The organism is Curtobacterium sp. MCPF17_018 (assembly GCF_003234135.1).
GTDB classification, from domain to species: Bacteria; Actinomycetota; Actinomycetes; order Actinomycetales; family Microbacteriaceae; genus Curtobacterium; species Curtobacterium flaccumfaciens.
In genome coordinates, this window is sequence record NZ_QKSJ01000004.1 from 112,527 (window position 1) to 168,867 (window position 56,341).

A 56,341-nucleotide genomic window follows, 5' to 3' on the forward strand; every position below is an offset into this window, starting at 1 on the left:
CGAGATCCTCGACCGGCACGCCGGGTGGCTCGGCAACTTCGGGTTCAAGGGGATGGTCGTCGACGAGGCGCACTTCATCAAGAACAAGGACTCGCAGCGCGCCCGGTTCGTGCTGCAGATCGCCGAGCGCATCCGGCAGCGCACCGCCGCGCCGCTGCTCATGGCGCTGACCGGTACCCCGCTGATCAACTCGGTCGAGGACTTCCGCACCATCTGGGAGTACCTCGGCTGGATCGACGACAAGAAGCCGCGCGCGAAGCTCATGAACGAGCTCGAGGAGATCGGCCTGACGCCGGCCGACCCCGGCTTCTTCGTCGAGGCTCGCCGCGCCGTCATCGACCAGGGCATCGTCCGACGCCGCAAGGTCGACGTCGCCGCGGACATCCCCGCCCGCCGGATCGCCGACATCCCCGTCGAGCTCGACGGTGACGAGGGCCGCTCCATCCGCGACGCCGAGCGCGAGCTCACCGCGAAGCTCGTCCGGCGCTACCACCAGGCGCTCGACGCTCGCACCGGGCAGGACCCGGTCGTCGGCATCGACCACAAGCTGGTCCGCCAGGTCGCGCGCTGGGAGCTCGAGGACCAGGACGCCTCGTCGACCGGCGAGAACGTGTTCTCGATGGTCCGCCGCATCGGCCGGGCCAAGGCCCAGCTCGCGGCCGACTACGCGGCACAGCTCGCCTCGAACGTCGGCAAGGTCGTGTTCTTCGCGAAGCACCTCGACGTGATGGACCAGGCGGAAGAGGTGTTCGCCCGTCGCGGGCTGCGCACCGCCACGATCCGCGGCGACCAGACCCCGACGCAGCGCACGGCCGAGATCGACTCGTTCGTGAACGACCCCGACGTCGCCGTCATCGTCTGCTCGCTGACCGCGGCCGGGGTGGGCCTGAACCTGCAGGTGTCGTCGAACGTCGTGCTCGCCGAGCTGTCGTGGACGAGCGCCGAACAGACCCAGGCGATCGACCGTGTGCACCGCATCGGGCAGGAAGAGCCCGTCACCGCGTGGCGCATCATCGCCGCGCAGACGATCGACACCAAGATCGCCGAGCTCATCGACTCGAAGGCGTCCCTGGCCGCCCGCGCGCTCGACGGTTCGGACGAAGAGGTCGTCGACTCCGGCGACATCCAGCTCGACGCGATGGCCGCGCTGCTGACCGAGGCGCTCGGCGGCTAGGGCCGGCGCGCGGCGCTGTTCCGGACAGCAAAACACCGGTGTTCGTGCACTGAACCGCGTCATGCGCGTGTTCGGAGCGTGAACACCGGTGTTCTGCGAAGGGGCGCCGCGGCGCGACCGCTCAGATGCGGGACTGCACCTCGGCCAGGGACGGGTTGGTCGCCGTCGAGCCGTCGGGGAACACCAGCGTCGGCACGGTCTGGTTGCCGCCGTTGACCTCGGCGACGAGCTCGGCCGTGCCCGGGGTCTGCTCGATGTCGACCTCGGTGAAGGGCACCCCGGCCTTCGACATCTGGTTCTTCAGCCGGGCGCAGTAGCCGCACCACGTGGTGGTGAACATCGTGACGCCGCCGGCTCCGGGCGTGAACTGCTCGCGGGTGATCGTGTCGCTCATCCCTGCAGGCTAACCCCGGGTGCGGGGAAACCCCGCAGTGCCTGGTAGACAAGAGCGTGTGAGCCACACGCACCTCGAGATCGAGCGCACCTACGACCTGCCCGAGGGCGGTGCCCTCCCCGACCTCGTCGGCGCGGGCGGCATCCTCCGCACCGAGCACCAGGAGCCGTTCGAACTGGACGCGACCTACTGGGACACCGAGCGGTACGACCTGGTGGCCGCGCGGGTGACCGTGCGCCGCCGCACCGGCGGCCCCGACGCCGGTTGGCACATCAAGCGCTCGGAGTCGGACACGGTCCGCCACGAGCAGCAGTTCCCCCTGACCGACGACGCCGACACGGTGCCCGACGAGGTCCTCGCCGCGCTCTTCACGGAGCGTCGTGGCCGCGGGCTGCGTCCCGTCGTCCGGATCACCACCACCCGCACCGTCACACGACTGCTCGACGAGGACGGCGACCAGATCGCCGAGCTCGCCGACGACCAGGTCACCGCCCAGCGCCTCGACGACGACGCTCCGGAGACCCCGCGCACCTGGCGCGAGGTCGAGGTCGAGACCGTCGACGGCGTCGACCCGCAGATCGCCCACGAGCTGTTCGCGGCCCTCGACGGGCGCTTCGCGGCCGTCGGCGCCGGCCCCGCCGCCGTCGCGTCCAAGCTGGCACGGGGGCTGGCAGGAGCACCGGCACCGCGCCTCCAGACCGAGGAGAAGCCGGCCAAGGGCACGACCGCACGCATCCTGGCGAAGCGGGTGCGCAAGCTGCGTGTCGCGCTGCTCGGTCAGGAGGCCCGGCTCCGCTCCGGCGACACGGCCGACCTCCGGCAGGCGGCCGACACCACCCTCGAGATCGCGGCGATCCTGGGCGCCTACCGCCCGGCGTTCCCCGACGGCGAGGCCGTCGACCGCGCCGCCGAGGCGGCGGACGGCCTGGCGGGCGTCACCGCGCGTGCGGCGCTGGCCGAGTACCTGATCGACCGGCTGCCGCGGGCGTCGTCGCCGGCGCAGGACGACCTGGTCGACGCGATGACCCGTGAGCGCATCCTCGCCTCGACCCGGGAACGTCGCGACCAGGCGGTGCGGGACGTCGTCGCGTTCCTGCACGGCGAGCCGTTCCTCGAACTGCTCGACGCCCTCGACGACGCTGCCGAGCGTCCTGCGCCGACGGCGTGGTCGCTCCGCGCACCGAAGCAGGTCGCGCAGGACGTCGGCGCCGACGTGAAGCCGCGCGTGCGCGAGCTCGTCCGGGCCGCCGTCGCCGACGACACCTCGGACACCGCCGCCGAGCGCGAGGCCGCTGACCGGACCACCACCGAGGCCGCGTGGCAGGAGACGATGCGCGCCCGGATGGCGATGGACGTGCTCGGCGACGACGCGTTCCCGCACGCGCTGTGGAAGCGGATCGGCACCGCGGCCGACGTGCTGACCGAACGGGTGCGGTCCCTGCACGCCCTCGACATCCTGCGGGCGAACGCGGCGATCGCGGAGCGCGGGGGTGAGGGCACGTTCGGGTACGGGGTGCTCGCGGGGGACCGGGTGCGCCTGGCCGAGGAGTCCTACGACGAGGCGGTGCACGCGCTCAACCGCGTGTGAGCGCGGTGCGGGCGCTGCGTGCGCCGCTGTTCGCCGCTGTTTGCTTGGTGAGCAGAAGAGGTCGGGTCCCGCTTCGGACCCGACCTCTTCTGCTCACGAAGTGCGCGGAACGGCTCAGCCCGCGGCGATCGGGTTGGCGGTCGCGGCGGCCGGCGTCTCGTCGGCGAGCCCGAGCACGTCGAGCAGCCAGGCGAGTTCGAACGCCCGCTCCTTCCACGATGCGTACCGCCCGCTCACGCCACCGTGGCCGGCGGACATCTCGGTCTTCAGCAGCACGGGCGCGCCGACCTCGCGGAGCTTCGCGGTCCACTTCGCGGGCTCGACGTAGAGCACGCGGGTGTCGTTGATCGAGGTCACGGCGAGGATCCGCGGGTACTGCACGTCGTCGCGGACGTTCTCGTACGGGGTGTACTCGCTCATGTAGCGGTAGACCTCGGCGTCGTGCAGCGGGTCGCCCCACTCGTCCCACTCGATGACGGTGAGGGGCAGGTCCGGGTCGAGGATGCTCGTCAGCGCGTCGACGAACGGCACGGCGGCCAGGATGCCGGCGAACCGCTCGGGTGCGAGGTTGGCGACCGCACCCATCAGGAGCCCGCCCGCGCTGCCGCCCTCGGCCACGAGCCGGTCGGCGCTCGTCCGGCCGGACTCGATCAGGTGCTCGGCGACCGCGACGAAGTCGGTGAACGTGTTCTTCTTCGTCAGGGTCTTGCCGTTCTCGTACCAGTGCCGGCCGAGCTCACCGCCACCACGGACGTGCGCGACGGCGAAGACGACACCGCGGTCGAGCATCGACAGGCGCATGACGCTGAAACCGGGGTCGATCGAGTGCTCGTACGAGCCGTAGCCGTACAGGTGCAGCGGTGCCGGGGCGCCGTCCTCGACGGCGTCACGACGCCAGACGAGCGAGATCGGCACACGGGTGCCGTCCGACGCGGTCGCCCAGTCACGTTCCTGCACGTAGTCGGCCGGGTCGTAGCCGCCGAGCACGGGCTGGCGCTTCAGGACGGTGACCTCGCCGGTGGCCAGGTCGAGGTCGCTGACCTCGGAGGGGGTGACGAACGACGTGTACCCGATGCGGAGGGTCGGCTGCTCCCACTCCGGGTTGCCGCCGAGACCCGCCGAGAACAGTGCTTCGTCGAAGGGGACCTCGTGCGCGTCGCCGTAGCCGTCGCCCTCGATCGGGATGATCGCGACGCGGGGGAGCGCCTCGGACCGGTACTCCAGGGCGAGGTGTCCGGCGAAGGCGTCGACCGACTCGATGCGGCGCTCGGTGTGGTGTGCCACGACGACGCGGCGGTCACGCTCGGACGTCGGGTCGTCGGCGGGGACGTCGACGAGCTCGAAGTTCTCGGCGCCGTCGTTGTGCAGCACCAGGAACCGGTCGCTGCCGCCGACGATGGCGTGCTCGATCTCGTACTCGACGCCCTCGCGACGGGGCCAGACGACCTGGAACTCACCCGTCGGGTCCGCGGCGTCGAGGACGTGCGCCTCGGACGTGATCTTCGAGCCGAGCTCGATGACGATGTACTGCGAGGAGCGGGTGACACCGACACCGACCCAGTAGCGGTCGTCGGGCTCCTCGAACACCAGGACGTCCTCAGACGCCGCGGTGCCGACCGTGTGCCGCCAGATCTTGTCCGGACGCCAGGACTCGTCGACCGTGGGGTAGAACACGTAGCGTCCGGCCGGGTCGAAGGTGGCGCCGGCCCCGGTGTTCGGGATGGCGTCGCCGAGGTCGGTCCCCGAGGCCAGGTCCCGCACGTGCAGGGTGTACCGCTCGTCACCCTCGACGTCGATGCCGTAGACCAGGCGGGTGCCGTCGTCGCTGATGTCGTAGGTGCCGAGGGAGAAGAACTCGTGGCCGTCGGCCAGCGCGTTGCCGTCGAGGACCACCTGCTCGCCGGGGAGCGTCGACTCGCCCTCGACGACGGCGGGCGGTGTCCAGTCGTCGCGGCCGGCGATGGGTGTGCGGCAGTGCACGCCGTACTGGCTGCCCTCGGCGGTGCGGGTGAAGTACCACCAGTCGCCCATGCGGACCGGCACCGAGAGGTCGGTCTCCTGCACGCGGCTCTTCACCTCGGCGAAGATGCGGTCCCGCAGCGGCGCGAGGTGCGCGGTCGCGGCGTCGGTGTGGGCGTTCTCGGCTTCGAGGTACGCCAGGGTGTCGGGGGATTCCTTGTCCCGCAGCCACTCGTAGTCGTCGACGAAGTCGATGCCGTGGTGGGTCCGTGTCACGGGCCGCTTGGCGGCGCTGGGCGGGGTGGATGCGGTGTGCTCGTTGCTCACCGTCCCACCCTATTCGCCCGCACCCCCGGTCAGGCCGCCGTGCGCTCGCGCCCGCCCACAGCGGCGTGCACCCGCTGCTCGAACGCCTCGAGCTCGGCGACCACGGCGGGTGCGACCCACGCGCGGTCGCGGCGTCGACCGGTGACCGGACGGAGCACTCCCGCCAGCACCAGGTCGTGCGTGACGCGCTCGACCTCGTCGGCGGTGAGCAGGGTGTCCAGGTGCGCTTCGGTCAGGACGGGGTCGTCGGCGAGTGCCCGGCCGACCACGGCGTGCGGGCCCGAGGCACAGGGGCCGGCGGACCGGTCGGCGTCGTGCTCGGCGAGCAGCAGGGCGCTCAGCGTCGCCTCGTCGCACACCGTCCCGATCGCGAGGGCCAGGTCGACCACGAACCCGGTGACCCGGCCGTCGCGGAACTGCTCCAGGTGCCGGAAGTACCGCAGCCGGTCCGCCGCGAGCGCGGTGGCGACCGGTGCCGTGAGCGTCGTCGTCACCCCGCGTCGCCGCAGGACGGCCCCGATCAGTGCCCGCCCGATCCGACCGTTGCCGTCGGTGAACGGGTGGATCGACTCGAACTGCGCATGGGCGATCGCCGCCTGGGCGATCGGGTGCAGGTCCACGCGGTGCACGAACGCGAACAGGTCGGCCATCAGCGGTGCCACGAGTTCGGGCGGCGGTGGCACGTGGACGGCGTCGCGGGGTGTGGCGCCGCCGCCGATCCAGTTCTGCACCTCGCGGTACCGGCCGGCGTACCGTCCGTCGACCGGATCGTCGCGCATCAGCAGGCGGTGTGCCTCGAGCAGGGAGGCCTCGGTGACGGTGCCCGAGTCCGCTCCGGACACCAGGTGCTCGACGGCGCCGCCGGCCCGGACGACCGCGGTGGCACCAGCGTTCGCCCGGATGCCGACGAGGGCCCGTGCCAGGTCGTCGATCGTCGCGGACTCGTCCTCGATCCGCGACGACGCGACGGCTTCGGTCCGGCCGAGCACGGACCCGAGCGGTGCGAGCCGCGAGCCGTGGCGGACGTCGAGGGTGCGCAAGGCCGTGGCGCTCCGGTCGAGCAGCGCGACGGTCTCGTCGTCGGGTGTCCACCGAGCCCTCGCGATGGACGGGGGCAGCGACACCCGCACGGTGGTCACCAGCCGGTCGTCGCGGCACCCGCGGACGGTGCTCCGCCACGGTCGCTCGGTGCGCTGGTGCGCGGGCCAGGTCTCGCTTCGGTGTGCCATCCCGCGACGGTAGGGCCGCCCGGACGCTCGACGCCAGGAATCGGTGTTTCGCCCGCTCGCCCCCAGGCCCGCCCGGAGCCCGACCGCGCCCTCCGCGTACCGTTGGTGCCATGAGCAACTCCTTCGCGATCACCGGTGCCCACGTCGTCCCCGTCTCCGCCCCCGCCTTCGACGGCGGCGCGGTCGTCGTCGAGGACGGCCGGATCACCGCGATCGGTCCGGACGTGACCCCGCCCGAGGGGATGCCCGTGGTCGACGCAGCCGGTTCGTGGCTGGTGCCCGGGTTCGTCGAGGCGCACGGCCACGTCGGCATCCACGAGGAGGCCAACGGTGAGGCGGGCAACGACACGAACGAGATGACCGCCCCGAACACGGCCGGCGTCCGCGCGATCGACGCGATCGACATCGACGACGAGGGCTTCCGGGACGCGCTCGCCGGCGGGATCACGAGCATCGTCGTCAAGCCCGGCTCCGGCAACCCGATCGGCGGTCAGAGCGTCGCCATCAAGACCTGGGGCGGCCGCACGATCGACGAGCAGCTCATCTCCGACTCGGTGAGCGTGAAGAGCGCCCTCGGCGAGAACCCGAAGCGCGTCTACGGCGGCAAGGGCCAGACGCCCTCGACCCGGCTCGGTGTCGCGAAGATCATCCGCGACGCCTTCGTCGAGGCGCAGAACTACCGGGCCGCCCGTGACGCCGCCGCCGCGAAGGACGAGCCGTTCGCCCGCGACCTGACGAAGGAGACGCTCGTCCGGGTGCTCGACGGCGAGCTCGTCTGGGACCAGCACACCCACCGTCACGACGACATCGCCACCGCGATCCGCCTGTCCGAGGAGTTCGGCTACCGGCTCGTCGTGAACCACGGCACCGAGGCGCACAAGATCGCCGACGTGCTGGCCGCCAAGGACATCCCGGTCATCTACGGCCCGCTCTTCACCAGCCGCTCGAAGGTCGAGCTCCGCGACCGCGGCATCCCGAACCTCGCCGCCATCGCGGCGGCCGGTGTCCGGGTCGCCATCACGACGGACGCGCCGGTCGTGCCGATCAACATGCTCGTCGACCAGGCGACCGCCGCCGTGAAGGAGGGCCTGCCCGCCCAGACCGCACTCGAGGCGCTCACGGTCAACCCGGCCGAGTTCCTCGGGTTCGGGGACCGCGTCGGTCGCCTGGCCGAGGGCTACGACGCCGACCTCGTGCTCTGGGACGGCGACCCGCTCGACGCGACCAGCCGCGCGACGCGCGTCTGGATCGACGGCGAGCCCGTCTTCACGTGGGCCGACGGAGCCGGCGTCACCACGCCGCGCTGGTAGCGAGCACGACACGCAACTGGAGGCGCGGTGCCAGCTGGCACCGCGCCTCCAGTCCGTCGTGGACCCACGCCGCATTTCGCGGTGCGCGACACCTCACGCGCACGCCGCCCCGTGACGTGTCGCTCAGCACGAAACGCGCGCGGCGCACGCGGCGGGGGCGCCGTGTGCTCAGACCTCGCGCGCCAGCAGGTGGTCGTTGATGCGCGTCGTGAGCTCGGCGTCGATCGGACGTGCGTCGCCGTTCACCGAACGGATCGGCGCAGCCTGCCGCACACTCGACACGAGCCAGAGCGCGTCCGCCGCCGCCAGGTCGGCGAGCGTGACGAGTTCGTAGGCGGTCTCGATGCCCTCCTGCTCAGCGAAGCGGAACACGTCGGCCTGCGTCGTGCCGGCCAGGATCCCGATGTCGGTGCGGGGCGTGACGAGCCGGTCGCCGACCTTCATGATCAGGTTGGCGCGCGTGCCCTCGAGCACGTAGCCGTCGCTCGAGACGAACAGGGCGTCGTCGGCGCCGCGGCGGACGGCCTCGCGCAGGGCGGCCATGTTGACGCCGTACGACAGCGTCTTCGCGCCCTGCAGCAGCCACGGCGAGGTGCGCTCGACGTCGTGCCGGTACCCGCGGTCCAGGACGACGACGGAGATGCCCTCGGTGCGTGCGGCCGTGGAGTCGCCCGACGGCGCGGCGTAGACCCACCCGGTCGGGCGGTCGGTGCCCTCGACGCCGCGGGTCAGGACGGTCTTGGCGAAGGCCTCGCGCACCGGGTCGAGGCGGGCGCAGACGGCCTCGATGGCCTGGCGCCAGGCCTCCGGGTCGGGGGCGGGCAGGTCGAGCATCGCGGCGGAGCGGCCGAAGCGGGCGAGGTGCGCCTCGAGGGCCTGGGGCCGGCCGTCGATCACCGTGATCGTCTCGAACACGCCGTCGCCGCGCGTGACGCCGAGGTCCTGCACCTGCACGTGCTCCTCGAGCGGCTTCGCCCAGGTGAAGGCATCGGCCGCGGGGTCGTGCGGCGCGGCGTCGCGGGAGGGCTGGTTGAGGACGGCGAGCACGGTTTCGGTCATGCGTCCATCCAACCCCACGCGGGTGCGTGCGTGCGCGGTGCCGCGGTGTGCGCGCGTGCGTGCGCCGGCGCGCGCGTCAGCCCGCTTCGGGCAGGGCGCCGAGCAGCTTCCACACGGCGGGCGTCAGCTCGGGGTGCTGCAGCGCGATCCGGCGCAGCCGGTGGTACTCCTCGCCGAGCCTGGTGCCCTGCCCGGACGCCGGGTGGCTCGACCACTGCGCGTGCCGCTTGCCGATCGCCTCGTCCAGGTCGACGGCGTCCGCGCGCAGGATCAGCACGACCTGCTCGTCGACGGTGGGGAGCGTCGGCATGAACTCCCACGGGTCCTCGCCCTGACGGCTCCGGTGCTCGACGAGCATCGAGATCTCCTCGGCGGCCTCGGCGCGCAGCACTTCGAGGCTGCGCCCGGTCCTGCGGGGCTCAGCCATGGTGCCCCCGCAGCACGCCTGCCATGGGGAAAGCGTACGACACTCCATCGGTCACACTGGACGCGTGACCCTTCGCGACGAGAGCAAGTCCCAGCATCCCCGGGTGGTGGTCGTGTACCTGCTGCGCGACGGCGAGTCAGGCCCCGAGGTGCTGCTGGGGGAGAAGCGCCGCGGCCTCGGCACGGGCCGTCTGGTCGGCCCCGGCGGCAAGCGCGAGCCCGGTGAGTCGGCGGTCGAGACCGCCGTGCGCGAGGTGCGAGAAGAGGTCGGCCTGCGGCTCGACGCGGTCGACCTGGAGGCCCGTGGCACGTTGGACTACCGGTTCCCGTACCGACCGTCCTGGTCCCAGGTCTCGGACGTCTTCGTCTGCCGCCGCTGGCAGGGCGACCCGTCGGGCTCGGACGAACTGGAGCCGCGGTGGATCCCCGTCGACACCGTGCCCTACGACGCGATGTGGGACGACGCCCGCTACTGGCTGCCGGGGGTGCTCGCCGGCGGCAGCGTCCGCGCGCGGTTCACGTTCGCCGAGGACGACGCGACGGTCGCCGGGTTCACCGGGACGGGCGTCGGCGTCGACGCGGGAGACTAGCGGCCAGCGGCCAGCGGCCAGCGGCCAGCGGCCAGCGGCTAGCGCGGCTGCTGGGTGCGGGTGCTGCCGGTGCGCGCTTCCTCGGCGGCGGCCATGACGTCGGCGTCGCCGCTCCGGCCACCCAGGGGTCGCACGAAGAAGTCGATGATGCCGACGACGATCGCGCCGATCATCGAGAACATCGCCCACCCGACGAACAGCCCGGCGGTGCCGCGGCCGTCGGCGGGCGCGAGCAGGACGCTCGCGGCGTAGAAGCCGACCGTCAGCACGAGGAACACGACGACGACGGTGATGAGGACGCGGTGCCAGGTGATGCGCGGGTTCATCCGATCAGGATACGCGTCAGCGGCACCTCACCGATCCGCGTGCCGGCACGGATGATGCACGCGCATCATGCGACAGAACTCGCGTCGTTCGACTGGTGCACTGTCGGAACATGCGCAAGCAGTCGGTCTGCGCGAGCGGTGCGACCGTCAGGAACGAGCTACCGGTCCGCGTGCCGGCCGTGCGGCGGCTCGTCCGACGTGTCGGACCGAGCCGACGCCCTGGAGCCCTCGGTGCGTGGGACGGGACGCGTGCGCGGTCCGGTCCCCGCGCCTCCTGGCCGTTGCACCGGGCCGGTGCGGTCCCCGGGGCGCTGCACGGCGATGCGACCGGTCGGTGTCGCGTCCGGCTCCAGGCCGTCGCGACCGCCGGTGAAGACGTCGCCGCCGGTGCGGTCGTCCTCCCAGTCGTCGTCGCGCAGCACGCTCAGGGTGCCGGTCTCGGTGGAGGTCAGGCCGTGGCGCTCGAGCTCGGCGTCGCGCTGCCCACCGAGGAACTCGCGGTTGGCGGTGTTGGCGTCCTGGAACATCGTGGTCCTGCCGGTGACGATCGCCCGGATCCGTCGGCGCTCCCACCACTTCTTGCCGAAGTACATCAGCACCAGGCCGGCCGTGGCGTAGCAGGCCATCGTGATCAGGCCGCGGGCCGGGCCGGGGCCGACGCCGTAGACCTGGTGCTTGATCATGTCGACCATGCTCGAGCCGACGACGACGTTGTTCAGCCAGGCGAAGGGCTCGGGCATGAACCACTTCGGGTAGGCGCCGCCGGACGAGGGCATGGACAGGAAGACGAAACAGATCATCGCGGGCGCGGCGATGAACCGGCCGACGAAGTAGCTCAGGCCGTTCACCGCCAGGCCGATCGCCACGATCCAGCCCCACGCGATGAGCACGAGCTGGATCCAGTGCCCGTGGATGGCACCGAGCACCGGCCCGGCGAGCGTGTTCGTGATGAGCGAGATGACGAGGCCGCCGACCACGATGACCGTCATCCGTGTGCGGTGCCGGAGCGGGCCGCCCATGATGCCGATGAACATCGCGACCATGTAGCCGCCGATGCACCACGCGAGCATGACGTACATCGCGACGGTGCCGTACTCGTCCCACGCCGGCAGGGGTGCGAGCTCGGTGACCTTCGGGGTCGCGACGCCCAGGCCGGTCAGCACCGCGGTGAGGGTGGCCGGTACGAGGCTCGCGACCTGGAACTGGTGCGCGCTCGCCTTGAAGAACTCGTTCGCAGCGGGGTCGTACGCGACCGCCATCGAGCCGCCCACCACGTCGCGCTTCGCCTGCGCGAGCGAGTCGTACGAGTGGAACACGAACTCGCCGGGCAACGCCTGCTGCACCGCCTGGACGAACGCCGGGTCGCTGCCGATCAGGGCGATGGGGACGTCGTGCGGATGCGGGGCGTGGAACGCGAAGACGTAGCACAGGCAGAACCCGACGATGAAGAACAGCGGCATCCAGAGCTGCAGGCCGATCAACTGCAGCGACGGGTGCAGGGTCGAGTACCACCGGCGGTAGGCACCGTGCTGCTGGGGCGCGGGCACCGGAGCCTGTCGTCGGGGTACCGAACGCGTGTGCCCGGCGACCTTGCCACCACGACGCGGCTTGGTCCCACGTGCCGAGGGGCGGGTCCCGCGCGGCTTCGGCGGCGTGGGACGGGAACCGCCGGGGCGCTCCGGTCCGTCGTCGTTCCTGGGGACGTCGTTCCGCGGCGTGCTCACTCGGCGCTCTGCTCCTGCTCTCGATCGGAGCGCCAGGATACGCCCGGGGTGCTCAGGAGCGACTGCGCGACGCCTGCGCCGAGTCCATCGCGAGTTCCTCGGCGTCGAGGGTCACGAGCACACGGCGCATGACCTCCTCGTCGAGGTTCCCCTTCTCCCGCTCCTCGAGCACGATCTCGCGGCGGCGGTCGAGGAGCTCGCGCCGGATGTCCTGGATCTGCGAGCCACGCAGGCGCAGTGCGACGTTCCGCCCCTCGTCCTCTTCTTCCTCGGCGTCCTGACGGAACGTCTCGGCCTGACGCTCGAGTCGCGCCTTCAGCCGGTTCACCACCGAGTCGACGGCTTCCGAGCCGTACTGCTTCGCCCACGCCGGACGCCGCTTCTCGAGCAGCTCGATCGCGGCCTCGGTGGTGCGCTGGTTGAGCCGCATCTCGCTGCGCACGTCCTCCTCGCCCTCGGCCGGGTCCTGCACCTTGAGCGCGCGGATGACGAACGGCAGGGTGAGTCCCTGCAGCAGCAGGGTGCCGACGGTGACGAAGAAGGCGATGATGAAGATCGTGTCCTGCGCCGGGATCTGCGTGGGGCTCGCGACGACGGACACCGCAGCCGCCAGGGTCACCACACCGCGCATGCCCGTCCACGAGATGACGGTGAGCTCCCGCCAGTTGAGCTTCGGCTCGGCGGAACCGCGCATCCACCGCAGCGACGGGTGTCCTCGGGACAGCTTGATCCGCAGCGGCCGGAGCCACTTCCCGTTGATGCGGTTGCGCGCGTAGGACTCGAACACGAACAGCGGCCGCACCAGGATCACGACGACGAGCACGACGGCCGCAGCGGTGAGCGTCTGCCCGAGACTCCGCTCGCTCTCGACCAGGTCCTGCACGACGGTGTTGAGCTGCAGGCCGATGAGCGCGAACACGAAGCCCTCGAGGATGACGTCGATGCTCGTCCAGAGCGGACGCTCCTGCAGTCGGGTGGCGTAGCCCTCCTTGGGCGAGTTGTAGCCGATGTACAGGCCGGCCGTGACGACCGCGATGACCCCGGAGCCGGACAGGTCCTCGGCGAGGATGTAGGCGACGAAGGGCAGCAGGATGCTCATGATCGTCTCGACCACGGGGTCGTTGATGCGCATCCGGATCCAGTGCACGACGACGCCGAGCACGATGCCGACGACCAGACCGACGCCGATCGCCAAGCCGAAGATGCCGAGGTCCTGCCAGATCGTCAGTGACGTGCCCGCGATGATGAGCGTGAACACCCGCACCAGGGTCAGCGAGGCCGCATCGTTGATCAGGCTCTCGCCGGACAGCACGGTCATGACGCGCCGGGGCAGTCCGAGCTTCCGACCGATCGCGGCGGCGGACACGGCGTCCGGCGGCGCGACGATCGCGCCGAGCAGGATCGCCGCAGGCAGGGTCATGTCCGGGATGAGCAGGTACGCCACCCCGCCGACGACCAGGGCGGTGACGATCACCAGGAAGATGCCGAGCCGTCGGATCTGCTTGATCGAGCCGCGGAAGCTCTGCCACGACACGTCGAGGGCGGCCGAGTAGAGCAGCGGCGGCAGGATCACCGTGAGGATGACCTCGGAGTCGATCTCCATCGGCGGCAGCCCGGGCAGGAACGAGGCGGCCAGGGCGACCGCCGTGACGAGCAGTGGAGCGGGGAGTCCCTTGGCCCGGGCGAACCCCGTCACCGCGAGCGATCCGATCAGCAGGATGAGGAGCTCAGCGGTGTCCATGGACGCATTCTCCCATCGGCATGGTTCCGAAGCTGAACGAGCGTGAAGCTGCGGTGAACGACAGGTTGCCGATCAGGTTTGCTCGAAGGGCCGACGCCTGGGACACTTGCCCGCGGTGGACATCACACTCATAGTCGTCCTGGTCATCGCGTTGGCCCTCTTCTTCGACTTCACAAACGGTTTTCACGACACCGCCAACGCGATGGCGACCCCGATCGCGACCGGCGCCATGAAGCCCAAGGTGGCGGTCACCGTCGCTGCGGTGCTCAACCTGGTCGGTGCGTTCCTCAGCACCGCCGTGGCGACGTCGATCTCGCACGGGTTGATCAACGAGGGGCCCGGTGGCGTCGCCATCAGCCCGGAGATGATCTTCGCGGGCCTGATCGGGGCAGTCGTCTGGAACATGATCACGTGGCTCCGTGGGCTGCCGTCGTCGTCGTCGCACGCACTGTTCGGCGGGCTGATCGGTGCCGCGATCGTCGGCGCCGGGTTCCAGTCGGTCAACTACGTCGCGCTGCTGACGGTCGTGATCATCCCGGCGTTCGCCTCGCCCGTGATTGCCGCGCTCGTGTCGTTCCTGTCGACGCGCATCGCGTACCGGATCACGAAGCGTCCGGTGTTCCCGAACGAGCGCGGCGGGTTCCGCATCGGGCAGGTCTTCACCAGCTCGATGGTGTCCCTGGCACACGGCACCAACGACGCGCAGAAGACGATGGGTGTCATCACGCTGACCCTCATCGCCTCGGGCGCGCAGCCGTCGAACCAGGGCGTGCAGTTCTGGGTCGTCGTCGCCTGTGCCCTCGCGATCGCCCTCGGTACCTACACCGGCGGTTGGCGCATCATCCGCACCCTCGGCTCGGGCATCACCGAGATCCGTGCGACGCAGGGCTTCGCCGCCGAGGCCTCGACCGCCGCGACGATCCTCGCCTCCAGCCACCTCGGCTTCGCGCTGTCGACCACGCAGGTGTCCTCGGGGTCCATCATCGGTGCCGGGCTCGGCCGTCGTGGCTCGAAGATCCAGTGGTCGACCGCCGGCAAGATCGTCATCGCCTGGTTCATCACCCTGCCCGCGGCCGCCGCGGTCGGTGCGGTCGCCTCGGGCATCGCCCGCCTCGGCGTCATCGGGCTCGTGCTCGACGCCGTGATCGGAGCCGTCGTCATCCTCGGCCTGTACCTGTGGTCGCTCCGCAAGCCGCACGAGCAGGCCTCCGCGATCGAGGTCGACGTCGCCGCGAACGCGGTCCTGACCCGCAAGGAGCTGCGTGACATGCAGCGCAAGAAGCGTGCCGACGCGGTCGCCCAGCGTCGCGCCGAACTGAGCCGCGAGCGCACGCTCCGTCGCATGGCGGCCCGCAAGGGAGGCCGTCGCTGATGGGCATCGACTGGTTCGCATTCCTCACCGTGGCGCTCGTCGCCGTGGTCTCGTCGTGCTTCGTCGTCGCCGTGTACTCGGTCGGCCTCCGTTTCTGGAGCGCCGCCGACACCCGCGAAGGCAAGTTCACCGTGAAGGACGACGGCACGATCGGCCCGGCCACCGCCGGCTTCCCGAACCCGGCCGGAGCCTCGGCGGCCGCACGTGCGCTCCGTGCCGCGGCCATCGCGTGCTTCGTCGTGTGCGGCGCCGTCGTGCTCTACGGCATCTACCTCATCGTCCCGCAGTTCCACTGACGGGCACGCTCACCGGGTGAGCAGAAGACGCCGGGTCGCCCCTCGCGACCCGGCGTCTTCTGCGTCCGCTGCTCGAACTGCGCACTTCGGGAGCAGAAGCGGCCGGGTCGCGGTCTGCGAGCCGACCCGTTCTGCTCACGACGTGTGCGCGAGGGCGCCCAGGCGTGAGCACGGTGCGAGCGGGCGAAATGCCCGCGCCTTCGCGCGCTTGCACCCCGGTCTTTCGCCCGCTCGCGGCGGGGCGTGACCGCGGGTCGGACGGGAGGCCCGTGGCGGCTTGGCACCGGGCCTCCAGGCCGTCGCGTGGCGAGCGGGCGAAATGCCGCGGTGCGCTGCGGAGGCAACCCCGGTATTCCGCCCGCTCGCGCGGGCGGGGCGTTCTTGGTGAGCAGGAGATGTCGGGTCGCGGTCGGCGGCCCGACCCGTTCCGCTCACGAAGTGTGAGGGCGCCCACCTCGGGCGTGCGCCCCTGGCGCGAGCGGGCGAAATGCCCGCGTCTTCGCGCGCGGGCACCCCGGTCTTTCGCCCGCTCGCGGCCGGGCGTGACCGCGGGTCGGACGGGAGGCCCGTGGCGGGTTGGCACCGGGCCTCCAGGCCGTCGCGTGGCGAGCGGGCGAAATGCCCGCGTGCGTTGCGGAGGCGACCCCGGTGTTCCGCCCGCTCGCGCAGGCGGCGCGTTCGGTGAGCAGAAGATGTCGGGTCGCCGTCTGGGACCCGACATCTTCTGCTCACGAAGCGACGGGAGGCCCGTGGCGGCCTGGCACCGGGCCTCCAGGCCGTCGCGTGGCGAGCGGGCGAAACGCCCGCGTGCGGTGCCGAGGCGACCCCGGTATTCCGCCCGCTCGCGCAGGAACGCCGCCGGTCCCACCAGCCCCGGCGCGTTCCCGGACCGGCCGGACGGACGGGACTAGCCTCGACGTGTGACCGGCAACGAGGAGGCACCTGTGACGACGACGACGCGGACCGAGAGCGACTCGCTGGGATCACGGGAGGTCCCGAACGACGCGTACTGGGGCATCAACACGTTGCGGGCACTGGAGAACTTCCCGATCACCTCCGTTCCGATCGCCGTGTACCCGGACCTCATCGAGGCGCTCGTCACGGTGAAGCAGGCTGCGGCGCGGGCGAACCGGGCGATCGGTGTCCTCGACGAGGAGCGCGCCGATGCGATCGACCGCGCGGCGCAGGAGGTCCGCGACGGGGCCCTCCGCGAGCAGTTCGTCGTCGACGTCGTGCAGGGCGGTGCGGGGACGAGCACGAACATGAACACGAACGAGGTGCTCGCGAACCGGGCGCTCGAACTCCTCGGACGGGAGCGGGGCGACTACGCGTACCTGCACCCGATCGACCACGTGAACCGCAGCCAGTCGACGAACGACACGTACCCGACGAGCATCAAGATCGCGATGATCTTCGGCGTCCGCCGTCTGATCGTGCAGCTCGAAGAGCTCTCCGCGGCGTTCGCCGAGCGGGGCCGCGCCTTCGCCGACGTGCTGAAGGTGGGCCGGACGCAGTTGCAGGACGCGGTGCCGATGACCCTCGGGCAGGAGTTCACCGGCTTCTCGCACACGATCCAGGAGGACGCGGACCTGCTCCGCAAGGTGATGCCGCTGCTCGCCGAGATGAACCTGGGCGCGACGGCGATCGGCACCGGGATCACCGCGGACCCGCTCTACCGTGACGAGGTCCGTCGGCAGCTGCAGGAGGCGAGCGGCATCGACGTCGTCACCGCCCCCGACCTCATCGAGGCGACGAGCGACGCCGGTGCGTTCATGACCCTGTCCGGCACCGTGAAGCGCAGCGCCGCGAAGCTCTCGAAGATCTGCAACGACCTGCGGCTGCTGTCGTCCGGTCCGCAGGCGGGTCTCGGCGAGATCACCCTGCCGGCTCGCCAGGCCGGCTCGTCGATCATGCCGGGCAAGGTCAACCCGGTGATCCCCGAGGTCGTGAACCAGATCGCCTACGCGGTCGCCGGGGCCGACACCACCGTGACGATGGCGGCGGAGAGCGGGCAGCTGCAGCTCAACGCCTTCGAGCCGATCATCGCCCACTCGATCCTGCAGTCACTGCAGTGGATGTCCCGCGGCTGCGCGACCCTGCGTGAGCACTGCGTCGTCGGCATCGAGGCGAACGAGGCGAAGCTCGCGGCCCAGGTCGACACGAACGTCGGCGTCGTCACCGCGCTCACGCCGTACATCGGGTACGCCGCGGCGGCGTCCATCGCGCACACGGCGCTGACCACCTCGACGCCGATCTCGACGCTCGTCGTGGCCGCGGGGCTGATGGAGGAGGACCAGGTCATGCGGGTGCTCAGCCCGGCGCGGCTGTCGGGCATCGAGCTGGCGACGGGCGCGATCCCGATCATCACCGAGGAGATGCTGGACGCCGAGGCGCGCAAGCGCTGACGCGGGGCGCCCGCGGGCCCACGCACCCACCCGTCACGGCAGCGGCCGCTCGCCCACCCGCACCTGCTGCGCCAGCGCCCGCAGGTGCTCCTCGCCCGGGGTCGGCTCGGCGTCCTCTTCCTCGGCCACCCGCGCGGCCTCGGCCCGGACGTGCTGCGCGGCCGCGATGTCCTGGTCCCGCCAGCGCGCGAGCGTGAAGTTCCGCGTGACGTCCCGCAGCGGCAGCCGGATCGACTCGTCCGCCTCGATGCCTGCGAGCAGTTGCCGCATCCGGATCACCTCGGAGTCGAGCTCCCCGCCGACCACGAGCACGAAGTTCGAGATGTACAGGTACACGAGCAGCAGGATCGCGCCACCGAGCCACCCGTAGGCGCGGTTCCCGCCACCGAGGGTCTCCACGTAGAGCGCGAACCCCACCGTGGCGACGGCCCAGGTCACGATCGCGAACGCGGCACCGGCCGACACCCACCGCAGCTGCGGGGTCTTCACGTTCGGCGTCGCGTAGTAGAGCACCGCCACCATGACGACGAGGTCGGCCGCGAGCACCGGCCACTTCACCACGTTCCACACGTCGTCGATCCAGGGCGCCCACCCGAGCTGTCGGATGACGGCCTCGGAGATCGTCGGCGTGCCGAGCAGGATGACGATGGCGACGGCGCCGCCGACCATGACGAGCAGCGTGACGAGGAGCATCATGCTGCGGAACTTCCAGATCCGCCGGCCCTCCTCGACCTCGTAGGCGGTGTTCATCGCCCGTCCGAACGCCGTCGCGTAGCCGGACAGTGACCAGAGCGTCAGCACGACGCCGATCGTGAACCCGAGCCAGGGGTTGTCCAGGGTCAGCAGCTGCCGGAGCGGCCCCTCGAGGTGCTCGGCGGTCTCCGGCCTGACGATGAACCCGAGGACCTGGACGATGTCCGTCAGGCTGTCGCCCTTGCGGTCGACGATCGACAGCGCCGACACGACCGCCAATGCGGTCGGGAAGACCGTGAGCAGGGCGAAGAACGTCAGCGACGCGGCCGCGTCGACGACGCGGTGCCGGATGACCGAGTGGTAGGTGCGCCGGACGACGGCACGGACTCCGGTCCGCTGGAGGTCGCGCGATGCGCTGTCCGGCATGTGTCGTACGGTACCCGACACGTGCGGTCCTGGAGGCGCGGTGCGGGCCCGCCTCGCGCCTCCGGTCCTGGGGTGGTCGCGTCCCACCCGCAGCCCGCGTAGCCGAGTCTCGCCCCGGCGGACAGTCTCCCGCGCGTTCGGCCGCGGAACTGTCCGCGTAGCCGAGTCTCGGCGAGGCGAGTCGAGGCGACCCGACCGCACCGCACCGCCTGTCAGTTGGCGTGGGGGTGCAGCGCGTCGTAGCGGCGGAACGACGGGACCATCCGGAGGAGCAGCGCGACGAGGCCGATGATGAGCACGCCGCCGATGACCGGCGGGTACGCGATGCCGGCCGCGACGACCAGGCCGGCGTACAGGTCGCCGAGCCGCGGGCCGCCCGTGACCACCACGATGAAGATGCCCTGCAGCCGACCGCGCATGCCGTCCGGCGACGCCGCCTGCAGGATCGTGTTCCGGAACACCGAGCTGACGTTGTCCGCGCCGCCGGCCATCGCCAGGAACAGCGCCGCGAGCCCGAGTGCCGGCAGGATCTCGACGCCGAACGCCTCGCCCGAGCGGCCGCCGAGCACGTGCGCCAGCGCGATGACCACACCGAACGCCGCGATCGCGCCGCCGTACGCGGTGATGGCCCAGCCGACGGCCTCACCCTGGCGTCGGACGTGCCCGAGCGGCCCGGAGAACACGCTCGACAGCAGCGCCCCGATCGCGTACGCGGCGGTCAGGGTCCCGACGGTGATCGACCCACCGCCGATGACGAGCGCGCCGATCGCGGGGAACAGCACACGCGGCTGCCCGAAGGTCATCGCGACGATGTCGAGCACGAACGTCATCGTGATGTTGCGTGACCGCCGCAGGAACTTCGCGCCCTCGATGAGCGAGCCGAGCCCGGGCCGCAGTGCGTCGTGGTCGGCGGCCATCCGGGGCAGCGTGAACACCCCGAGGAACGCGAACGTGAAGAGCACGACGTCGATCGTGTAGGTCGGCGCGAACCCGACGCTCGCGATGAGCACGCCCGCGATCGCCGGACCGACGGTGACCTGGAACCCCGACGCGATCCCGCCCAGGGCGCTCGCCGCGGGCAGCAGGTCGGTGCCGACGAGCCGCGGGACGATGGCGGAGCGGGAGGCGTTGCTGACGGTGGCGGCCACGGCGTTGACCGTCGCGAGCACGTAGAGCAGTGCGACGCTGTGCAGGTCGAGCCAGGCGTGCGTGGCGATCAGGGCGACGGCGACCCACGCGATCATCGACGACACGAGCGCGACGAGGCGTCGGTCGAAGGCGTCCGCGAGCATGCCGCCGTACAGGCCGGCGACGATCATCGGCACGAGCGCGATGACACCCACCAGGGCCACGGCGAAGGTCGAGCGGGTGATCTCGTAGACCTCGAGCCCGACGGCGACGGTGGTCATCTGGGTACCGATGCCGGCGATCGCGGTGCCGGCCCACAGCCGGGCGAAGGCGGGGGAGCGGCGGAGCGGGGTGAGGTCGGCGAGCAGGCGGCGGCGCGGCGGTGCGGGAGTCGATGGTGTCACGGTGGAACCATTCTGCGGGCTGGACGCTCGTTGCGCGTGCCCGGTGCGCGCTCTGGTTGACTGATCGGCATGACTGACCTGAACAGCAAGCCCGAGTTCGACGCCCCCGAGGGCCCCGCCCCCACCGAGCTCGTCATCACCGACATCGTCGAGGGCTCCGGCGAGGAAGCGTCGTCCGGCTCGACCGTCAAGGTCCACTACGCCGGCGTCGAGTACGAGACCGGCGAGGAGTTCGACAGCTCCTGGAACCGCGGCGAGCCCATCGACTTCCCGCTCGCGGCCCTGGTGCGCGGCTGGCAGGAGGGCATCCCCGGCATGAAGGTCGGCGGCCGACGCAAGCTCGTCGTCCCGCCGGAGCTCGCCTACGGACCCGCCGGCGGTGGCCACTTCCTGTCCGGCAAGACCCTTATCTTCGTGATCGACCTGCTCGGGGTCCGCTGATGCAGGTCGGCGCCCCGACGATCGAGCTGAACGACGGCCACCGGTTCCCGGAGCTCGGCCTCGGCACCTACGGCCTGAACGGCGACGAGGGCGCGGCGGCGGTCGGCACCGCGATCACGAGCGGCTACCGGCTGCTCGACACGGCGCTGAACTACGGCAACGAGGACGCCGTCGGCCGCGCCGTCCGCGAGTCCGAGGTGGCACGCGAGGACCTCGTCGTCACGTCGAAGCTGCCCGGCCGGCACCACGGCTACGACGAGGCACACCGCTCGATCGACGAGACCCTCGGCAACCTGGGGCTCGACCACGTCGACCTGTACCTGATCCACTGGCCGAACCCGTCGGTGGACAAGTTCGTCGACACCTGGAAGGCGTTCGTCGACCTCCGTGACAGCGGCAAGGTCCGCTCGATCGGCGTCTCGAACTTCACGCCGGAGCACCTCCGCCGGATCGTCGACGCCACCGGGGTCGCCCCGGCCGTCAACCAGGTGGAGCTGCACCCGTACTTCCCCCAGGCGGAACTGCGGAAGGTGCACCAGGAGCTCGGCATCGTGACCGAGAGCTGGAGCCCGCTCGCGAAGCGGTCGGAACTGCTCACCGAGCAGCCGATCGTCGACGCCGCCGCCGCGCACGGTGTGGCCCCCGGCCAGGTCGTGCTGCGCTGGCACGTCCAGCTCGGTGCCGTGCCGGTGCCGAAGTCGGGCGACGCCGCCCGCCAGAAGGAGAACCTCGACGTCTTCGGCTTCGAGCTGACCGACGACGAGGTGCAGGCGATCTCCGCGCTCGAGCGCGGTCGCCTGTGGGACGGCGACCCGGACACACACGAAGAGATGTGACTCCGACGCGACCCTTCGGGGACAGCGGGGCTCCCGGTGGGCAGTACACTGGTTCCCCCTCTTCCCGAAGGGTTGCGTGTGTCCGAACCGACCGAGATCGACCGTGAACGCGGCTACGTCGACGGCCTCTTCCGTCGTCTCGACGAGCTGACCGCCGAGGCCGAGCAGCGCCTCGCCGAGACCCGCCGACAGGCGGTCGGCGGGAACCACCAGAGCCGCAGCGAGCGCGACGCGTACGCGCGGCTCTACGAGGACACCGTCGCGACGCTCGAGCGGGTGGGCGACCGCCTGGTCTTCGGCCGGCTCGAGGTCGCCGAGCCCGACAACTCCGACGACACCTTCCGGTACATCGGCCGCGTGGGACTGCGCGACGCCGAGCACCGGCCGCTGCTGCTCGACTGGCGCGTCCCCGGCGCCAGTGCCTTCTACCAGGCCACCGCCGCGCACCCGATGGGCATGCGGTCCCGCCGGCACCTGTCCCTGCAGGGTCGACGGGTGGTCGGCGTCGAGGACGAGGTGTTCGACGCCTCGCTCTACGACGACGAGCGCACCCACCTGCAGGGCGAGGGAGCGCTGCTCGCCGCGGTCACCGCCGAGCGCACCGGCCGGATGACCGACATCGTCGCGACGATCCAGGGCGAGCAGGACCGCATCATCCGCTCCCCGCTCGAGGGCGTGCTCATCGTGCAGGGTGGCCCCGGCACCGGCAAGACCGCCGTGGCGCTGCACCGGGCCGCCTACCTGCTCTACTCGTACCGCGAGCGGCTGCGGGGATCCGGCGTGCTCATGGTCGGTCCGTCTCCGGCGTTCCTGACGTACATCGAGCAGGTGCTCCCGTCGCTCGGCGAGACCGGTGTCGTGATGGCGTCGCTCGGCTCGCTCTACCCGGGCGTGCACGCGACGACGCACGACACCCGCGACGTCGCCGCCGTGAAGGGTGCCGCGCAGACGGCGTCGCTCCTGCGCCGCGCGGTGCGCTCGCGCCAGGTCGTGCCGACCGAGTCGGTCACGCTCGACATCGAGGGCGAGCGGCTCGTCGTCCCGCCGCAGCTCGTCGCCGACGCGATGAAGCGTGCGCAGGACCGCGGCAAGCCGCACAACGCCGCCCGCGTCACGTTCAACAAGATCGCCCTCGACGCGATGACCCGCCTGCTCGCCGAGCAGCTGCGGGAGCGCGGTACCACGGTGGACGAGGCCGACGCGAAGGTCCTGCGCGAGGACATCCGGAGTTCGTACGACGCCCGGGTGCTGCTCAACACCGCGTGGTTGCCGTTGCCGCCGGAGAAGTTCCTCGAGGACCTCTACGCCCGGCCGAACTGGCTCGCCTCGCTCACCCCCGACTGGACCCCGGAACGCCGTGCCCTGCTGCAGCGCGCCCGCGGCACGGCCTGGACCGTCGAGGACGTCCCCCTGCTCGACGAGGCCGCCGAACTGCTCGGCCCGTTCGACCCGACCGGCGGCGCCGCCAAGCGCGCGGCGAAGGCCAGCCGGAACCGCGACGTCGAGAACGCCCGCCAGGCCATCGAGAACATGGGTGTCGAGGGCATCGTCAGCGCCGAGCAGGTCGCCGGCTCGTTCGCCGAGGGCGGCGACCCCCGCTCCACGGCCGAGCGCGCCGCCGACGACCGCGAGTGGACCTACGGGCACATCGTCGTCGACGAGGCGCAGGAGCTGTCGCCGATGCAGTGGCGCGTGCTCGCCCGCCGCAACCCGCTGCGCTCGTTCACGATCGTCGGCGACATGGCGCAGGGTTCCTCGCCGGGTGCCGCACGCACCTGGGACGACGTCATCGGAGCGCTCGCGCGTCGCCGCCGCGGCCGTGCGCCGCAGGTGCCGCTCGACCACCGCATCGAGCAGCTCACGGTGAACTACCGCACCCCGCGCTCCATCGTCGAGGCCGCCGGGGCCTTCGCGGACAGCGCCGGCCTCACGGTCACCCGCAACGAGGCCGTGCGCGACGGCGACCCCGTCGAGCGCGTCCGCGTCGCCCGGGCCGACCTGCTCGACACCGTCGTGGCGGTCGCCGACGCCGAGCGTGCCCGGATCGGCTCCGGCACCATCGGCGTCATCGTCCCCGAGTCCCAGGTCGACACGATCCGGCAGCGGCTCGCCCGCACCGAGGCGGACGTCCGGGGGCTCGCCTCGCCGAACGCCGGCTCGCTCACGGTGCTGACGGGTGCGGACGCCAAGGGCCTGGAGTTCGACGGCGTGCTGCTCGTCGACCCGGACGGCGTGGGGGCCGATGCCGCCCGTGCCGCCGCCGCGGTGTACGTCGCGATGACGCGTCCGACCCGTCGCCTGACGGTCATCGACGTCGACTGACGGTCGTGTGCGCGTCCCCGCGCGCTTCGTGAGCAGGAACGGTCGGGCCCGCCGGTCCCACGCGACCGTTCCTGCGCACGATCGATGGGTGGTGGCGTCACCGCGGGGCGGACAGGAGGCCCGGTGCGGGCCCGCCACGGGCCTCCCGGCTCAGGTCGGGTCGCCCTCGGAGCGCACACGCGCGACCAGGTCGGCCCACGGACCGTCGAGGCGGCGACCCGGGATCGTCACGGTGGTGCGCTCGACGGTGATCGTCCAGTTGAAGTCGTCGGGGACGGGCGGTGCCGTCGGCGCCGGGGTGCGCTGCAGCGCATCGACGACGTCGGACCACGCCGTGGGGTCGCCGCTCGTGTCGGTGTCGACCCGCCAGCGCCGTGTGGTGCCGGCGAAGCCACCGGAGCGGCGGACCTCGATGCGCATGCCCCCGACGCTACGCCCGGGTGGCGCGATCAGTCGAGCACGCCCACCCGCTGCCAGGCCTGACGCACCGCGGTCTGCTCGGCGGAGCCGTCCCCGAACCGTCGCCCGGCCGCGTCGACGGTGACGGTGGCGAAGCCCGCGAAGTCGACCGAGGCAGTCACCTCGGGCGACGTCAGGGCGTCCCACCAGACGGCACCGGCGCCCAGCCAGGCGGGGCCGCCGATGGCCGTGGCCACCAGGAAGAACGCGTGGTTCGGGATGCCGGAGTTCGTGTGGACGCCGCCGGCGTCGTCGGTGGTGACGACGAACCCGTCCATGGTCGCCGGTTGCGGGTCCTTCCCGAGCACCGGGTCGTCGTACGCGGTACCGGGGGCGCGCATCGACCGGAGCGCGTCGCCCTGCACGGCGTCGGTGAACAGCCCCTCGCCGATGAGCCAGCTCGCCTGCTCCGCCGTCTGCCCCGCCGCGTACTGGGCGACCAGGGAGCCGAAGACGTCGCTGATCGACTCGTTGAGGGCGCCCGACTGGCCCTGGTAGGTCAGGTCGGCGGTGTACTGCGTGACGCCGTGCGCGAGCTCGTGGCCGATGACGTCGAGCGCGACGGTGAAGCGGCGGAACACCTCGTCGTCGCCGTCGCCGAACACCATCCGGCTGCCGTCCCAGTAGGCGTTGTCGTAATCCTGGCCGTAGTGCACGGTCGCGTCGAGGGGGAGTCCGGCACCGTCGATCGACACCCGCTCGAAGACCTCGAGCCAGAAGGCGTGCGTGGCGCCCAGGCCCGCGTAGGCCTCGTCGACCGCGGCGTCACCGGAGTCGGCGTCGCCCTCGCGCCGGACGACGGTGCCGGGCAGCGTCGTGGTGCCGTGCGCGTCGGTGATCGTCCGCTGCGGGGAGCGGTCGACGGCACCGCTGACGCCGCGCGGTGCGACCAGGTGCTCGTGCTTCGGCGCCTGCACGGCGTCGAGCGAGGCCAGTGCGGTGCGTGCCGCCGAGGCCGCCCGGGGGAATGCCTGGGCGTCGGCGACGGCGCGGAGCAGGTAGGGCGGGACGACGGAGCGGATGCGGTCGGTCGCGGTCATGCGCACATGCAACCACCGGGCACCGACACGGTCCTGCGCGGGCCGTCTCCGTGACGTGGTCAGTCGCGCTTGCGGTGCTCGACCAGGGCCAGCGCGTACGACTCCCACCACTGGCCGGCAGCGGGGCCGCCGTTGCAGGTGCCGTCGCTGAGCCCCGGCGTCTTCACCCAGAGCAGGGCGTCGAGCCGGGTGCTGCCGCCGGTGACGTGCGGCTCCTGGCCGAGGCCGGCGCCCTCGGGGTTGCACCAGGTTCCCCGCCACCCCTGCCCGTTGCGGGAGACGTCGACGACGAAGTGCGGGTCGCCACCGATCGCGTCGGCGAGCTCGTCCGCGTACGCGCGCTCCTGGTCGACGCGGTAGAAGTTCGACACGTTCGTGAAGAAGCCCTGCACCTCGTCGACGCCGGCCTGCCGCAGCCAGTCCGCCATGGTGGCGCTGGGCACACGGTTCTCGTTGCCGCCGTCCAGGTACACGGTGAGCCCGTGGCCGGTCAGCGCGTCGACGGCCTTCCGCAGCAGGGGCAGGCGTGCGTCGCGCAGTCGCTCGCAGTTCTGGATCTGGGCGATCGAGTCGGGTTCGACGAGCACGACGGCGTGCGAGCCGGCCATCGCCCGGACGGCGGACCGGACCCACGGCAGGTAGGCGTCGTCCTCGGTGCCGCCCTTGGAGTAGCTGCCGCAGTCGCGGTCCGGGATGTTGTAGAGGACGAACACGGGGGTGCCGCCACGTTCCTCCGCCGTGCTGACCACCGACCGGATCGTCGAGCGGGTCTCGGCCCGCGAGGTGTTCGTCAGCCAGGTCGCGATCGGCTGGTCGGCGATCACGGCGATCTGCTCGGCGGTCGCGGCGTCGCCCTCGGCCCGTGCCTGTCGCTCGCGGATGCCGGCCTGGTTCACGGCGGTCGGCTGGCGCGCGAGCCCGCCCGGGAACGCCTCGGCCGCGGTCTTCCGCTCGGCGACGGTGCGCCCGCTCGGGGTGGCGTCGCCGTCCGGCTGGCCGCCGTTCCACGGGCCGACGACCACGAGCGTCGTGACGACCGCGGCGACGACGACGGCGGCGACGGTGATCCACCCCCACTGCCGCAGGCCGCCGGTGCGGTTGCGGCGTGGGGTGTCGGGTGCCTCGTGCTCCGGCATGCTGCGGTGCTCCTGATCTGCCCGTGCGGTGTCGGTGGTGTGGGCACCGATCGCGCCCCGACCCATGCTGACAGGTGCGGGGGAGTCCTGACCAGCGCCGATGCGCGATCCCCCAGGAGTCGTACCGCCCGCTGACAGGAGCGCTCCAGCGACCGGCCAGGACCGTGCAGCACACTGTCCGGATGTTCCGTCGACTCCTCCTCCTCGCCCTGACCGCGGGCTACGCCTGGGTGATCTGGCGGATGACGCTGACCCCGCAGGTCTTCACCTCGGCCCAGAACTCGCTCGTGCTGCATGCGATCGCCTGGGTGCAGCAGCTGCCGCACGGTGCGTGGTTCACGTACGAGCGCACCGAGTTCCTCGCCAACATCGCGATGTTCGTGCCGGTGGGGGTGCTCGCGGCGCTGTGGCTGCCCCGGCGCTGGTGGATCCTCGGCGCGCTCGTCGCGGTCGCGCTGTCCACGGGCATCGAGTTCGCGCAGGCCACCTACCTGCCGTACCGCGTCGCGGACCCGCGCGACGTGCTGTCGAACGGCCTCGGCGGACTGCTCGGCGCGACGCTGGTCGGACTCGTCCGCAGTCTGCTGCCGGAGCGTCGCCGACGACGCCGTCTGCGCCCCAGGACCGCCTAGGACTCTGGTAGTCTTGTGCGGTTGCCGTCGAACGGCCGCGGACAAAGAGCGCTCGTGCATCAGGCACGGGCACCGCGCAACGGACAGGAAGGGGATCACCATGGCACTTGACGCACAGGTCAAGCAGGAGATCATCGAAGAGTACGCGACCCACCCGGGCGACACCGGATCCCCCGAGGTCCAGGTCGCAGTTCTGACGCGTCGCATCAACGACCTGAACGAGCACCTCAAGGAGCACAAGCACGACCACCACTCGCGTCGTGGCCTGCTCCTCATGGTCGGTCAGCGTCGCCGTCTCCTCGGTTACCTCTCCGACGTCGACATCGCCCGCTACCGCACGCTCATCGAGCGCCTCGGCCTGCGTCGCTAGTCGACCGACACACGCTTGACCGAACGCCCCGGACCTCTTCGTGAGGACCGGGGCGTTCTTCGTTCCCGGGGTGTTCGACGCTCGGTGGCGGCCCTGCTCCGTCCTCGGTCGGTCACGACACGTCGCCCGCGCTCGTGCGGCGGTCACGATTCGTCGATTACCGCGGTCTCACGCGACACTTCGCGACCGCTCCGCAGTCAGCACGCGGGGAGTCGTGACCGATCGGCACGCCGCTCGGCGCGGGAATGGTTGCGACGACGACCCGGTTGGATGCTATGTTCATGCAAACGCATCGAAAGTCGGGAAGCATCATGACCACCATCGCCGTCGTCTCCGCCGGACTCTCCGAGCCCAGCTCCACCCGCCTGCTCGCCGACCGTCTCGGGGAGGCCGCCGTCGCATCGCTCGTCGCCGAGGGCACCCCGGCACACGTCGTGCACGTCGAGCTCCGGCCGCTCGCGCACGAGATCACCGACGCGATGCTCACCGGCTTCGCGGCCCCGGCGCTCTCCGCAGCGATGGCCGCCGTGGTCGAGGCCGACGCCGTCGTGTTCGTCACGCCGATCTTCACCGCGGGCGTCAGCGGACTGGCGAAGTCGTTCCTGGACGTGCTCGACAAGGACTCGATGGCCGACATGCCCGTCCTGCTCGGTGCCACCGGCGGGACCTCGCGCCACTCCCTCGCGATCGACCACGCCCTCCGGCCGGTCTTCGCGTACCTGCGCGCGGCGATCGCCCCCACCGGGGTCTTCGCCGCGACCGACGACTGGGGGACCGACGGTGACGCGGCCGCCCTGGACGGTCGCATCCGCCGGGCCGGAGCCGATCTGGCCTGGGCGATCCGGGCCTCCAGGCGGGCCCCGCAGGAAGCCGACGCGCTCCCCGCGACCCCGGACTTCGCGAGCCTGCTCGGCGGTCTCGGCCACTGACCGTCGGTCCCGCCGCCGGCTCAGTACCAGTGCGGGTTGACGCTCATCTCGTGGCCCCACGCGCCGCAGGGTGAGCCGTAGGCGCTCTTGATGTACGCGAGCCCCCAGTCGATCTGCGTGTTCGCGTTGGTGCGCCAGTCGGCTCCGGCGACCGCCATCTTCTCGGCCGGCAGCGACTGCGGGATCCCGTAGGCGCCGCTCGAGGCGTTCAGGGCGTTCGCCCGCCACCCGGACTCCTGCGTCCAGAGCGACACCAGGCACGAGAACTGGTCGGAGCCCCACCCGTACGACCCGAGCGCGCTCCGTGCGTAGGCCTGTGCGGCCGTGGGGTCCACGGCGACGCCCCCGGTGCTCGGGTAGGACGAGCCGGTGCCGCCGCTCGTCGCGCCGCCGCTGCCGGCGTTCGCCGCGGCAGTGTTCGCCGCAGCCTCGGCCGCCGCCGCTGCGGCCCGCTTGCGCTGCTGCTCCGCCTTCTGCGCGGCGACCCGCTGGCCGAGCTCGTACCCGGCCTCCTGCTTCGCGGTGCTGTCCTTGAGCGACGCGAGCTGCGCGTACAGCTCGTCGCTGTGCTGCTCCGTCGACTCGACGGCGGCGTCCGCCGCCTGTTCCGCCGCCTTCGCCGCGGCCGAGCGTTCCTCGGCCGCCTGTGCGCGCGTCGCGCGTTCCGTCTCGGCCCGCTCGGCCTGCTCGTGCAGCGACGACGCCGTGCCGGCCGCGACGGACGCCTCGTCCATGACGCCGGACCAGGTCTCCGACAGCTGGTCGAGCGCGCCGAGCTGGTAGAGCAGCTGGTCGGGGTTCTCCGCGGTCGCGATGCGGGTGGTCATCTGGTTCGTGCTGCCGTCGCGGTACAGGTTCGCGGCCAGTTGGCCGGCCCGCTGCTGGGCACGGTCCGCCGTCTCGCTCGCGTGCTGCGCCTGGGCCTGGAGGCTCGTGGCGGCCTGGGCGGCCGCCGCCGACTCCGCCTCGGCCGCGTCCGCCTTCGACGAGGCCACCAGGGCGGCCTGGGACTTCGCGGCTGCTTCGTCCTGCGCCGACTGCAGTGCAGCCTGCACCTTCTGCACCTCGGCGCGCTTCGCGGTCTCGTTGCCCTTGGCGCGCTGGACGTCCTGCCACGTGGGGTACTCGGTGGCGTTCGCGGGGGCAGCGGTCAGGGCCGGGGCGACGAGCGCGCCGACGACCACGGCGGCCGCGACGAGCACGCCCCGTGAGGGGGTGAGACGCATGGCGGCAGGCTACCGATGTTCACCAGCAGTCCAGCGAGCCGCGCCGCCCACAGCCTGAGGACTGGTAAAGTCCATCGTGTCCGAGGACTCATTCCCCGGACGTCACACACAACACTGCGCAGGCCGGGCACGGAGCTGGTCATCGGTGGTGGCTCGCGGGCCGGAACGGTTTCCCGAGTGCTTCTACTGCTGGCCAGACATGCGTCCGGAACGATCGGCGCGCACGCACCATCGAGTGCCGTCGCCATGGCCTGCCGGAAACACATCAAGGAGGCGCCCTTTTGGAGGGTCCCGAGATCAAGTTCGCCGAAGCCGTCATCGACAACGGCAAGTACGGCAAGCGCACCGTCCGGTTCGAGACCGGTCGGCTCGCACAGCAGGCCCAGGGCGCGGTCGCCGCGTACCTGGACGAGGAAACGATGCTCCTCTCGGCCACCAGCGCCGGCAAGCACCCGCGTGAGGGCTTCGACTTCTTCCCGCTGACCGTCGACGTCGAGGAGCGCTCCTACGCCGCCGGCAAGATCCCCGGTTCGTTCTTCCGCCGTGAAGGCCGTCCGTCGACCGAGGCCATCCTCGTGTGCCGTCTCATCGACCGGCCGCTGCGTCCGTCGTTCGTCGACGGCCTGCGCAACGAGGTGCAGATCGTCATCACCGTCCTGAGCATCGCTCCGGACGAGTTCTACGACGCGCTGGCGATCAACGCCGCGTCCGCGTCGACGCAGATCTCCGGTCTGCCGTTCTCCGGCCCGATCGCCGGTGTGCGCCTCGCGCTCATCGGTGACCAGTGGGTCGCGTTCCCGAAGGCCTCGCAGCTCGCCGACGCCGTGTTCGACCTGACCGTCGCCGGTCGTGTCGTCACGGACGAGGCCGGCAACGAGGACGTCGCGATCATGATGGTCGAGGCCGAAGCCACCGAGCACGCCTGGGACCTCATCCAGGGCGGCGCCACCAAGCCCGACGAGGCCATCGTCGCCCAGGGCCTCGAGGCGGCGAAGCCGTTCCTCAAGTCCCTCGTCGACGCCCAGGCCAAGCTCGCCGCGCAGTCGGCCAAGGAGATCCAGGACTACCCGGTCTTCCCGCCCTACGCGCCCGAGGTCTACTCGGCCGTCGAGGCCCTCGCGCTCTCCGAGCTCGGTGACGTCTACAAGATCGCCGCCAAGACCGAGCGTCAGGACGCCGACGACGCGCTCAAGTCGCGCGTCAAGGAGGCCATCGCCGCCAAGGTCGAGGCCGGCGAGCTGCCGACCGAGGCCAACGGCCAGGTCAGCGCCGCGTACAAGTCGGTCACGAAGAAGGTCGTCCGCGGCCGCATCCTGACCGAGCAGGTCCGCATGGACGGTCGCGGCCTCGCCGACATCCGTCCGCTCGACGCCGAGGTCGCCGTGATCCCGCGCGTCCACGGTTCGGCGATCTTCCAGCGTGGCGAGACGCAGATCCTCGGCGTCACCACGCTGAACATGCTCAAGATGGAGCAGCAGATCGACTCGCTGTCGCCCGTCACGAAGAAGCGCTACCTGCACCACTACAACTTCCCGCCCTACTCGACCGGTGAGACCGGCCGTGTCGGTTCGCCGAAGCGTCGCGAGATCGGGCACGGCTTCCTCGCCGAGCGCGCCCTCGTGCCGGTGCTGCCCTCGCGCGACGAGTTCCCCTACGCCATCCGTCAGGTCTCCGAGGCGCTCAGCTCCAACGGCTCGACCTCGATGGGTTCCGTCTGCGCCTCGACCCTGTCGCTGCTCAACGCCGGTGTGCCCCTCAAGGCCCCGGTCGCCGGCATCGCGATGGGCCTGGTCTCCGACACCGTCGACGGTCAGACCCGCTACGCGGCCCTGACCGACATCCTCGGCGCGGAAGACGCCCTCGGCGACATGGACTTCAAGGTCGCCGGTACCTCGGAGTTCGTCACCGCGATCCAGCTCGACACCAAGCTCGACGGCATCCCGTCGACGGTGCTCGACGCGGCGCTCAAGCAGGCCAAGGAGGCCCGCTCGGCCATCCTCGGTGTGCTGAACGAGGCCATCGACGCCCCCGACGAGATGGCGGACACCGCTCCTCGCGTCATCTCGGTGCAGATCCCCGTCGACAAGATCGGCGAGCTGATCGGCCCGAAGGGCAAGACGATCAACGGCATCCAGGACACCACCGGTGCCGACATCTCGATCGAGGACAACGGCACCGTCTACATCGGCGCCGTCGACGGTCCGTCGGCCGAGGCTGCTCGTGCCCAGGTCAACGCGATCGCCAACCCGACCAACCCGGAGATCGGGGACCAGTTCCTCGGCACCGTCGTGAAGATCGCCACCTTCGGCGCCTTCGTGTCGCTGCTCCCGGGCCGTGACGGTCTGCTCCACGTCTCCGAGGTGCGCAAGCTCGCCGGTGGCAAGCGTGTGGAGAACGTCGAGGACGTGCTCGGCGTCGGCCAGAAGGTCCTGGTCGAGGTCACCAAGGTGGACGACCGCGGCAAGCTGTCGCTCGCGCCGGTCGTGGCCGACGAGACCGAGGGTGACTCCACCTCGGCCGAGACGGTCCGCGCCCACGCCGAGGACCCGGCCGAGGGCTGATCCGCTTTCGCGTCCTGACGCACGAACGGCCGCCGTCCCTTCCGGGGCGGCGGCCGTTCGCCGTTGCGGGGGCGTGCGTGCCTTGGCCGCGTGCGTGCGTTGGCCGCGTGCGTGCTTTCGCGGCCAACGACACCTCACGGGCACGGCGCCGCGTGAACTGTCGTTGGCCGCGAAAGATCGCGGCGCGGTGCCGCGTGCCGGTCAGGCCGCGGGGGTCTCCTGCGTGCCCATGAGCTGCGCGCGCCCGAGCAGGTGCCCGCGGAGCATGAAGCCCACGACCGCGGGGGTTGCGTCGGCGGGGACCTCGAGCACGGGGACGTCGAGGGCGCTCAGCGTGAAGAAGTAGCGGTGCACACCGTGGCCCGCGGGCGGTGCTGCCCCGAGGAACGTGTCCGTGCCGAACTCGTTGCGGCGGCGGAGTGCCTCGGCGGGCAGCAGGGCGTCGTCGGTGCCGGCGCCTGCGGGGAGCGAGGTCGCCGAGCCCGGGATGTCGCTCAGGCTCCAGTGCCAGAAGCCCGAGCCGGTCGGGGCATCGGGGTCGTAGACGGTCAGGACGAAGCTCTTCGTGCCCTCGGGCGCGTCCGACCACTCGAGTGCGGGGGAACGGTCCTCACCGCCGACGTCGGAGCCGCGTGCCGAGGTGGGCAGCTCGCCTCCGTCGGTGAAGTCGGGGCTCGTGAGGGTGAAGGACGGGACGTCGGGCAGGTTCCAGTTGGGGTCGTTGGCCATGACCCAAGCCAACACCCGCCGGCTCGGGCTGCGCTCGGTGCGCGCGCTGGGCTGTGGGAGTTCGCACGCGACGGCCTGGAGGCACGGTGCGGGCCCGCCACGGGCCTCCCGTCCGCCCGCGGTCGCCTCGACAGCCCCGCCAGAGCGACAGATCTGGCGACAGCCGGGCGTCAGCCCGCGAGCACCCGGTCGACCACTCGGTTGAGCGCAGCGGTGGCGGCGATCGCGTCACCGGCGTACGCCCCGGCCATCGCACCGTCACGCGCGAGCATGAGCTCGTCGGCACCGTCGCCGGGCAGGGGGTGTCCGGCCTCCTGCAGCAGGGTCGCGAGTCGCTCGGTGTACCAGTCGCGGTGCACGGCGACGACCTGGCGGACGGGGTCGCGCGGGTCGTGGTACTCGGCGGCGGCGTGCAGGAACGCACAGCCGCGGAACGCCGGGTCGTTGACGTCGTCGGCCAGTGCGGCGACCCACGCACGGACGGCCCGGTCGGGGGAGCCGGCGTCGGCGATCAGCTGCTCCATCCGCTCCTGCACGCGCTCGTGCTGGGTGCGGATGTAGGCGAGGATCAGGTTGTCCTTCGACCCGTAGTGCTTGTAGAACGTCGCCTTCGTGACGCTCGCCTCGGAGATGAGGCGGTCGACGCCGACGCTGTGGATGCCCTCTTCGTAGAAGAGTCGCGTGGCGGTCTCGAGGACACGGACCTTCGCGCCGCCGGAGCGGGGAGTCGGGGGGACGCTCGACCCGTCCGGCGACGCGAGGTTCGTGCTCGGGCCGGGGAGACGCTGGACGGCCGGTTGGGGGGAATCGACCGTCACAGCGTGTACTCCTCGGACTCATCGGCTCCGCGACCGGAGTGGGGGGACTCGGTGGTCGCGCAGGACTGATGTCCCGAGCCGCCGGATCGGAACTTAGGGGGGCTTTCGATCCGGCGTGGCCAACAGTAGCACAAGGAGGACAGACAGACGAGTCGGTCTGTCCACACTTTCTGTACCCCACTTCGAGTGGCACGCGACCGAGACCGGGAAACTGGGCGGGAGGCATCGACGGATCAGTAGGCTCGTCTGCGATGAACCAGCCAGTGCCACTGCCGCTCGGGGCCCCGGACACGTCGTTCCTGACGTCCGGCGGGGCCTTCGTCCGTCGCACCGTGCTGCCCTCGGGTGTCCGTGTGCTGACCGAGGCGGTGCCGGGTGCCGCGTCGACGAGCATCGGGTTCTGGGTCGGCGTCGGTTCGCGTGACGAGCGCGACGGGCAGTTCGGGTCGACCCACTTCCTCGAACACCTGCTCTTCAAGGGCACCGAGACCCGATCGGCGCTCGACATCGCCATCGCGTTCGACTCGGTCGGCGGTGAGCACAACGCCGCGACCGCCAAGGAGTACACCTGCTACTACGCACGGGTCCGGGACACCGACGTCCCGATGGCCGTGAACGTCATCGGTGACATGGTCACCGGTTCGGTGCTCGAACCGGACGCCTTCGCCGTCGAGCGTGGGGTCATCCTCGAGGAACTCGCGATGGCCGCCGACGACCCGGCCGACGTCGCGGGCGAGGCCTTCTTCGCCGCGGCCTTCGGCGGACACCCCCTCGGCCGTCCGATCGGGGGGACCCCGGACAGCATCCGGGCGGTCCAGCGCGACGACGTGCTGGCCCACTACCGCGAGCACTACGCACCGAACGGCATCGTCGTGACCGCCGCCGGTGCCGTCGACCACGACCGGTTCTGCGAACTCGTCGCCGGCGTCTTCCACGACGCCCCCGACGCCGAGCCGCTGCCGCGCCGGACGCCCGAGACCGTGGCCGACCCGGTCGAGGCGAAGCTGTCCGTGGTGCACCGCCCCACCGAACAGGTGAGCATGCTCCGCGGCTCGCAGGGCCTCGACCTGCGCGACGACCGCCGTCCCTCCCTCAGCGTCCTGAACGCCGTGCTCGGTGGGGGCATGAGCTCGCGCCTGTTCCAGGAAGTGCGCGAGCGCCGCGGTCTGGCCTACGCGGTGTCGTCGTTCGCCCCGGCCTACCTGGACAACGGCGCCTTCGGTGTCTACGCGGGCTGCGCGCCGGACAACGTGGCCGGTGTCATCGACATCGTCGACGCCGAGTTCCGCCGGATGGTCGACCACGGCATCACCGACGACGAGCTCCGACGTGCCAAGGGCCAGATCGAGGGCGCGCTGACGCTCTCGCTCGAGGACTCCGACGCCCGCATGACCCGCCTCGGCCGCTCCGAGCTCGGCACCGGCGAGTACACCGACCTGTCGACGGCGCTCGAGCGTGTCGACCGCGTCACGACCGACGGCGTGCTCGAACTCGCGCGCGACCTGCTCACCCGGCCGACGATCACGTCGGTCGTCGGTGCCGTGCAGCAGGACGAACTCGCCGCGGCCATCGGGATCGGCAGCTGAGCAACGGACATGTCGCACTACCTGTACCTCGTCCGACACGGCGAACACCAGGACGCCGAACACGGCCTGCGGGACGGCAAGCTCTCCGAACGCGGCAAGCGTCAGGCGACCCTGATCGCTGACCGTCTCGGCGGTGTGCCCTTCGACGGCGTGTACCACTCGCCGCTCGAGGCCCCGAGCGAGACCGCCGCGTTCCTGTCGCAGCGCCTGCCGTCGATCCAGCCCGAGCCCTCGACGCTGCTGTTCGACTGCATCCCCTCCGGCCCGACCCCGGACATGCCGCACGCCTACCAGGGCTGGTACGGCGGCATCACCGAAGAGGAGATCGTCGCCGGGCAGGCCCAGATGGGCGACGCCGTGTCGGAGTGGTTCACCCCGGCGCGCGAGGACCGGCACGACCTGCTGATCACCCACAACGCCGTGATCGGCTGGTTCGTGCGCGAGGCGTTCCAGGCCCCGGAGTGGCGCTGGATGGGCACGAACGTCGCCCACACCGCGCTCACGATCATCCGGATCCGGTCGGCGAAGCCCGCCGAGGTCGTCACGCTGAACGACCTGGCCCACCTGCCCGTGGAGCTGCGCACCGGTCTGCCGGTCGACCAGCCCGTCTAGCGGCTGCCCGTCCGGTACGCGGCGACGCGGCCGGGAGGCCCGTGGCGGCTCAGGCGATCGGCTCGCGGCCCGTCTCCGTGCGGTCCACCGCCCTGCGGTACCAAGCGGTGGCGTTCGGGTTGTCGTTGAACGGCTCGACCCGCTGGTACCCGCGACCGCGGTACATCGCGCCGGCCGCCACGAGCGAGTCGTTCGTGTCGAGGACGATGCTCGTCGCACCGAGGTCGGCCCCGGCCCGCTCGAGCAGGTCCATCACGGCCGTCGCCACGCCCGTGCCGCGCCCGGCCGGCACCACGAAGACGTGCTTGACCTCGAACCGGACGTCGACGGCACCGGTCGCGTCGACCCCGTCCGCGATCCGACGGAGGCCGCCGCATCCGACCGCGACGCCGTCGTCGTACGCCACCGCGAACACCCCGTTCGGCGGCGTGAACTCGGCCGCGGGGGTGCGCTTCCGCGAGTACGTGCCCTGCGCGCTCGGGAACGTCGCCTCCCGTTCGTCCAGGTACGCATCGAGCAGCGCGTCGACCTCGGGCAGATCGGCCGGCACGGTCCTGACCTCGACTGACATGCGTCGATCCTAGGATGGACCGCATGGTCACTCCCGTCGCCGTCGTCGGCGCCACCGGTCGTCTCGGGGGCCTCGTGGCGTCCGTCGTCGAGGAACTCCCGGAGTTCGAGCTCGTCGCCCGCCTGTCGTCGAAGGACGGCGCGCACGAGGCGCCGCCGTCGGTCTTCGGCGGCGCGGCCCTCGTGGTCGACGTGACGGTGCCGTCGCTCAGCCCGGCGATCGTGGAGAACGCGCTCTCGAGCGGCGCGAACGTGCTCGTCGGCACCTCCGGCTGGTCGCTCGACCGGCTCGCGAAGCTCCGCACCGGGCTGCAGGAACGCCCGGACCAGGGGGTGCTCGTGGTCCCGAACTTCTCGATCGGCTCCGTGCTCGGCACGCACCTGGCGACGATCGCGGCCCCGTGGTTCCCCGCCGCCGAGATCGTCGAGACCCACCACGCCGGCAAGATCGACTCGCCCTCGGGCACCGCGGTGCGCACCGCCGAGCTGATGGCCGACGCGCGGCGCGAGGTCGGTCCCGTGGACGCCCCGCACGTCGACCAGCGCGCCCGCGGCCAGCAGGTCGCCAGCGTGCCCGTCCACTCGCTCCGGCTCCCCGGGGTGAAGGCCGTGCAGGACGTCGTGCTGAGCGGCCCCGGCGAGACGCTGACGATCCGGCACGACACCAACGACGACGTCGCCTACGTCGCGGGCATCCGTGCGGCGCTGGCGAACGTCGTCGCGGCGCGGGGCCTCACCGTGGGCCTCGGCAGCGTCCTCGGCATCGGCTGAGGCATCATGGGTCGGATGGAGCGGGCCGGACGCACGATCCGCTCGCCGTTCTGGGGAGCGGCGCTGATGGCGGTGCTGCTCGCCCTGTACATCGTGCTGGTCGGGCAGCGCGCCGTCGCCTTCATCGCGACCGGGATCCCGATCGGCATCGGCATCGGCGTCGCGCTGTTCGTCGTGGCCGCGATCGGGGCGCTCCTGCTCGTGCTCGAGTTCCGTTTCGGCATCCGCATCACCCGGCTCGGCGGACGGCTCGAGGCCGAGGGCGGCACCCCGGACGACGTCGTCCCGGTTCGGCCGTCAGGCCGACCGATCCGCGACGCCGCCGACGAGCTGTTCCCGCGGTACCGCGACGCGGTCGAGCAGGACCCGGCCGACTGGCGTGCCTGGTACCGGCTCGGCGTGGTCTACGACGCCGCCGGTGACCGCAAGCGTGCGCGATCGGCGATGCGCACCGCCCTGGCGCGCGCCGCCGACCGCTGACCGACCGCCCGGCGTCGGGTCAGAAGACGGCGTCGATCGCGTCCGCAGCCTGCGTGTACCGGAACGTGTAGCCGGACTCGAGCAGCTTCGTGGGGACCATCCGCTGGCTCGACAGGAGCATGTCGTCGGCGGCGTCCCGCAGTGCCAGGCGCAGGGCGAACTCGGGGATCCGGAAGAGGTACGGGCGGTGCAGGACCTCGGCGACGTGCTTCGTGATGCGGTCGGCGACGACGGGCTCAGGACCCGCCAGGTTCACCGGGCCGGAGACGTCCGGGGCCGCGGTCGCCAGGTGCACGATCGCGCCCACCTCGTCCTTGAGCGCGATCCAGGGCCAGTGCTGGCCACCGGTGCCCAGCCGGCTGCCGACGCCGAGCTTGGTCAGCGGCACGAGCGGCGCGAGTGCACCACCGCCCTCGCCGATGACGATGCCCGTGCGGAGCGTGACGACGCGGACCCCGGCGGGAGCGGCGTTCGCGGCTGCTTCCCACGCGGTGCAGACGTCGGCGAGGAAGCCCGTGCCCGGGGCGGCGTCGTCCTGCAGCACGTCGGCCGGGCGGTCGCCGTACACGCCCGAGGCCGAGCCCGACAGGAACAGCGCCGGGGGAGTGGCGGCGTGCCGCATCGCCTCGACCAGGGTGTCGGTGGCGTCGATGCGCGAGCTGCGGATCTCCTTGCGGTAGGCGTCCGTCCACGGCAGCTTGCCGATGTTCGCGCCGGCCAGGTTGATCACCGCGTCGGCGCCGTCGAGGATCGCCGGGTCGAGCGGACGCCGCCCCGGCGCCCAGCGGAACTCGGTGGCGGTGCGCGCTTCGCGGCGGACGAGCGTGGTGACGTGGTGCCCCGCCTCGCGCAGGGCGCGGACGAGGGGCGTTCCGATGAACCCGGACGAGCCGGCCACCAGGATCGAGAGCGGTTGTTCCGTCGTGTCGGGCATGCCCGCAACGCTACTCACACCGACGTAGGCTTCTGTGTGTGACCGACAGCGAGACCGTACAGCCCGACGCCTCCGTCCCGACCCCCTACGAAGACCTGCTCCGCCGGGTCCTGACCGAGGGATCGCCGAAGGGTGACCGCACCGGCACCGGCACCCGCAGCCTGTTCGGCGCGCAGCTCCGCTACGACCTGTCGAAGGGGTTCCCCCTCGTCAGCACGAAGCGCGTGCACTTCAAGTCGGTCGCGTACGAGCTCCTCTGGTTCCTGCGCGGCGAGGGCAACGCGACCTGGCTGCAGGAGCACGGTGTCCGGATCTGGAACGAGTGGGCGGACGCCGACGGCGACCTCGGCCCGGTGTACGGCGTGCAGTGGCGCTCGTGGCCCACCCCCTCGGGTGAGCACGTCGACCAGATCGCCCAGGTCATCGAGCAGATCACGACCAACCCGGACAGCCGTCGGCTCATCGTCTCGGCGTGGAACGTCGCCGACGTGCCGGACATGGCGCTCGCCCCGTGCCACGCGTTCTTCCAGTTCTACGTCAACGACGGCAAGCTCTCGTGCCAGCTCTACCAGCGGAGCGCCGACATGTTCCTCGGCGTCCCGTTCAACATCGCCTCGTACGCGCTGCTGACCCACATGATCGCGGCGCAGACCGGGCTCGAGGTCGGCGACTTCGTCTGGACCGGCGGCGACTGCCACATCTACGACAACCACGTCGAACAGGTCGAGGAGCAGCTGTCCCGCACGGCGTACCCGATGCCGACGCTCGAACTCGCACCGCGCGACTCGATCGACGACTACGAGTACGAGGACTTCACCATCGTGGGCTACGAGCACCACCCGGCGATCAAGGCAGCGGTCGCCGTCTGATGATCGGCATGGTCTGGGCCCGTTCGACCACCGGTGTCATCGGTGCCGACGGCGGCATGCCCTGGCACGTGCCCGAGGACCTGGCGCACTTCAAGCAGGTCACCGGCGACGCGACCGTGCTGATGGGCCGACGCACCTGGGAATCCCTGCCCCAGCGCTTCCGGCCGCTGCCCGGTCGTCGCAACGTCGTGCTCACCCGTGACACGACGTGGACGGCCGACGGCGCCGAGGTCGTGCACGACCTGCAGGCCGCGCTCGACACCGACGAGACCGTCTGGGTCATCGGCGGCGGCCAGGTGTACGACGCCGCACTCGACGCGGCCGACCACGTCTCCGAGACCCTGATCGACGTCGACGTCCCCGGCGACACCGTCGCACCCACGCTCGGCGAGGCGACCGGTTGGACGCTCGCCGACGAGGGTCCCTGGCAGGAGTCCCGGAACGGCGGCACCCGCTACCGGTTCCTCGAGTGGCACCGCAGCGCGTGACCACTCGGAACCAGGTTCCGGACACAGCACCGCGCTGTCCCGTGGTGCGGTGTCCGGAACCTGGTTCCCACCGGGCGTGACCGGCGGGACGGACGTGATCCGGGCCTCCCGGTCGCGCCGCGGGCGGTCCACCGTCCACACGGACGGCGGTCCTCGCGCGCATCCCCGGTACGCTGGTGCCCGTGTCCCCGCGTGAGAATCCCTTCGGTCAGGTCCTCGTCGCCCTCGTGACCCCGTTCACGGCCGACGGCGAGGTCGACTGGCCCGGCGTCGAGCAGCACATCGACGACTGCATCACCGCCGGCGCCGACGGCATCGTCGTCACCGGCACGACCGGCGAGACGTCGACGCTGACCGACCCGGAGAAGCTCCGTCTGGTCGAGGTCGGCAAGTCCGTCGCCGCCGGTCGCGCGAAGATCATCACGGGCGGTGGCTCGAACGAGACCGCGCACGCGATCCACCTGTACAAGCAGAGCGAGAAGGCCGGCGCGGACGGCGTGATGATCGTCACGCCGTACTACAACAAGCCGACGCAGTCCGGTGTCCTCACCCACTTCCGGATGATCGCGGACGCGACCGACCTGCCGGTGATCCTGTACGACATCCCGGGCCGCACCGGCATCCCGATCACGTACGACACGATCCTGCGCGCGTCGAAGCACCCGAACATCCTCGCCGTGAAGGACGCCAAGGGCGACTTCGCCGAGGTCTCGCGGGTGCTGAACAACACCGACCTCATGTACTTCTCCGGCGACGACACGAACGTGCTCCCGCACCTGTCGATCGGCGCCACCGGCCTGATCGGCGTGACCGCGAACATCACGTCGGCGCCGTACCGCACCATCGTCGACGCCGTGAACCGGGGCGACCTGGCCACCGCGACGGCCGAGCACAGGCGACTCGAGCCGCTCGTCCGCGCCGTGATGACGCACGTTCCCGGTACCGTGGCCGCGAAGTACATCCTGCACGGGCTCGGCCGCATCGGCAGCCCGCGCGTCCGACTGCCGCTCGTCGGCCCCGAGGACTCCGAGGCGTACGCCATCGAGACCTCCCTCGAAGCCGTGCGCGACGTGCCCGGCGCCGACTTCTCGAACTTCCGCCCCGACCGCAACGCGGCGGCCGGCGGTGCACTACCGAAGGTGCCAGGCACCACCCGCTAGCGAACACCGCGGCGCGCAGCACGCGCGTCGCCCGAATCCGTAGGACCGAATGCCCACACAGATCTCCGAACCGCAGCCGCTCGAAGCCGGCACCCTCCGCGTCGTCCCCATCGGGGGCCTCGGCGAGATCGGTCGCAACATGACCGTCTACGAGTACGAGGGCAAGCTGCTCATCGTCGACGCCGGCGTGCTGTTCCCCGAGGAACACCAGCCCGGTGTCGACCTGATCCTGCCGGACTTCTCGCCGATCCGTGACCGCCTCGACGACGTCCTCGGCGTCGTGCTCACGCACGGCCACGAAGACCACATCGGCGCCGTCCCGTACCTGCTCAAGCTCCGCGACGACATCCCGCTGATCGGCTCCACGCTGACCCTCGCGCTGGTCGAGGCGAAGCTCAAGGAACACCGGATCAAGCCGTACACGCTCGTCGTGGCCGAGGACCAGACCGAGCAGATCGGCCCGTTCCACCTCGAGTTCGTCGCCGTGAACCACTCCATCCCGGACGCCCTCGCCGTCGCGATCACGACCCCCGCCGGTCGTGTGCTGCACACGGGTGACTTCAAGATGGACCAGCTCCCGCTGGACGACCGCATCACCGACCTCCGTGCGTTCGCCCGTCTGGGCGAGGCCGGCGTGGACCTGTTCCTGCCGGACTCCACGAACGCCGACGTGCCGGGCTTCACCGCTCCGGAGCGCGACATCGGCCCGGTGCTCGAGAACATCATCATGCGCGCCCGCAAGAAGGTCGTCGTGGCGAGCTTCTCGTCGCACGTGCACCGCGTGCAGCAGGTCCTCGACGCCGCCGCAGCCGCGAACCGCAAGGTCGCGTTCATGGGGCGCTCGATGATCCGCAACATGACGATCGCCGCCGACCTCGGGTACCTGCGGGTGCCGGAGAACGTGCTCATCGACACGAAGAAGGCGAAGAACGTCCCGGACGACCAGATCGTCTACATGTCGACCGGGTCGCAGGGCGAGCCGATGGCCGTCCTGGCCCGCATGGCGAACCTCGAGCACCAGATCGAGATCGGCGAGGGCGACACCATCATCCTCGCGTCGTCGCTCATCCCGGGCAACGAGAACGCCGTGTACCGCGTCATCGACGGGCTGACCAAGCTCGGTGCGAAGGTCGTGCACAAGGGCAACGCGAAGGTGCACGTCTCCGGACACGCCTCCGCCGGCGAACTGCTCTACTGCTACAACATCCTGCGGCCGCGCAACGTGCTCCCCGTCCACGGCGAGCACCGCCACCTGTACGCGAACGCCGACCTGGCGATCCAGACGGGTGTCCCGCCGCGCAACGTGATCCTCGGGCAGGACGGCATCGTCGTCGACCTGAAGGACGGCGTCGCGACGGTCGCCGGCCAGCTCGACATCGGCTACGTCTACGTGGACGGCTCCACCGTCGGCGAGATCACCGACGCCGACCTGAAGGACCGCCGCGTCCTGGCGGAAGAGGGTTTCATCTCGATCTTCGCCGCGGTGGACTTCACCACCGGGCAGTGCGTGATCGGCCCGGAGATCCAGTCGCGTGGCTTCGCCGAGGACGACTCCGTGTTCGACGACGTCCGCCCGCAGATCGCCAAGGCGATCTCCGAGGCTGCCGCCAACGGCACGCGCGACTCGCACGCCTTCGCGCAGGTCGTCCGTCGCACGGTCGGTCGCTGGGTGAACACGAAGCACCGTCGTCGTCCGATGATCGTCCCGGTGGTCATCGAGGCGTAGCGCCCGTTCCCACCCTGGAGGCCCGTCCAGCGTCCGTCACGGACGCTGCGGCGGGCCTTCCTGCGTTTGTCCTGAGCGGGCGTTAGGGTTCTGCCCATGGCCGGAGGCACCAAGTCGACCACGCGCTCGCGCGCGTCCACGTCGTCCCGTGGCAACGGGACGCGCGGTTCGTCGCGCACCCAGGCCACGACGAAGAAGCTGCCGCAGGCCGCGCCCACGCCGGTGTTCCGCGAGCAGAACCCGCTCGTGACCTTCTGGCTCGCGATGGCGCACGGCGTCGGCGCGATGTTCCGGCTGCTCGGCAAGGAGACCCTCGAGAAGGACCAGCGGCGCGACGGGTTCCCGTTCCTGCTGTTCCTGCTGGCCATCGCCGGCGGGGTCGTCGAGTGGCTCAACCCGACCAACAGCGTCTCCGTCGCACTCGACGCGTACACGTTCGGTGGGCTGTTCGGCCGCCTGGCGTTCGCCCTGCCCGTCATCATGATCGTGTTCGCCGGGTGGCTGTTCCGGCACCCGGCCTCCGTGCACGACAACACCCGGATCGGCATCGGCCTGGGCATCCTGATCGTGTCGATCGCCTCGCTCTGCCACGTCTTCGGTGGCCGACCGAGCGCGGCCGACGGCATGCCCGCGCTGGCCGCCGCCGGCGGGGTGCTCGGCTGGGTGGTCATCGGCTGGCTCGTCACGATCGCGACCGCCTGGGTGGCCGTGCCCGTGGCGATCGTGCTGCTGGTGCTCTCGCTCTTCATCATCACCAAGACGCCGCCGAACAAGCTCGGTCGCCGACTGCACGAGCTCTACGCCTACCTGTTCGGCGCACCGGCCCCCGCAGCGGAGCCCGAGGCCGACGCCGCCGCCGTGGCGGAGCCCGCCGCCCGCGCCCGCACGTCCAAGCGCGGCAAGAAGGGCGACGCCGACTTCCAGCTGTTCGACGACCTCGGGTTCGGTGACGAGCAGGCCGCTGCCGCCGCCGAAGCCGATGGCGACAACGTGCCGTGGTGGCGCCGGAACAAGTCCGGGCGCGAAGAGGACCCGGCGTACGACAGCCCGGTGCTGCCCCCGGCCACCGGGGTCGCCCCGGCTGCCGCTGCCGTCGCGCCTGCTGCGCCTGCTGCGCCCGTCGTGCCCGCTGCGAGTCCGAACGCCGGTGCCGCCGCCGGGCTCGTCGACCTCACGCCGGCCGAGCCCGCGTCGGTCAACCTCAACGACTCCGTCGAACAGGACCTGCAGGACGCCGAGCAGGCGCTCCGCGCGTTCGGCACCGACGTCCCCGCGCGGCCGGAGCCGACGGCCGACATCCGTCCCGCGGTGCCCGAGGTGCTGTCCGAGCCCGAGATCGTCGACGAGCCGGAGGACATCGACGCCGACGCCGAGCTCAGCGCGGCCGCCGCCGGGTCCGACGAGGACCCGTCGAAGCCCTACCGACTGCCCGCCGCCACCACGCTGAGCTCCGGAACGCCCTCGGTCGCGCGCAGCCAGGCGAACGACGACATCGTCGCCGCCATCACCGGGGTGCTCACCGAGTTCAAGGTCGACGCGAAGGTCACCGGGTTCTCCCGCGGGCCGACGGTGACCCGGTACGAGATCGAGCTCGGCCCCGGCGTCAAGGTCGAGCGCGTCACGGCCCTGTCGAAGAACCTGTCGTACGCGGTCGCCTCGAACGAGGTCCGCATCCTGTCGCCGATCCCGGGCAAGAGCGCCATCGGCGTCGAGATCCCGAACACCGACCGCGAGATCGTCTCGCTCGGCGACGTGCTGCGCTCGAACGCCGCCCGCAAGTCGAAGCACCCGATGACGATCGGCGTCGGCAAGGACGTCGAGGGCGGCTTCGTCGTCGCGAACCTGGCGAAGATGCCGCACCTGCTCGTCGCCGGCTCCACCGGTTCCGGCAAGTCGGTGTTCATCAACTCGATGATCACGTCGCTGCTGATGCGCGCGAAGCCGTCCGAGGTCCGCATGGTCCTGGTCGACCCGAAGCGCGTCGAGCTCTCGATCTACGCCGGTGTCCCGCACCTCATCACGCCCATCATCACGAACCCGAAGAAGGCGGCCGAAGCGCTGCAGTGGGTCGTGAAGGAGATGGACATGCGGTACGACGACCTGGCGTCGTTCGGGTTCCGCCACGTCGACGACTTCAACAAGGCGATCGAGAACAACGAGATCGTCCTGCCCGCGGGCAGCGAGCGGAAGCTCAAGCCGTACCCGTACCTGCTCGTCGTCGTCGACGAGCTCGCCGACCTCATGCTCGTGGCTCCGCGTGACGTCGAGGAGTCGATCGTCCGCATCACCCAGCTCGCGCGAGCCGCCGGTATCCACCTGGTGCTCGCGACGCAGCGCCCCTCGGTCGACGTCATCACCGGGCTGATCAAGGCGAACGTGCCGTCGCGCATCGCCTTCGCGGTGACGAGCGTCACGGACTCCCGCGTCATCCTCGACCAGCCCGGTGCCGACAAGCTCATCGGTCAGGGCGACGCGCTCTTCCTGCCGATGGGTTCGTCCAAGTCGCTCCGCGTGCAGGGCGCCTGGGTGCAGGAGGGCGAGGTCGCCGAGGTCGTCCAGCACGTCACGCGGCAGGCGCAGCCCGAGTACCGCCAGGACGTCCAGGCCGTGGTCGAGCGCAAGGAGATCGACGCCGACATCGGCGACGACCTCGAACTGCTGCTCGCGGCCGTCGAACAGGTCGTGTCGACCCAGTTCGGTTCGACGTCGATGCTGCAGCGCAAGCTCCGCGTCGGTTTCGCCAAGGCCGGTCGCCTGATGGACCTGATGGAGTCGCGTGACATCGTCGGGCCGTCCGAGGGCTCGAAGGCCCGCGACGTCCTGGTGACCGCCGACCAGCTGCCCGCGGTGCTCGCGAAGCTCCGCGGCGAGGAGCCGCCCGCCGCGGCCGCTCCGGCAGCGCCGGCGCCGACGCCGTCCGGCGACGGTGACCGCTACGGAGCAGACCCGGTCGGGGACATGACCCGCGGGTACGATGAAGTCCACGACGAGCCCGATGAGGACGCGTGGGGACTGACGGGCAGGGAGTGACGGCGATGACCGCCTCGGACAGCACGAACACCACGCACGGCGCACGGTTCCCGTGGCGCGGGCGGCTGCTGCGCAAGGGCCCCGGCCCGGCGTCGACCGCGAACGTCGCGAACATCATCACGGTGGTGCGGATCCTGATGGCGCCGCTGTTCTTCGTCCTGCTGCTCGCCGACGCCGGCGACGACGGACCCCTGCGCATCTGGGCGGCGGTCGTCTTCGTCGTGGCGATCGTCACGGACAGCGCCGACGGCATCATCGCCCGTCGGCAGAACCTGGTCACGGACTTCGGCAAGCTCGTCGACCCGATCGCCGACAAGGTCCTCATCGGGGGTGCGCTGGTGGCGCTGTCGATCCTGGCCGAGCTGCCCTGGTACGTGACCGTCCTGATCATGGTGCGCGAGATCGGCATCACGGTCTTCCGGTTCGCGGTGCTCTCCGACCGGGTGATCCCGGCCAGCCGCGGCGGCAAGATCAAGACCGTGCTGCAGGCCGTCGCCCTGACGGCCGCGCTGTTCCCGTGGTGGAACCTGGTCGGCGACTGGGCGCACTGGGTCAACGGCATCCTGATGACGGCCGCGTTCGTGGCAACGATCCTGAGCGGGATCGACTACCTCTGGCAGGCATGGAAGCACAACCGCACCACCGCATGACCGGACCCGAGCGCTCGACTCAGGCCGCGCCTCCAGTCCCGGTCGCACCGGGACTCATCGCCGAACTGACGGCGCGGGGCGAGACCCTCGCCGTGGCGGAGTCGCTGACCGGCGGCCTCGTGGTCGCGACCCTCGTCGACGTGCCGGGGGCGAGCGCCGTCGTCCGCGGCGGCGTCGTGGCCTATGCGACGCCCGTGAAGCACTCCGTGCTCGGGGTCTCGGCGGAGCTGCTCGATGCCGAGGGTGCCGTGCACCCGGAGGTCGCCCGGCAGATGGCCGCCGGTGTCCGGATCGCGCTGTCCGTCGACGGGGAACCCGCGACGTGGGGGATCAGCACGACGGGCGTCGCCGGCCCGGATCCGCAGGACGGCAAGCCCGTCGGCACCGTGTACGTGGGGATCGCCTCCGCCGCGGGGGCTGAGGCCTTCGAGCTGCACCTCGACGGTGACCGGGGAGCAATCCGGCACGCCACCGTCTCCGAACTCCTTGCACGGATGTCGTCCGAGGTCCGGGGCCGGGAATAGGTCCCGTTTCCACTGGGTTACATCTCACGAAATCTCCAGCAGTACGGCAGCCAGCCTGGCTAACATGCTGCAACCGGCAACGCTATTGTTGCTGAACCCGAACTCGATCCACCGGACCGAGCGGGCGCGGAGACGACAGAGAGGAGGAGTTCTCATGGTTCTCGTTCGTCAGGAAATCGGCGATGTGCTCCGGGACTTCCGCTTGCAGAAGGGCCGGACCCTCCGTCAGGTCGCGTCCAAGGCCAGTGTCGCGCTCGGGTACCTCAGTGAGGTCGAGCGCGGGCAGAAGGAAGCCAGCTCGGAGATCCTCGCGTCCGTCGCGGATGCTCTGGACACGCCCATCTCGACCATCATGCGCGAAGTGGGCGACCGCCTCGCGATCGTCGAGGGGCTGACCCCCGTCCCCGACACGCTCCCGGACGACCTCGTCGCCGAGTTCGACAACGACCTCGCGGTGCGCTGAGCGAATCGCACCGAACGCCCCCGCCGGTCCTTCCCGGCGGGGGCGTTCTGCGTTCCGGCCCACGACCACGCGCCTAGGCTGGTCGGATGCGCGTGAGTGAGTTCTGGCGAGCCGTCGACCAGGTGTTCGGTGAGGCCTACGGTTCCGTGGTCACCCGTGACGTCGTGCTCGAAGGGCTCGGCGGTCGCTCCGCCGTGGACGCCCTCGCCGCCGGTGTCGATGCCCGCCGGGTGTGGGACGCGCTCTGCGACTCGCAGGACGTCCCGATGGACCGTCGGCACGGCAAGGGCCTGGCCGAACCCCAGGACTGAGGCGGTTCCGCGAGGCCGGGTACCCGAAACTGTGTTCGGCGTGTTGCTCGAACGCGTGTTCGATCGGTGGTAGCTTCCTCCACAGCGGCGTCGCCCGGGTGTTCCATCCACAGATCGCGTGACCGTCGGCAGTGATGTCGGTGGCTCGCCATAGGTTGATGGACATCGGGAACAGCCCGAAGCCTTGTCGCAGAACCATCGGCCTTGCACCATCGGCCGGCGTGGACGCGACAGCCTACAGGCGGCCGAACACGAGCACGAAGGAGCACCCATGCCATCACCGGCAGACCGCGAGAAGGCCCTCGAGACCGCACTCGCACAGATCGACAGGCAGTTCGGCAAGGGTGCGATCATGCGCCTCGGTTCGGACGAACGCGCCCCCGTCAACGTCATCCAGACCGGGTCGGTGGCGCTGGACGTCGCGCTCGGCATCGGTGGCCTGCCCCGTGGCCGCATCGTCGAGATCTACGGCCCGGAGTCGTCGGGTAAGACGACCCTCACCATCCACGCCATCGCCAACGCCCAGCGCGCCGGTGGCATCGCGGCCTTCATCGACGCCGAGCACGCGCTCGACCCCGAGTACGCCAAGAAGCTCGGTGTCGACATCGACGCCCTGCTCGTGTCGCAGCCCGACACCGCCGAGCAGGCGCTCGAGATCGCGGACATGCTGGTCCGCTCCGGCTCCATCGACCTCATCGTCATCGACTCCGTCGCGGCCCTCGTGCCGCGCGCCGAGATCGAGGGCGAGATGGGCGACTCGCACGTCGGTCTGCAGGCCCGCCTCATGTCCCAGGCCCTGCGAAAGCTCGCCGGTGGCCTGAACCAGACGCAGACCACGATGATCTTCATCAACCAGCTGCGCGAGAAGATCGGCGTGTTCTTCGGTTCGCCCGAGACCACCTCGGGCGGTAAGGCGCTGAAGTTCTACGCGTCCGTCCGCCTCGACATCCGTCGCATCGAGACGCTCAAGAGCGGCACCGACGCGGTGGGCAACCGCACACGCGTCAAGGTCGTCAAGAACAAGATGGCGCCGCCCTTCAAGCAGGCCGAGTTCGACATCCTGTACGGCGTCGGCATCTCGCGCGAAGGCTCGCTGCTGGACTTCGGTGTCGACCACGGCATCGTCAAGAAGTCGGGTGCCTGGTACACCTACGACGGCGACCAGCTCGGGCAGGGAAAGGAGAACTCGCGTTCCTTCCTGATCCAGAACCCCGAGATCGCTGCCGACATCGAAGGCAAGATCCTCGCCAAGCTCGGCGTCGGTGGCGCCAAGGCCGAAGATGCCCCGGTCGAGTCGATCGCGCCGAAGCTCGCGGAGCGCAAGGGCGCGTGAGCACCGACCACGACGACGACGGCCTCGCACCGGTCACCGACCTGTTCGGTGCGAGGTCGCGTCGTCGCGCCCCCGTCACCCCGGTGACGCCCGCGATCCCCGAGCCTCCGGTGTCACCGGACGAACCGCGCGACACCGATGGTTGGGCGCTGCCCGAGTCGGACGAAAGCCGGGTGGACGAGTTCCCCGCATCGTTCGACGCCGATTCGCCGGTGCCGCTGCACGGTGCCCGCGGGCCGGCAGCGTGGGTGTCGCCCGTGATCGGCGACGGCAGCGGGCGCTCGAGCCGTGCGGAGCAGGACGGCTACGACTCCGAGACGGCTGATGCCAGCACCGCGTCGGTGTTCTCCATCGCCGGCGGCGAGGAGATCGACCCGGCCGACGCACCGCGTCCGCTCGATGAACAGCGGGCGGATGCAGAACGGATCAGCCTGCGCGCTCTCGGGCGCAAGGGCGTGAGCGAGTCCGAGATGCGGACCCTGCTGCTGCAGCAGGACCTCGACCCCGACGTGGTCGAGCACGAGATCGAACGCTTGACCCGTGTCGGGCTCCTCGACGACGTGGCCCTCGCCACCGACCTGGTGGATCGACTGCACTCCCGCAAGGGCCTCGGTCGACAGGGTGTCGTGACGGAGCTCCGTCGCCGGGGGATCGACCAGGTGGCGATCGACACCGCGCTCGACGAAGCCGCCGATGACGAGGACGACGAGTTCCTCCGCGCGCAGGAACTCGCCGACAAGCGGGCGCCGCAGATGCGCGGGCTCGACCGGGCCACTGCGGAACGCCGTCTGTCCGGCTTCCTGATGCGCAAGGGCTACAGCTCCGGGGTCGTCCGGATCGCTGTTGCACGTGCCCTCGACGGCGGTGGGAAACGGCCGCAACCCGGCCGCGGGACCGTACGGTTCGAGTAGTCGCCCCGACCTACACTGGAACGACCATGGCCACCGTCGAAGCGCGCCCCCGCACCTACGAAGTCCGCACCTACGGGTGCCAGATGAACGTGCACGACTCCGAGCGGTTGAGCGGGTCCTTGCAGGCCGCGGGCTACACCGCGGCGGACGGTGCGCAGGCCGACGTCGTCGTCATCAACACCTGTGCGGTGCGCGAGAACGCGGACAACCGGCTGTACGGCAACCTCGGGCAGCTCGCGGGGATCAAGCGCGAGCACCCCGGCATGCAGATCGCCGTCGGCGGGTGCCTGGCGCAGAAGGACAAGAACGTGATCCTCGAGAAGGCGCCGTGGGTCGACGTCGTCTTCGGTACGCACAACATGGGGTCGCTGCCGACCCTGCTCGAGCGGGCGCGGCACAACGACGAGGCGCAGATCGAGATCCTCGAGGCACTCGACGTCTTCCCGTCGACGCTGCCCACCAAGCGCGACTCGACGCACAGTGGGTGGGTCTCGATCTCGGTCGGCTGCAACAACACCTGCACGTTCTGCATCGTCCCCTCGCTCCGCGGCAAGGAGAAGGACCGCCGTCCCGGTGACGTCCTGGCCGAGGTCCAGGCGCTCGTCGACGACGGCGCGATCGAGGTCACGCTGCTCGGGCAGAACGTGAACTCCTACGGGGTCGAGTTCGGCGACCGACAGGCGTTCGGCAAGCTGCTGCGGGCCACCGGCGCCATCGAGGGGCTCGAGCGCGTCCGCTTCACGAGCCCGCACCCGGCGGCCTTCACCGACGACGTCATCGACGCGATGGCGGAGACCCCGAACGTGATGCCCCAGCTGCACATGCCGCTGCAGTCGGGTTCCGATCGCGTGCTCAAGGCCATGCGCCGGAGCTACCGCAGCGAGCGGTTCCTCGGCATCCTCGACCGCGTCCGCGCGAAGATCCCGCACGCGGCGATCTCCACCGACATCATCGTCGGGTTCCCCGGCGAGACCGACGCCGACTTCGACGACACGCTGCGCGTCGTCGAGCAGGCGCGGTTCGCCTCGGCGTTCACGTTCCAGTACTCGATCCGTCCGGGCACGCCGGCGGCGACGATGGACGACCAGCTGCCGAAGCACATCGTGCAGGAGCGCTACGAGCGACTCGTCGCCCTGCAGGAACGCATCACCGCGGAAGAGAACGCGCTGCAGGTCGGCCGGAGCGTCGAGGTGCTCGTGGCCTCCGGCGAAGGGCGCAAGGACGGCGCCACCCGCCGGCTCTCCGGTCGTGCGGAGGACTCCCGGCTCGTGCACTTCACCGTGCCCGCCGGGTCCGAGATCCCGCGCCCCGGCGACGTGGTCACCGTCGACGTCACCCGTGCCGCGCCGCACTTCCTGCTCGCCGACGACGACGCTCCGCTGCGCATCCGACGCACCCGGGCCGGTGACGCCTGGGACCGCGCGCAGGCCGAGAGCTGCGGCGTGCCCACACCCGCTGCCGCCGCGGGCGACGGGCCCCGTCCGGTCTCGCTCGGGCTGCCCACGCTCCGTGTCGGGCGCTGACCTGCCGACCGCCGGACCGTCGGGTGTTCCGCCCGCCGCCTCCGGAACGCTGTCCGGTGCCGGTGCCGGTGCCGGTGCCGGTGCCGGTGGCGCTGCCACTGCCGACCTGATCGCGGTCGTCGGGGCGACGGGCACCGGGAAGTCCGACCTCGGCATCGCGATCGCAGAGCGGCTGCGTGCTGCCGGTCGCCCCGCGGAGATCATCAACGCGGACGCCATGCAGCTGTACCGGGGCATGGACATCGGTACCGCGAAGCTCCCCCCGGCCGAACGGCACGGCATCCCGCACCACGAGCTCGACGTGCTCGACGTCACCGACGAGGCGAGCGTCGCGGCGTACCAGGTCGCCGCCCGAGCCGACGTCGACCGGATCCAGGCCGACGGTGGCGTGGCCGTCCTCGTCGGCGGCAGTGGCCTCTACGTCTCCGCGGTGCTGTTCGACCTGGCGTTCCCGGGCACCGACCCCGCGCTCCGTGCGCAGCTCGAGCGCGAGCACGAGGAGCTCGGCCCGGGCATCCTGCTCGAGCGACTCCGCGCCCTCGACCCGGCGGCCGCCGCGACGATCGACGCACGCAACCCACGGCGGTTGATCCGTGCACTCGAGATCGCGAGCCGATCCGAGGTCGTGACCCCGAGCCTCCCGGCCTCGCCCCGCGCCTGGCGACCGTCCCGGATCCTGCACCTGCGGCGTGACCGCGAGCAGCTCGTGTCGGCGTTGCACGAGCGGGCCGCGCGGATGTTCGAGGCCGGACTCGTCGACGAGGTCGCGGCGCTCCGCGAGCAGGGACTCGAGCAGGGCAGGACCGCGCGCGGCGCCATCGGCTACTCGCAGGCGCTCGAGGTGCTCGCCGGCACAGCCACGCGCGAGCACGCGGTCGAGGCGACCGGCATCGCGACCCGGAAGTACGCCCGGCGGCAGGTGTCCTGGTTCCGCCGGTACGCCGATGCCGAGACGCTCGACGTCACAGGGGCGGACCGCGGCGACCTGTCGGAACTGGCCCGTAGGATCGTGCCGTGACCGAGCTGCACTTCACCAAGGGCCAGGGGACCGGCAACGACTTCGTCCTGTTCGCCGACCCCGACGCCACCGTCGACCTGACCCCCGAGCGGATCCGCGCGATCGCGGACCGACGCTTCGGTGTGGGCGGCGACGGTGTGATCCGCGCGGTGCGGTCCGAGGCGATCCCCGAGGGGCGTGCGCTCGTGGCCGTCGAGCCCGAGGCGACGTGGTTCATGGACTACCACAACGCCGACGGCACGATCGCGGAGATGTGCGGCAACGGCATCCGCGTGTTCGCCCGGTACCTGACCGAGTCCGGCCTGGTCGAGCTCGCTCCCGGCGAGACGCTCACCGTCGGCAGCCGCAAGGGGCTGGTCGACATCCAGCGCACCACGAACGGGTTCGCCGCCGACCTCGGCCGCTGGGGCCTGGGCATCGAGGGCGGGGGCTCTAACGACGTGCTCGTGCGGGCCAAGAACCTCGACGGGGCGCGGCCCGGCATCGGCATCGACGTGGGCAACCCGCACGTGGTCGTCGCCGTCGAGACCGAGGACGAACTGGCCGACCTCGACCTGACCTTCCTGCCGGTGCTCGACCCGGCGCCGGAGCACGGTGCGAACGTCGAGTTCGTGCTGCCCGGCGACCCCCTCATCAAGGACGGCGTCGGCGAGATCACGATGCGGGTGCACGAGCGGGGGAGCGGAGAGACGCTCTCGTGCGGCACCGGGGCCGTCGCGGCTGCCCTCGCCACCCGCTACTGGGTCGGTGCCGGGGCGCCGGACACCTGGCGGGTGCGGGTGCCGGGCGGGCTGCTGACGGTGCGGATGACGGCGACCGAGGATGGCGAACACGTGTCGTTGTCCGGGCCCGCCGAGCTCGTGTTCTCGGGCGACCTGACGGTCTGAGGCGGACGCGGCGCGCGGCGCGGCGGTCGCGCGGCGCGGCGGTCGCGCGGCGCGCGGGCGCTTCGTGAGCAGGAATGGTCGGGTGCCCAGGGGCGACCCGACCATTCCTGCTCACGAACTGCGTGCCTCCGCGCTGCGGTGCACCCGGATGACGCGGAAGCCCTTGGCCGTCGACTCCCGGGTGACCGAGAACCCCTCGCCGAGTGCCCCGACGAGCCACTTCTGCAGCGAGTCGCCCCCGAGGTCCTTCGACACGACGAGCCAGGCGTCGCCCCCGACCTCGAGCCGGGGCAGCCACGTCAGCAGGATCTGGTGCAGTTCGTCCTTGCCGACACGGATCGGCGGGTTCGACCAGATCGTGCGGAAGCGCAGGTCGGCCGGCACGTCGTCGGGCAGCGCGATCGTGACGTTCGACGCCCCCGCAGCAGCCGCGTTGGCGCGCGCGAGGCCGAGCACCCGCTCGTTGACGTCGACGCCCCACACGTGTGCGTCGGGGGACTGCAGTGCCATGGTGATCGCGATCGGGCCCCAGCCGCAGCCGATGTCGAGCAGCGCTCCGTCGGCGGCGGGTGCCGGCACCGAACCGAGCAGGACCTTCGTGCCGCGGTCGACGCCGTCGGGGCTGAAGACCCCCGCAGCGGTCGACAGGGTGAGGGGCTGACCGGCGAGCGTGACGTGCACCTGGCGCGGCCGGAGTTCGCTCTCGGGGGTGGCCGAGAAGTAGTGGTCGTTCGCCATGGATGAACCGTACCGGCAACCGAGTGTGTCGGAGGGCCTCCGGAGGTAGCCTGTGCACAGGATGACGGATACCCATCAGCAGAACAACCAGACCAACGACGACAGCGCAGACGGTGTCGTCGAGAGGGTGCTGCGCAACGCAGACCACCGCGCAGCATCGTCCATCTTCGCACCCGCCCAGGCCATCCAGACGCAGTCGGTCGACGACCGCAGCTGGACCGGCGACGGCGACCAGTACGACCGTGAGGACCGAGCGGCGCTGCGCCGTGTCGCCGGCCTCTCCACCGAACTCGAGGACGTCACCGAGGTCGAGTACCGCCAGCTGCGGCTCGAGCAGGTCGTCCTCATCGGCGTGTACCCCCAGGGCGACGCGCAGGACGCCGAGAACTCCCTGCGCGAGCTGTCCGCCCTTGCCGAGACGGCCGGCGCGGTCGTGCTCGACGGGCTCCTGCAGCGCCGGCCCCACCCGGACGCCTCGACCTACCTCGGCAAGGGCAAGGCCGAAGAGCTCGCGATGATCGTGAAGGCCACCGGCGCCGACACCGTGATCGCGGACACCGAGCTCGCTCCCTCGCAGCGCCGTGCGCTCGAGGACGTCGTGAAGGTCAAGGTGATCGACCGCACGGCCGTGATCCTCGACATCTTCAGCCAGCACGCCAAGAGCCGCGAGGGCAAGGCGCAGGTCGAACTCGCCCAGCTCGAGTACCTGCTGCCGCGACTGCGTGGTTGGGGTGACTCGATGTCCCGGCAGGCCGGTGGTCAGGTCTCCGGCGGCGCGGGCATGGGTTCGCGTGGCCCCGGTGAGACCAAGATCGAACTCGACCGGCGTCGCATCCACACCCGGATGGCCAAGCTCCGCCGCCAGATCGCCGGGTTCCGCCCCGCGCGCGAGGCCAAGCGTGCCGAGCGCAACCGCAACGAGGTGCCCAGCGTCGCGATCGCGGGCTACACCAACGCCGGCAAGTCGTCGCTGCTCAACCGGCTCACGAGCGCGGGCGTGCTGGTGCAGAACCAGCTGTTCGCGACGCTGGACGCCACGGTCCGCCGGACCGAGAGCACCAAGGGCCGTGAGTACACGTTCGCCGACACCGTCGGCTTCGTGCGCAACCTGCCGCACCAGCTGGTGGAGGCCTTCCGCTCCACCCTCGAGGAGGTCGGCGACGCGGACGTCATCGTGCACGTGGTCGACGGCTCGCACCCCGACCCCGGGGCGCAGCTGTCCACCGTGCGCGAGGTCATCGGCGACGTCGGTGCCGGCGACATCCCGGAGATCGTCGTCTTCAACAAGGCCGACCTGATCGACGACGCGCAGCGCCTCGTGCTCATCGGACTCGTACCGGACGCGGTGTTCGTGTCGGCGCGCACCGGCGAGGGCATCCCGGAGCTCCTCAGCGTCATCGAGGACCGCCTGCCCGAGCCCGACGTCGACCTGACGATCGTGGTGCCGTACGACCGCGGCGACCTGGTGTCGTCGCTGCACGACACCGGCTCGGTCGAGTCGGTCGACTACGTCGAGGACGGCACACGCCTGCGGGTGCGCGTCTTCCAGCGGCAGGTCGCCGAGCTCGAGCCCTACGTGGTCACGCCGGTCCCGACCGTCTGACGGCCGGCTCCGGTGGGCGCTGGCGCTGGCGAGCGCTGCCGCGCGGCCTGGAGGCCCGTCACGGGTCCGCCGGACGCCGTCCTG

General features: G+C 71.3%; 52 protein-coding genes (1 of these 52 running past the window's edge). 33 read left to right on the top strand and 19 right to left on the bottom strand.

Translation table 11 applies throughout. The annotated features are described in order from the left end of the window. Positions 1–1,174, top strand: the 3' portion of a protein-coding gene (locus DEJ27_RS06540; RefSeq protein WP_071245021.1) for a DEAD/DEAH box helicase. Its footprint begins 953 nt before the window's first position; the window shows 1,174 of its 2,127 coding nt (coding positions 954–2,127); the start codon falls outside the window, past its left edge; the stop codon is at positions 1,172–1,174. A 121-nt stretch (positions 1,175–1,295) separates the two neighbouring features. On the opposite strand, the gene DEJ27_RS06545 is transcribed toward DEJ27_RS06540, so the two are convergent. After that, positions 1,296–1,568, bottom strand: coding sequence for a mycoredoxin (locus DEJ27_RS06545; RefSeq protein WP_110859243.1), 273 nt, complete (start codon positions 1,566–1,568; stop codon positions 1,296–1,298). A gap of 58 nt (positions 1,569–1,626) precedes the next feature. On the opposite strand from DEJ27_RS06545, the gene DEJ27_RS06550 reads away from it, so the two are divergent. After that, a complete protein-coding gene (locus DEJ27_RS06550) occupies positions 1,627–3,156 on the top strand; it encodes a CYTH domain-containing protein (protein ID WP_071405572.1) in 1,530 nt (509 codons plus the stop codon). Between the two features lie 114 nt (positions 3,157–3,270). Here the strand turns inward: DEJ27_RS06550 and DEJ27_RS06555 are convergent, their stop codons facing one another. Continuing rightward, entirely contained in the window at positions 3,271–5,442 is a 2,172-nt protein-coding gene (locus tag DEJ27_RS06555; protein ID WP_110859244.1) for a S9 family peptidase, read from the bottom strand. A 29-nt stretch (positions 5,443–5,471) separates the two neighbouring features. Continuing rightward, complete coding sequence (locus DEJ27_RS06560) at positions 5,472–6,671, bottom strand: Fic family protein (protein WP_110859245.1); 1,200 nt, start codon at positions 6,669–6,671, stop codon at positions 5,472–5,474. A gap of 110 nt (positions 6,672–6,781) precedes the next feature. Between DEJ27_RS06560 and DEJ27_RS06565 the strand changes: the two genes are divergently transcribed. Continuing rightward, positions 6,782–7,981, top strand: coding sequence for an amidohydrolase (locus DEJ27_RS06565; RefSeq protein ID WP_110859246.1), 1,200 nt, complete (start codon positions 6,782–6,784; stop codon positions 7,979–7,981). A gap of 168 nt (positions 7,982–8,149) precedes the next feature. Here the strand turns inward: DEJ27_RS06565 and DEJ27_RS06570 are convergent, their stop codons facing one another. Both DEJ27_RS06570 and DEJ27_RS06575 read right to left on the bottom strand, forming a co-directional pair. Continuing rightward, on the bottom strand, positions 8,150–9,040 hold the full coding sequence (locus DEJ27_RS06570) for an aminodeoxychorismate lyase (RefSeq protein ID WP_111090538.1): 891 nt from the start codon (positions 9,038–9,040) through the stop codon (positions 8,150–8,152). 76 nt (positions 9,041–9,116) lie between these two features. Continuing rightward, entirely contained in the window at positions 9,117–9,467 is a 351-nt protein-coding gene (locus tag DEJ27_RS06575; protein WP_027464736.1) for a tryptophan synthase subunit alpha, read from the bottom strand. A 64-nt stretch (positions 9,468–9,531) separates the two neighbouring features. On the opposite strand from DEJ27_RS06575, the gene DEJ27_RS06580 reads away from it, so the two are divergent. Further along, the gene (locus DEJ27_RS06580; RefSeq protein WP_181420004.1) at positions 9,532–10,056 is read left to right on the top strand and encodes an 8-oxo-dGTP diphosphatase; all 525 of its coding nucleotides are present in this window, start codon (positions 9,532–9,534) and stop codon (positions 10,054–10,056) included. A gap of 38 nt (positions 10,057–10,094) precedes the next feature. Here the strand turns inward: DEJ27_RS06580 and DEJ27_RS06585 are convergent, their stop codons facing one another. The 3 genes from DEJ27_RS06585 to DEJ27_RS06595 form a co-directional block, all read right to left on the bottom strand. Then, the gene (locus DEJ27_RS06585; protein ID WP_027464737.1) at positions 10,095–10,382 is read right to left on the bottom strand and encodes a hypothetical protein; all 288 of its coding nucleotides are present in this window, start codon (positions 10,380–10,382) and stop codon (positions 10,095–10,097) included. Positions 10,383–10,540: 158 nt separating this feature from the next. Further along, positions 10,541–11,929, bottom strand: coding sequence for an ABC transporter permease (locus DEJ27_RS06590; protein ID WP_110859249.1), 1,389 nt, complete (start codon positions 11,927–11,929; stop codon positions 10,541–10,543). A 229-nt stretch (positions 11,930–12,158) separates the two neighbouring features. Then, the gene (locus DEJ27_RS06595) at positions 12,159–13,847 is read right to left on the bottom strand and encodes a sodium:proton antiporter (RefSeq protein ID WP_110859250.1); all 1,689 of its coding nucleotides are present in this window, start codon (positions 13,845–13,847) and stop codon (positions 12,159–12,161) included. A 115-nt stretch (positions 13,848–13,962) separates the two neighbouring features. On the opposite strand from DEJ27_RS06595, the gene DEJ27_RS06600 reads away from it, so the two are divergent. The 3 genes from DEJ27_RS06600 (at position 13,963) to DEJ27_RS06610 (ending at position 17,920) form a co-directional block, all read left to right on the top strand. Further along, entirely contained in the window at positions 13,963–15,219 is a 1,257-nt protein-coding gene (locus tag DEJ27_RS06600) for an inorganic phosphate transporter (RefSeq protein ID WP_111090539.1), read from the top strand. Continuing rightward, positions 15,219–15,515, top strand: a complete 297-nt coding sequence (locus tag DEJ27_RS06605; RefSeq protein ID WP_110859251.1) for a hypothetical protein — start codon at positions 15,219–15,221, stop codon at positions 15,513–15,515. Before DEJ27_RS06600 ends, DEJ27_RS06605 begins: the two co-directional genes overlap by 1 nt. A 944-nt stretch (positions 15,516–16,459) precedes the next feature. Beyond that, positions 16,460–17,920 carry an aspartate ammonia-lyase gene (locus DEJ27_RS06610; RefSeq protein WP_258367025.1) on the top strand — a complete coding sequence of 487 codons (1,461 nt, stop codon included), beginning with the start codon at positions 16,460–16,462 and terminating at the stop codon, positions 17,918–17,920. 33 nt (positions 17,921–17,953) lie between these two features. Here DEJ27_RS06610 and DEJ27_RS06615 read toward each other — a convergent pair whose 3' ends face one another. Together DEJ27_RS06615 and DEJ27_RS06620 are read right to left on the bottom strand one after the other, a co-directional pair. Then, entirely contained in the window at positions 17,954–19,039 is a 1,086-nt protein-coding gene (locus tag DEJ27_RS06615) for a YihY/virulence factor BrkB family protein (RefSeq protein WP_110859253.1), read from the bottom strand. A gap of 212 nt (positions 19,040–19,251) precedes the next feature. Then, positions 19,252–20,571, bottom strand: coding sequence for an MFS transporter (locus DEJ27_RS06620; protein ID WP_110859254.1), 1,320 nt, complete (start codon positions 20,569–20,571; stop codon positions 19,252–19,254). A 69-nt stretch (positions 20,572–20,640) separates the two neighbouring features. Between DEJ27_RS06620 and DEJ27_RS06625 the strand changes: the two genes are divergently transcribed. The 3 genes from DEJ27_RS06625 (at position 20,641) to DEJ27_RS06635 (ending at position 24,170) form a co-directional block, all read left to right on the top strand. After that, positions 20,641–21,012: an FKBP-type peptidyl-prolyl cis-trans isomerase gene (locus DEJ27_RS06625; RefSeq protein ID WP_110859255.1), complete on the top strand. Its 372-nt coding sequence runs from the start codon at positions 20,641–20,643 to the stop codon at positions 21,010–21,012. Continuing rightward, complete coding sequence (locus DEJ27_RS06630; protein WP_110859256.1) at positions 21,012–21,848, top strand: aldo/keto reductase; 837 nt, start codon at positions 21,012–21,014, stop codon at positions 21,846–21,848. Before DEJ27_RS06625 ends, DEJ27_RS06630 begins: the two co-directional genes overlap by 1 nt. A 78-nt stretch (positions 21,849–21,926) precedes the next feature. Continuing rightward, positions 21,927–24,170 (top strand): ATP-binding domain-containing protein, encoded by a 2,244-nt coding sequence (locus tag DEJ27_RS06635; protein ID WP_258369816.1) that lies wholly within the window; start codon positions 21,927–21,929, stop codon positions 24,168–24,170. Between the two features lie 150 nt (positions 24,171–24,320). On the opposite strand, the gene DEJ27_RS06640 is transcribed toward DEJ27_RS06635, so the two are convergent. The 3 genes from DEJ27_RS06640 to DEJ27_RS06650 are packed head-to-tail and all read right to left on the bottom strand — an operon-like array spanning position 24,321 to position 26,805. Next, the gene (locus tag DEJ27_RS06640) at positions 24,321–24,590 is read right to left on the bottom strand and encodes a protealysin inhibitor emfourin (protein ID WP_110859258.1); all 270 of its coding nucleotides are present in this window, start codon (positions 24,588–24,590) and stop codon (positions 24,321–24,323) included. 29 nt (positions 24,591–24,619) lie between these two features. After that, the gene (locus DEJ27_RS06645) at positions 24,620–25,669 is read right to left on the bottom strand and encodes a M4 family metallopeptidase (RefSeq protein WP_110859259.1); all 1,050 of its coding nucleotides are present in this window, start codon (positions 25,667–25,669) and stop codon (positions 24,620–24,622) included. 59 nt (positions 25,670–25,728) lie between these two features. Then, a complete protein-coding gene (locus DEJ27_RS06650) occupies positions 25,729–26,805 on the bottom strand; it encodes a glycoside hydrolase family 6 protein (RefSeq protein WP_181420005.1) in 1,077 nt (358 codons plus the stop codon). 182 nt (positions 26,806–26,987) lie between these two features. Between DEJ27_RS06650 and DEJ27_RS06655 the strand changes: the two genes are divergently transcribed. The 3 genes from DEJ27_RS06655 to DEJ27_RS06665 all read left to right on the top strand — a co-directional run bounded on the left by DEJ27_RS06655 (position 26,988) and on the right by DEJ27_RS06665 (position 28,736). Then, the gene (locus DEJ27_RS06655; protein WP_110859261.1) at positions 26,988–27,437 is read left to right on the top strand and encodes a VanZ family protein; all 450 of its coding nucleotides are present in this window, start codon (positions 26,988–26,990) and stop codon (positions 27,435–27,437) included. A 100-nt stretch (positions 27,438–27,537) separates the two neighbouring features. Then, the gene (rpsO, locus tag DEJ27_RS06660) at positions 27,538–27,807 is read left to right on the top strand and encodes a 30S ribosomal protein S15 (protein ID WP_017885935.1); all 270 of its coding nucleotides are present in this window, start codon (positions 27,538–27,540) and stop codon (positions 27,805–27,807) included. A 311-nt stretch (positions 27,808–28,118) separates the two neighbouring features. After that, positions 28,119–28,736 (top strand): CE1759 family FMN reductase, encoded by a 618-nt coding sequence (locus DEJ27_RS06665; protein WP_110859262.1) that lies wholly within the window; start codon positions 28,119–28,121, stop codon positions 28,734–28,736. 20 nt (positions 28,737–28,756) lie between these two features. Here the strand turns inward: DEJ27_RS06665 and DEJ27_RS06670 are convergent, their stop codons facing one another. Next, complete coding sequence (locus tag DEJ27_RS06670; protein ID WP_110859263.1) at positions 28,757–29,962, bottom strand: hypothetical protein; 1,206 nt, start codon at positions 29,960–29,962, stop codon at positions 28,757–28,759. Between the two features lie 281 nt (positions 29,963–30,243). Between DEJ27_RS06670 and DEJ27_RS06675 the strand changes: the two genes are divergently transcribed. Further along, positions 30,244–32,523 (top strand): polyribonucleotide nucleotidyltransferase, encoded by a 2,280-nt coding sequence (locus DEJ27_RS06675; protein ID WP_110859264.1) that lies wholly within the window; start codon positions 30,244–30,246, stop codon positions 32,521–32,523. Between the two features lie 201 nt (positions 32,524–32,724). Here DEJ27_RS06675 and DEJ27_RS06680 read toward each other — a convergent pair whose 3' ends face one another. Beyond that, positions 32,725–33,252 carry a YbhB/YbcL family Raf kinase inhibitor-like protein gene (locus tag DEJ27_RS06680; protein ID WP_110859265.1) on the bottom strand — a complete coding sequence of 176 codons (528 nt, stop codon included), beginning with the start codon at positions 33,250–33,252 and terminating at the stop codon, positions 32,725–32,727. A 170-nt stretch (positions 33,253–33,422) separates the two neighbouring features. Continuing rightward, positions 33,423–34,070: a TetR/AcrR family transcriptional regulator gene (locus tag DEJ27_RS06685; protein ID WP_110859266.1), complete on the bottom strand. Its 648-nt coding sequence runs from the start codon at positions 34,068–34,070 to the stop codon at positions 33,423–33,425. A gap of 251 nt (positions 34,071–34,321) precedes the next feature. On the opposite strand from DEJ27_RS06685, the gene DEJ27_RS06690 reads away from it, so the two are divergent. Then, positions 34,322–35,656: a pitrilysin family protein gene (locus DEJ27_RS06690; RefSeq protein ID WP_110859267.1), complete on the top strand. Its 1,335-nt coding sequence runs from the start codon at positions 34,322–34,324 to the stop codon at positions 35,654–35,656. 9 nt (positions 35,657–35,665) lie between these two features. Then, entirely contained in the window at positions 35,666–36,268 is a 603-nt protein-coding gene (locus DEJ27_RS06695) for a histidine phosphatase family protein (RefSeq protein WP_027464756.1), read from the top strand. 49 nt (positions 36,269–36,317) lie between these two features. Here DEJ27_RS06695 and DEJ27_RS06700 read toward each other — a convergent pair whose 3' ends face one another. After that, on the bottom strand, positions 36,318–36,839 hold the full coding sequence (locus tag DEJ27_RS06700; RefSeq protein ID WP_110859268.1) for a GNAT family N-acetyltransferase: 522 nt from the start codon (positions 36,837–36,839) through the stop codon (positions 36,318–36,320). A gap of 23 nt (positions 36,840–36,862) precedes the next feature. Here DEJ27_RS06700 and DEJ27_RS06705 point away from each other — a divergent pair, with 23 nt between their 5' ends. Beyond that, a complete protein-coding gene (locus DEJ27_RS06705; protein ID WP_258369817.1) occupies positions 36,863–37,609 on the top strand; it encodes a 4-hydroxy-tetrahydrodipicolinate reductase in 747 nt (248 codons plus the stop codon). Positions 37,610–37,624: 15 nt separating this feature from the next. Further along, positions 37,625–38,089 (top strand): tetratricopeptide repeat protein, encoded by a 465-nt coding sequence (locus DEJ27_RS06710; RefSeq protein ID WP_110859270.1) that lies wholly within the window; start codon positions 37,625–37,627, stop codon positions 38,087–38,089. 19 nt (positions 38,090–38,108) lie between these two features. Here the strand turns inward: DEJ27_RS06710 and DEJ27_RS06715 are convergent, their stop codons facing one another. Continuing rightward, a complete protein-coding gene (locus DEJ27_RS06715) occupies positions 38,109–39,023 on the bottom strand; it encodes a TIGR01777 family oxidoreductase (protein WP_110859271.1) in 915 nt (304 codons plus the stop codon). Between the two features lie 38 nt (positions 39,024–39,061). On the opposite strand from DEJ27_RS06715, the gene DEJ27_RS06720 reads away from it, so the two are divergent. The 14 genes from DEJ27_RS06720 to dapF all read left to right on the top strand — a co-directional run bounded on the left by DEJ27_RS06720 (position 39,062) and on the right by dapF (position 53,916). Next, entirely contained in the window at positions 39,062–39,892 is an 831-nt protein-coding gene (locus DEJ27_RS06720) for a thymidylate synthase (RefSeq protein WP_110859272.1), read from the top strand. Then, the gene (locus DEJ27_RS06725) at positions 39,892–40,380 is read left to right on the top strand and encodes a dihydrofolate reductase (protein ID WP_110859273.1); all 489 of its coding nucleotides are present in this window, start codon (positions 39,892–39,894) and stop codon (positions 40,378–40,380) included. The genes DEJ27_RS06720 and DEJ27_RS06725 overlap by 1 nt, the downstream gene beginning before the upstream one ends. Positions 40,381–40,562: 182 nt before the next feature. Then, positions 40,563–41,540, top strand: coding sequence for a 4-hydroxy-tetrahydrodipicolinate synthase (dapA, locus tag DEJ27_RS06730; protein WP_110859371.1), 978 nt, complete (start codon positions 40,563–40,565; stop codon positions 41,538–41,540). Between the two features lie 49 nt (positions 41,541–41,589). Continuing rightward, positions 41,590–43,266, top strand: coding sequence for a ribonuclease J (locus tag DEJ27_RS06735; RefSeq protein ID WP_111090540.1), 1,677 nt, complete (start codon positions 41,590–41,592; stop codon positions 43,264–43,266). Positions 43,267–43,362: 96 nt separating this feature from the next. Further along, a complete protein-coding gene (locus DEJ27_RS06740; RefSeq protein ID WP_110859275.1) occupies positions 43,363–46,296 on the top strand; it encodes a DNA translocase FtsK in 2,934 nt (977 codons plus the stop codon). 5 nt (positions 46,297–46,301) lie between these two features. Next, positions 46,302–46,946, top strand: coding sequence for a CDP-diacylglycerol--glycerol-3-phosphate 3-phosphatidyltransferase (pgsA, locus tag DEJ27_RS06745; RefSeq protein ID WP_181430103.1), 645 nt, complete (start codon positions 46,302–46,304; stop codon positions 46,944–46,946). Next, positions 46,943–47,470, top strand: coding sequence for a CinA family protein (locus DEJ27_RS06750; RefSeq protein ID WP_111090542.1), 528 nt, complete (start codon positions 46,943–46,945; stop codon positions 47,468–47,470). Before pgsA ends, DEJ27_RS06750 begins: the two co-directional genes overlap by 4 nt. A 154-nt stretch (positions 47,471–47,624) precedes the next feature. Next, entirely contained in the window at positions 47,625–47,933 is a 309-nt protein-coding gene (locus DEJ27_RS06755) for a helix-turn-helix domain-containing protein (RefSeq protein WP_027464765.1), read from the top strand. An 86-nt stretch (positions 47,934–48,019) separates the two neighbouring features. Beyond that, on the top strand, positions 48,020–48,244 hold the full coding sequence (locus DEJ27_RS06760; RefSeq protein ID WP_027464766.1) for a DUF3046 domain-containing protein: 225 nt from the start codon (positions 48,020–48,022) through the stop codon (positions 48,242–48,244). A 271-nt stretch (positions 48,245–48,515) separates the two neighbouring features. Further along, positions 48,516–49,577, top strand: coding sequence for a recombinase RecA (gene recA, locus DEJ27_RS06765; RefSeq protein ID WP_027464767.1), 1,062 nt, complete (start codon positions 48,516–48,518; stop codon positions 49,575–49,577). Next, positions 49,574–50,488 carry a regulatory protein RecX gene (locus DEJ27_RS06770; RefSeq protein ID WP_111090543.1) on the top strand — a complete coding sequence of 305 codons (915 nt, stop codon included), beginning with the start codon at positions 49,574–49,576 and terminating at the stop codon, positions 50,486–50,488. Before recA ends, DEJ27_RS06770 begins: the two co-directional genes overlap by 4 nt. A 26-nt stretch (positions 50,489–50,514) precedes the next feature. Further along, on the top strand, positions 50,515–52,011 hold the full coding sequence (miaB, locus tag DEJ27_RS06775; protein WP_111090544.1) for a tRNA (N6-isopentenyl adenosine(37)-C2)-methylthiotransferase MiaB: 1,497 nt from the start codon (positions 50,515–50,517) through the stop codon (positions 52,009–52,011). A 49-nt stretch (positions 52,012–52,060) separates the two neighbouring features. Next, positions 52,061–53,029 carry a tRNA (adenosine(37)-N6)-dimethylallyltransferase MiaA gene (gene miaA, locus DEJ27_RS06780; protein ID WP_258370308.1) on the top strand — a complete coding sequence of 323 codons (969 nt, stop codon included), beginning with the start codon at positions 52,061–52,063 and terminating at the stop codon, positions 53,027–53,029. Continuing rightward, positions 53,026–53,916 (top strand): diaminopimelate epimerase, encoded by an 891-nt coding sequence (dapF, locus tag DEJ27_RS06785; protein WP_111090545.1) that lies wholly within the window; start codon positions 53,026–53,028, stop codon positions 53,914–53,916. Before miaA ends, dapF begins: the two co-directional genes overlap by 4 nt. A 111-nt stretch (positions 53,917–54,027) precedes the next feature. Here the strand turns inward: dapF and DEJ27_RS06790 are convergent, their stop codons facing one another. Continuing rightward, a complete protein-coding gene (locus tag DEJ27_RS06790) occupies positions 54,028–54,654 on the bottom strand; it encodes a class I SAM-dependent methyltransferase (RefSeq protein ID WP_110859280.1) in 627 nt (208 codons plus the stop codon). Between the two features lie 61 nt (positions 54,655–54,715). Here DEJ27_RS06790 and hflX point away from each other — a divergent pair, with 61 nt between their 5' ends. Next, complete coding sequence (gene hflX, locus DEJ27_RS06795) at positions 54,716–56,257, top strand: GTPase HflX (protein WP_110859281.1); 1,542 nt, start codon at positions 54,716–54,718, stop codon at positions 56,255–56,257. Positions 56,258–56,341 lie beyond the last annotated feature (84 nt).

What these genes read in the sequence shown, in the direction of transcription:
- DEJ27_RS06545 (WP_110859243.1), bottom strand. Translation starts at nt 1,568, where the DNA reads ATGAGCGACACGATCACCCGCGAGCAGTTCACGCCCGGAGCCGGCGGC.
- DEJ27_RS06560 (WP_110859245.1), bottom strand. Translation starts at nt 6,671, where the DNA reads ATGGCACACCGAAGCGAGACCTGGCCCGCGCACCAGCGCACCGAGCGA.
- DEJ27_RS06565 (WP_110859246.1), top strand. Translation starts at nt 6,782, where the DNA reads ATGAGCAACTCCTTCGCGATCACCGGTGCCCACGTCGTCCCCGTCTCC.
- DEJ27_RS06570 (WP_111090538.1), bottom strand. Translation starts at nt 9,040, where the DNA reads ATGACCGAAACCGTGCTCGCCGTCCTCAACCAGCCCTCCCGCGACGCC.
- DEJ27_RS06575 (WP_027464736.1), bottom strand. Translation starts at nt 9,467, where the DNA reads ATGGCTGAGCCCCGCAGGACCGGGCGCAGCCTCGAAGTGCTGCGCGCC.
- DEJ27_RS06585 (WP_027464737.1), bottom strand. Translation starts at nt 10,382, where the DNA reads ATGAACCCGCGCATCACCTGGCACCGCGTCCTCATCACCGTCGTCGTC.
- DEJ27_RS06595 (WP_110859250.1), bottom strand. Translation starts at nt 13,847, where the DNA reads ATGGACACCGCTGAGCTCCTCATCCTGCTGATCGGATCGCTCGCGGTG.
- DEJ27_RS06605 (WP_110859251.1), top strand. Translation starts at nt 15,219, where the DNA reads ATGGGCATCGACTGGTTCGCATTCCTCACCGTGGCGCTCGTCGCCGTG.
- DEJ27_RS06615 (WP_110859253.1), bottom strand. Translation starts at nt 19,039, where the DNA reads ATGCCGGACAGCGCATCGCGCGACCTCCAGCGGACCGGAGTCCGTGCC.
- DEJ27_RS06625 (WP_110859255.1), top strand. Translation starts at nt 20,641, where the DNA reads ATGACTGACCTGAACAGCAAGCCCGAGTTCGACGCCCCCGAGGGCCCC.
- DEJ27_RS06630 (WP_110859256.1), top strand. Translation starts at nt 21,012, where the DNA reads ATGCAGGTCGGCGCCCCGACGATCGAGCTGAACGACGGCCACCGGTTC.
- DEJ27_RS06640 (WP_110859258.1), bottom strand. Translation starts at nt 24,590, where the DNA reads ATGCGCATCGAGGTCCGCCGCTCCGGTGGCTTCGCCGGCACCACACGG.
- DEJ27_RS06645 (WP_110859259.1), bottom strand. Translation starts at nt 25,669, where the DNA reads ATGACCGCGACCGACCGCATCCGCTCCGTCGTCCCGCCCTACCTGCTC.
- DEJ27_RS06650 (WP_181420005.1), bottom strand. Translation starts at nt 26,805, where the DNA reads ATGCCGGAGCACGAGGCACCCGACACCCCACGCCGCAACCGCACCGGC.
- DEJ27_RS06655 (WP_110859261.1), top strand. Translation starts at nt 26,988, where the DNA reads ATGTTCCGTCGACTCCTCCTCCTCGCCCTGACCGCGGGCTACGCCTGG.
- rpsO (WP_017885935.1), top strand. Translation starts at nt 27,538, where the DNA reads ATGGCACTTGACGCACAGGTCAAGCAGGAGATCATCGAAGAGTACGCG.
- DEJ27_RS06665 (WP_110859262.1), top strand. Translation starts at nt 28,119, where the DNA reads ATGACCACCATCGCCGTCGTCTCCGCCGGACTCTCCGAGCCCAGCTCC.
- DEJ27_RS06670 (WP_110859263.1), bottom strand. Translation starts at nt 29,962, where the DNA reads ATGCGTCTCACCCCCTCACGGGGCGTGCTCGTCGCGGCCGCCGTGGTC.
- DEJ27_RS06680 (WP_110859265.1), bottom strand. Translation starts at nt 33,252, where the DNA reads ATGGCCAACGACCCCAACTGGAACCTGCCCGACGTCCCGTCCTTCACC.
- DEJ27_RS06690 (WP_110859267.1), top strand. Translation starts at nt 34,322, where the DNA reads ATGAACCAGCCAGTGCCACTGCCGCTCGGGGCCCCGGACACGTCGTTC.
- DEJ27_RS06695 (WP_027464756.1), top strand. Translation starts at nt 35,666, where the DNA reads ATGTCGCACTACCTGTACCTCGTCCGACACGGCGAACACCAGGACGCC.
- DEJ27_RS06700 (WP_110859268.1), bottom strand. Translation starts at nt 36,839, where the DNA reads ATGTCAGTCGAGGTCAGGACCGTGCCGGCCGATCTGCCCGAGGTCGAC.
- DEJ27_RS06705 (WP_258369817.1), top strand. Translation starts at nt 36,863, where the DNA reads ATGGTCACTCCCGTCGCCGTCGTCGGCGCCACCGGTCGTCTCGGGGGC.
- DEJ27_RS06710 (WP_110859270.1), top strand. Translation starts at nt 37,625, where the DNA reads ATGGAGCGGGCCGGACGCACGATCCGCTCGCCGTTCTGGGGAGCGGCG.
- DEJ27_RS06715 (WP_110859271.1), bottom strand. Translation starts at nt 39,023, where the DNA reads ATGCCCGACACGACGGAACAACCGCTCTCGATCCTGGTGGCCGGCTCG.
- DEJ27_RS06725 (WP_110859273.1), top strand. Translation starts at nt 39,892, where the DNA reads ATGATCGGCATGGTCTGGGCCCGTTCGACCACCGGTGTCATCGGTGCC.
- DEJ27_RS06735 (WP_111090540.1), top strand. Translation starts at nt 41,590, where the DNA reads ATGCCCACACAGATCTCCGAACCGCAGCCGCTCGAAGCCGGCACCCTC.
- DEJ27_RS06740 (WP_110859275.1), top strand. Translation starts at nt 43,363, where the DNA reads ATGGCCGGAGGCACCAAGTCGACCACGCGCTCGCGCGCGTCCACGTCG.
- pgsA (WP_181430103.1), top strand. Translation starts at nt 46,302, where the DNA reads ATGACCGCCTCGGACAGCACGAACACCACGCACGGCGCACGGTTCCCG.
- DEJ27_RS06750 (WP_111090542.1), top strand. Translation starts at nt 46,943, where the DNA reads ATGACCGGACCCGAGCGCTCGACTCAGGCCGCGCCTCCAGTCCCGGTC.
- DEJ27_RS06755 (WP_027464765.1), top strand. Translation starts at nt 47,625, where the DNA reads ATGGTTCTCGTTCGTCAGGAAATCGGCGATGTGCTCCGGGACTTCCGC.
- DEJ27_RS06760 (WP_027464766.1), top strand. Translation starts at nt 48,020, where the DNA reads ATGCGCGTGAGTGAGTTCTGGCGAGCCGTCGACCAGGTGTTCGGTGAG.
- recA (WP_027464767.1), top strand. Translation starts at nt 48,516, where the DNA reads ATGCCATCACCGGCAGACCGCGAGAAGGCCCTCGAGACCGCACTCGCA.
- miaB (WP_111090544.1), top strand. Translation starts at nt 50,515, where the DNA reads ATGGCCACCGTCGAAGCGCGCCCCCGCACCTACGAAGTCCGCACCTAC.
- DEJ27_RS06790 (WP_110859280.1), bottom strand. Translation starts at nt 54,654, where the DNA reads ATGGCGAACGACCACTACTTCTCGGCCACCCCCGAGAGCGAACTCCGG.
- hflX (WP_110859281.1), top strand. Translation starts at nt 54,716, where the DNA reads ATGACGGATACCCATCAGCAGAACAACCAGACCAACGACGACAGCGCA.